The 57,671-nt window shown below is 41.9% G+C and carries 45 protein-coding genes and 1 tRNA gene (2 of these 46 running past the window's edge); 22 read left to right on the top strand and 24 right to left on the bottom strand.

The window, feature by feature from the left end:
* Positions 1–299: the 5' portion of a low molecular weight protein-tyrosine-phosphatase gene (locus tag GQR89_RS07510; protein WP_158769474.1), read on the bottom strand. 193 nt of this gene lie to the left of the window's left edge; 299 of the gene's 492 nt are visible here — the first part of the coding sequence; the start codon lies at positions 297–299; its stop codon lies off the left edge, out of view.
* 207 nt (positions 300–506) lie between these two features.
* On the opposite strand from GQR89_RS07510, the gene GQR89_RS07505 reads away from it, so the two are divergent.
* From GQR89_RS07505 to GQR89_RS07475, 7 genes are all read left to right on the top strand, one after another.
* Positions 507–1,643, top strand: coding sequence for a paraquat-inducible protein A (locus tag GQR89_RS07505; RefSeq protein ID WP_199271384.1), 1,137 nt, complete (start codon positions 507–509; stop codon positions 1,641–1,643).
* Positions 1,644–1,645: 2 nt separating this feature from the next.
* The gene (gene pqiB / locus GQR89_RS07500; RefSeq protein WP_158769472.1) at positions 1,646–3,310 is read left to right on the top strand and encodes an intermembrane transport protein PqiB; all 1,665 of its coding nucleotides are present in this window, start codon (positions 1,646–1,648) and stop codon (positions 3,308–3,310) included.
* 1 nt (position 3,311) lies between these two features.
* On the top strand, positions 3,312–3,896 hold the full coding sequence (locus tag GQR89_RS07495; RefSeq protein WP_158769471.1) for a membrane integrity-associated transporter subunit PqiC: 585 nt from the start codon (positions 3,312–3,314) through the stop codon (positions 3,894–3,896).
* Positions 3,897–3,914: 18 nt separating this feature from the next.
* A complete protein-coding gene (locus GQR89_RS07490; RefSeq protein ID WP_158769470.1) occupies positions 3,915–5,027 on the top strand; it encodes a GGDEF domain-containing protein in 1,113 nt (370 codons plus the stop codon).
* 149 nt (positions 5,028–5,176) lie between these two features.
* Complete coding sequence (locus GQR89_RS07485; protein ID WP_158769469.1) at positions 5,177–6,973, top strand: ABC transporter ATP-binding protein/permease; 1,797 nt, start codon at positions 5,177–5,179, stop codon at positions 6,971–6,973.
* Positions 6,966–7,184: a DUF3820 family protein gene (locus tag GQR89_RS07480; RefSeq protein ID WP_158769468.1), complete on the top strand. Its 219-nt coding sequence runs from the start codon at positions 6,966–6,968 to the stop codon at positions 7,182–7,184. Before GQR89_RS07485 ends, GQR89_RS07480 begins: the two co-directional genes overlap by 8 nt.
* Positions 7,184–7,558: a hypothetical protein gene (locus tag GQR89_RS07475; protein ID WP_158769467.1), complete on the top strand. Its 375-nt coding sequence runs from the start codon at positions 7,184–7,186 to the stop codon at positions 7,556–7,558. Before GQR89_RS07480 ends, GQR89_RS07475 begins: the two co-directional genes overlap by 1 nt.
* A gap of 174 nt (positions 7,559–7,732) precedes the next feature.
* Here the strand turns inward: GQR89_RS07475 and GQR89_RS21300 are convergent, their stop codons facing one another.
* The 11 genes from GQR89_RS21300 to GQR89_RS07420 form a co-directional block, all read right to left on the bottom strand.
* Complete coding sequence (locus GQR89_RS21300; protein ID WP_199271383.1) at positions 7,733–8,035, bottom strand: hypothetical protein; 303 nt, start codon at positions 8,033–8,035, stop codon at positions 7,733–7,735.
* A 344-nt stretch (positions 8,036–8,379) separates the two neighbouring features.
* Complete coding sequence (rpsO, locus tag GQR89_RS07465) at positions 8,380–8,649, bottom strand: 30S ribosomal protein S15 (protein ID WP_006994175.1); 270 nt, start codon at positions 8,647–8,649, stop codon at positions 8,380–8,382.
* Positions 8,650–8,757: 108 nt separating this feature from the next.
* Positions 8,758–9,711 (bottom strand): tRNA pseudouridine(55) synthase TruB, encoded by a 954-nt coding sequence (gene truB / locus GQR89_RS07460; RefSeq protein ID WP_158769466.1) that lies wholly within the window; start codon positions 9,709–9,711, stop codon positions 8,758–8,760.
* Between the two features lie 3 nt (positions 9,712–9,714).
* Entirely contained in the window at positions 9,715–10,128 is a 414-nt protein-coding gene (gene rbfA, locus GQR89_RS07455; RefSeq protein ID WP_158769465.1) for a 30S ribosome-binding factor RbfA, read from the bottom strand.
* Positions 10,129–10,235: 107 nt separating this feature from the next.
* Positions 10,236–12,836 carry a translation initiation factor IF-2 gene (gene infB / locus GQR89_RS07450; protein ID WP_158769464.1) on the bottom strand — a complete coding sequence of 867 codons (2,601 nt, stop codon included), beginning with the start codon at positions 12,834–12,836 and terminating at the stop codon, positions 10,236–10,238.
* Positions 12,837–12,858: 22 nt separating this feature from the next.
* A complete protein-coding gene (gene nusA / locus GQR89_RS07445) occupies positions 12,859–14,352 on the bottom strand; it encodes a transcription termination factor NusA (RefSeq protein WP_158769463.1) in 1,494 nt (497 codons plus the stop codon).
* 48 nt (positions 14,353–14,400) lie between these two features.
* Positions 14,401–14,859, bottom strand: a complete 459-nt coding sequence (gene rimP / locus GQR89_RS07440) for a ribosome maturation factor RimP (protein ID WP_158769462.1) — start codon at positions 14,857–14,859, stop codon at positions 14,401–14,403.
* A gap of 160 nt (positions 14,860–15,019) precedes the next feature.
* A tRNA-Met gene (locus GQR89_RS07435) sits at positions 15,020–15,096 on the bottom strand.
* 183 nt (positions 15,097–15,279) lie between these two features.
* Positions 15,280–15,585, bottom strand: coding sequence for a 4a-hydroxytetrahydrobiopterin dehydratase (locus GQR89_RS07430; RefSeq protein ID WP_158769461.1), 306 nt, complete (start codon positions 15,583–15,585; stop codon positions 15,280–15,282).
* Positions 15,586–15,744: 159 nt separating this feature from the next.
* Positions 15,745–18,429: a TonB-dependent siderophore receptor gene (locus tag GQR89_RS07425; RefSeq protein ID WP_158769460.1), complete on the bottom strand. Its 2,685-nt coding sequence runs from the start codon at positions 18,427–18,429 to the stop codon at positions 15,745–15,747.
* A gap of 280 nt (positions 18,430–18,709) precedes the next feature.
* On the bottom strand, positions 18,710–19,156 hold the full coding sequence (locus tag GQR89_RS07420; protein ID WP_158769459.1) for a MaoC family dehydratase: 447 nt from the start codon (positions 19,154–19,156) through the stop codon (positions 18,710–18,712).
* A gap of 294 nt (positions 19,157–19,450) precedes the next feature.
* Here GQR89_RS07420 and GQR89_RS07415 point away from each other — a divergent pair, with 294 nt between their 5' ends.
* Positions 19,451–20,245 (top strand): M23 family metallopeptidase, encoded by a 795-nt coding sequence (locus GQR89_RS07415; RefSeq protein WP_158769458.1) that lies wholly within the window; start codon positions 19,451–19,453, stop codon positions 20,243–20,245.
* A 327-nt stretch (positions 20,246–20,572) separates the two neighbouring features.
* Positions 20,573–22,828: an acyl-CoA dehydrogenase gene (locus GQR89_RS07410; RefSeq protein WP_158769457.1), complete on the top strand. Its 2,256-nt coding sequence runs from the start codon at positions 20,573–20,575 to the stop codon at positions 22,826–22,828.
* Between the two features lie 91 nt (positions 22,829–22,919).
* Here the strand turns inward: GQR89_RS07410 and GQR89_RS07405 are convergent, their stop codons facing one another.
* Both GQR89_RS07405 and GQR89_RS07400 read right to left on the bottom strand, forming a co-directional pair.
* Positions 22,920–24,095, bottom strand: a complete 1,176-nt coding sequence (locus GQR89_RS07405; RefSeq protein ID WP_158769456.1) for a mandelate racemase/muconate lactonizing enzyme family protein — start codon at positions 24,093–24,095, stop codon at positions 22,920–22,922.
* A gap of 55 nt (positions 24,096–24,150) precedes the next feature.
* The gene (locus tag GQR89_RS07400; RefSeq protein WP_370461043.1) at positions 24,151–24,921 is read right to left on the bottom strand and encodes a class II aldolase/adducin family protein; all 771 of its coding nucleotides are present in this window, start codon (positions 24,919–24,921) and stop codon (positions 24,151–24,153) included.
* A gap of 414 nt (positions 24,922–25,335) precedes the next feature.
* Here GQR89_RS07400 and ppiC point away from each other — a divergent pair, with 414 nt between their 5' ends.
* Complete coding sequence (gene ppiC / locus GQR89_RS07395; protein WP_158769454.1) at positions 25,336–25,611, top strand: peptidylprolyl isomerase PpiC; 276 nt, start codon at positions 25,336–25,338, stop codon at positions 25,609–25,611.
* A gap of 23 nt (positions 25,612–25,634) precedes the next feature.
* On the opposite strand, the gene GQR89_RS07390 is transcribed toward ppiC, so the two are convergent.
* Positions 25,635–26,462 carry a phytanoyl-CoA dioxygenase family protein gene (locus GQR89_RS07390; RefSeq protein ID WP_158769453.1) on the bottom strand — a complete coding sequence of 276 codons (828 nt, stop codon included), beginning with the start codon at positions 26,460–26,462 and terminating at the stop codon, positions 25,635–25,637.
* Between the two features lie 612 nt (positions 26,463–27,074).
* On the opposite strand from GQR89_RS07390, the gene GQR89_RS07385 reads away from it, so the two are divergent.
* Entirely contained in the window at positions 27,075–27,386 is a 312-nt protein-coding gene (locus GQR89_RS07385) for a hypothetical protein (RefSeq protein WP_158769452.1), read from the top strand.
* A gap of 126 nt (positions 27,387–27,512) precedes the next feature.
* Here the strand turns inward: GQR89_RS07385 and GQR89_RS07380 are convergent, their stop codons facing one another.
* Positions 27,513–32,081, bottom strand: coding sequence for an EAL domain-containing protein (locus GQR89_RS07380; RefSeq protein WP_158769451.1), 4,569 nt, complete (start codon positions 32,079–32,081; stop codon positions 27,513–27,515).
* 243 nt (positions 32,082–32,324) lie between these two features.
* Between GQR89_RS07380 and GQR89_RS07375 the strand changes: the two genes are divergently transcribed.
* From GQR89_RS07375 to GQR89_RS07360, 4 genes are all read left to right on the top strand, one after another.
* A complete protein-coding gene (locus GQR89_RS07375) occupies positions 32,325–33,704 on the top strand; it encodes a M28 family metallopeptidase (RefSeq protein WP_158769450.1) in 1,380 nt (459 codons plus the stop codon).
* A 260-nt stretch (positions 33,705–33,964) separates the two neighbouring features.
* The gene (locus GQR89_RS07370; RefSeq protein WP_158769449.1) at positions 33,965–34,414 is read left to right on the top strand and encodes a DoxX family protein; all 450 of its coding nucleotides are present in this window, start codon (positions 33,965–33,967) and stop codon (positions 34,412–34,414) included.
* A 26-nt stretch (positions 34,415–34,440) separates the two neighbouring features.
* Entirely contained in the window at positions 34,441–35,136 is a 696-nt protein-coding gene (locus GQR89_RS07365) for a pirin family protein (RefSeq protein ID WP_158769448.1), read from the top strand.
* 71 nt (positions 35,137–35,207) lie between these two features.
* On the top strand, positions 35,208–36,104 hold the full coding sequence (locus GQR89_RS07360; protein WP_158769447.1) for a LysR family transcriptional regulator: 897 nt from the start codon (positions 35,208–35,210) through the stop codon (positions 36,102–36,104).
* Between the two features lie 97 nt (positions 36,105–36,201).
* On the opposite strand, the gene GQR89_RS07355 is transcribed toward GQR89_RS07360, so the two are convergent.
* Complete coding sequence (locus GQR89_RS07355) at positions 36,202–37,200, bottom strand: NADP-dependent oxidoreductase (protein ID WP_158769446.1); 999 nt, start codon at positions 37,198–37,200, stop codon at positions 36,202–36,204.
* A gap of 152 nt (positions 37,201–37,352) precedes the next feature.
* Here GQR89_RS07355 and GQR89_RS07350 point away from each other — a divergent pair, with 152 nt between their 5' ends.
* Positions 37,353–38,261 carry a LysR family transcriptional regulator gene (locus tag GQR89_RS07350; RefSeq protein WP_158769445.1) on the top strand — a complete coding sequence of 303 codons (909 nt, stop codon included), beginning with the start codon at positions 37,353–37,355 and terminating at the stop codon, positions 38,259–38,261.
* A gap of 5 nt (positions 38,262–38,266) precedes the next feature.
* On the opposite strand, the gene GQR89_RS07345 is transcribed toward GQR89_RS07350, so the two are convergent.
* The 3 genes from GQR89_RS07345 to ffh all read right to left on the bottom strand — a co-directional run bounded on the left by GQR89_RS07345 (position 38,267) and on the right by ffh (position 41,387).
* Positions 38,267–39,466 (bottom strand): GAK system CofD-like protein, encoded by a 1,200-nt coding sequence (locus tag GQR89_RS07345; RefSeq protein WP_158769444.1) that lies wholly within the window; start codon positions 39,464–39,466, stop codon positions 38,267–38,269.
* 157 nt (positions 39,467–39,623) lie between these two features.
* Positions 39,624–39,869, bottom strand: coding sequence for a Rho-binding antiterminator (locus GQR89_RS07340; protein ID WP_158769443.1), 246 nt, complete (start codon positions 39,867–39,869; stop codon positions 39,624–39,626).
* 141 nt (positions 39,870–40,010) lie between these two features.
* Positions 40,011–41,387 carry a signal recognition particle protein gene (gene ffh, locus GQR89_RS07335; protein ID WP_158769442.1) on the bottom strand — a complete coding sequence of 459 codons (1,377 nt, stop codon included), beginning with the start codon at positions 41,385–41,387 and terminating at the stop codon, positions 40,011–40,013.
* A 231-nt stretch (positions 41,388–41,618) separates the two neighbouring features.
* On the opposite strand from ffh, the gene GQR89_RS07330 reads away from it, so the two are divergent.
* Positions 41,619–42,407, top strand: coding sequence for an inner membrane protein YpjD (locus tag GQR89_RS07330; RefSeq protein WP_158769441.1), 789 nt, complete (start codon positions 41,619–41,621; stop codon positions 42,405–42,407).
* Between the two features lie 104 nt (positions 42,408–42,511).
* Complete coding sequence (locus GQR89_RS07325) at positions 42,512–43,801, top strand: HlyC/CorC family transporter (RefSeq protein ID WP_158769440.1); 1,290 nt, start codon at positions 42,512–42,514, stop codon at positions 43,799–43,801.
* Between the two features lie 41 nt (positions 43,802–43,842).
* Here the strand turns inward: GQR89_RS07325 and GQR89_RS07320 are convergent, their stop codons facing one another.
* Complete coding sequence (locus GQR89_RS07320) at positions 43,843–44,028, bottom strand: hypothetical protein (protein ID WP_158769439.1); 186 nt, start codon at positions 44,026–44,028, stop codon at positions 43,843–43,845.
* 73 nt (positions 44,029–44,101) lie between these two features.
* Positions 44,102–44,575, bottom strand: a complete 474-nt coding sequence (gene sixA, locus GQR89_RS07315; RefSeq protein WP_233269113.1) for a phosphohistidine phosphatase SixA — start codon at positions 44,573–44,575, stop codon at positions 44,102–44,104.
* A 108-nt stretch (positions 44,576–44,683) separates the two neighbouring features.
* On the opposite strand from sixA, the gene GQR89_RS07310 reads away from it, so the two are divergent.
* From GQR89_RS07310 to GQR89_RS21295, 3 genes are all read left to right on the top strand, one after another.
* Positions 44,684–47,464 carry an insulinase family protein gene (locus GQR89_RS07310; protein WP_199271382.1) on the top strand — a complete coding sequence of 927 codons (2,781 nt, stop codon included), beginning with the start codon at positions 44,684–44,686 and terminating at the stop codon, positions 47,462–47,464.
* A gap of 189 nt (positions 47,465–47,653) precedes the next feature.
* Positions 47,654–52,165, top strand: a complete 4,512-nt coding sequence (locus tag GQR89_RS07305) for an EAL domain-containing protein (protein ID WP_370461042.1) — start codon at positions 47,654–47,656, stop codon at positions 52,163–52,165.
* A gap of 370 nt (positions 52,166–52,535) precedes the next feature.
* Positions 52,536–52,688, top strand: a complete 153-nt coding sequence (locus GQR89_RS21295) for a hypothetical protein (protein ID WP_199271381.1) — start codon at positions 52,536–52,538, stop codon at positions 52,686–52,688.
* Between the two features lie 205 nt (positions 52,689–52,893).
* Here GQR89_RS21295 and fadJ read toward each other — a convergent pair whose 3' ends face one another.
* Both fadJ and fadI read right to left on the bottom strand, forming a co-directional pair.
* Positions 52,894–55,044: a fatty acid oxidation complex subunit alpha FadJ gene (fadJ, locus tag GQR89_RS07300; protein ID WP_158769438.1), complete on the bottom strand. Its 2,151-nt coding sequence runs from the start codon at positions 55,042–55,044 to the stop codon at positions 52,894–52,896.
* Between the two features lie 10 nt (positions 55,045–55,054).
* Positions 55,055–56,365, bottom strand: coding sequence for an acetyl-CoA C-acyltransferase FadI (gene fadI, locus GQR89_RS07295; RefSeq protein ID WP_158769437.1), 1,311 nt, complete (start codon positions 56,363–56,365; stop codon positions 55,055–55,057).
* Between the two features lie 404 nt (positions 56,366–56,769).
* On the opposite strand from fadI, the gene GQR89_RS07290 reads away from it, so the two are divergent.
* Positions 56,770–57,671 carry the 5' portion of a MoxR family ATPase gene (locus GQR89_RS07290; protein ID WP_158769436.1) on the top strand. 55 nt of this gene lie beyond the right edge of the window, so the window shows 902 of its 957 coding nt (coding positions 1–902); its start codon is at positions 56,770–56,772; its stop codon lies beyond the right edge, outside the window.

Below are 57,671 nucleotides of genomic sequence, written 5' to 3'. Positions count from 1 at the left end.
ACATTATTTTTGTCCATGGCGATAACATAATCAAAACGCGCAAAGTCTTTCACCTCAACTTTGCGACACTTTATTTTTTTAAAGTTATAGCCACGCTCCTCTCCCACCACTCTTGATCGTTTATCAGGGGTGGTACCTATGTGGGCGCCCAACGTTCCGGCAGAATCAATATCTATTGCAAGACCTTCGTGTTCCGCTTTGTGACGAAAAACAGCTTCTGCCGTTGGAGAACGACAAATATTGCCTAAACACACAAAAAGCACGGAGGTTAAGTTCTTCTTTATTTTCTTATCAAACACCTGAATAACATCCGTTGAAATGGTTAACCGCATGGAATAATGACTGACTAGTCGGCTAATATGGTTTGCTTAACAATATTTGACCGGCTCAATATATGTAAAACTTAATTTAGATTTTCAGCAAATATTTAGCTATTTTGTGATTATCTTTCCACAGTTGGTAGCTTTTTGTTAATCTACCTAAATATTAGTCTACCCGTGTCATGTATGGATGAATCGATAAAGATTACAACGGCTTGTCAACAAGTACAGTGCCATGAGTGTGGCTACTTAGTTGAGGTACCACCTCTTGTTCACCGTCAACGTGCACAGTGCCCTCGGTGTCATTATGTTATCACAACCTATTATCAGAATATGGTACAAAAACTGGTAGCGTTTTCCGTAGCGGCATTAATTTTCATGGTTGCTGCGCTTAGCTTTGAATTTTTATCCTTTAGTGCTAACGGGCAGTATCACGCGATTAATATCTTTAGCAGTATTGAAACACTCGCCGACAACGACTACCTAGCACTGGCGATTTTGCAAAGTACGGTTATTCTTGTGCTGCCAGTGACGATTTTAATCTGTTTATTGTACCTACTAATACCCGTGTTATTTGGTAAAAAACCAACATACGCTGCTCCACTTCTTAAATTCATTTTCGCACTGCGTGCATGGACGATGGTGGAAATTTTCTTAGTGGCGGTGCTTGTGAGCTTGGTGAAAATCATGTCCATGGCTGATATTGGCATAGGTTTGTCATTTTATGCATACGCCTTATTTACTATATGCATGACCTACGCCTTGATGTATCTAGATGAACACCAAATGTACTTACTCACCTCATGCGCTCTACCCAAAACACCCAAAAGACATTCAGCATCACATAGTATTCAAACTACCTGGGCATTATTGTTTACCTCTGTACTGCTTTACATACCGGCTAATGTTTTGCCTATTATGCACACTGATATTTTAGGTGATGACGAGCCCAGTACTATATTGGGCGGCGTAGTGACCCTTTGGAAAATGGGCTCGTATCCCATTGCTGCGATTATTTTTATCGCAAGTATTTTAGTCCCCATAGCCAAATTCGGCATATTGTGTTGGCTAAACTATTCGGTTCAAAGCGATTACAGTGGACAAAAGAAAACGCGCATGATCAGCTATCGACTAACAGAGTTTATTGGACGCTGGTCGATGATTGACGTATTTGTAGTCGCTATTTTAGTCAGTCTAATTCAGCTAGGAAACATCATGAGCATATACCCAGGGTATGCAGCGCTTGCCTTTTGTGCAGTTGTCATTTTAACCATGTTAGCGGCAATTTCATTCGATACAAAATTAATTTGGAGCGACCAGTAATCATGCCAAAAAATGGTGAACCAGCTGAGATAAAAAGTGTGACGAGTATTTCAAAAATATGGCTAGTACCTATAGTGGCACTATGTATGGGTGCATGGATGTTCTATCATCAATGGAGCAATCAAGGCCCTCTTATCAACATCGTGTTTGAAAATGCATCCGGTTTAGAGGCTGGCAAAACCAAAATAAAAATGCACAATGTGGATGTGGGCGAAGTGAAAACTATCGCCCTTACGGAAGACTTACAAAAAGTTTTAGTCACCGCTCGAATGTCCGCTAACTCTGACGGCTTATTACGCGAAAGCACTGAGTTTTGGTCGGTTAATCCCCGTATATCACTCAATGGCGTATCAGGCCTAAACACACTGGTCTCCGGTACTTATATTAATATGTCAACGAACCTAGAAGGCCCATCCAGTCGAGATTTCGTTGCCTTATCGGCACCTCCAATAACGCCTAGCGGGACACCTGGCTTGCACGTTACATTAAATAGTAATGCAGAGTTTGCTTTCAAAGAGGGCGACCCTGTCATCTATAAAGGCTTAAAAGTTGGCGAGTTTGAAAGCATTTATTTCAACTTCGACGAAAGAGTGGTCTATTACAATACCTTTATTCAAGCCCCGTATCATAAGCTTATCACCACCAACACTAAGTTTTGGAATAGCAGTGGCGTACAAATGGATCTAAGCGCTAACGGCGTAAAAGTAAGAATGAGCAGTATAGAGACGTTGATTACCAATGGCGTCGCATTTGGCGTGCCTGATGGTATGCCCCACGGTGAAAGAGTAACCGACCGTACGTATTTTAATATTCACGAGTCATATGAATCTGCCGCTGAAGAACGTTACAAAGCATCAGCAAAATATGTAATTCTAGTTGACGATACAGTGCGAGGTCTTCACGTGGGAGCACCAGTGGAGTATAGAGGCATCCAAATAGGTAAGGTCTTGGATATTAATCCCCCCAACAGCAATCAACAAAAATGGTTGGATTCTGGTGTTGCCATTCCTGTCATCATTGGTATTCAGCCAGGACGTATTGAGCAAACAGATGACAAGGTGGGTATCGAGCATATAAAACGTCAAATGCGGACTTGGATTAAAAATGGTTTTCGAGCCTCTCTGCAATCGGGTAATCTACTAACCGGTGCACTATTTGTTAATCTTGAGCAATACCCTAACGAAACATCATCTAGCATTGGAACATTCCAAGAATATGAAGTTATTCCAAGTATCTCTAATGAATTCTCGCAAATTACCGAAAAGGTCAGTGCGATTCTGGATAACATCAACGAAATGGACTTGGCTCAACTATCCGTTGCAGCCAACCAAATGATGGCAGACATTAGTGCCAGTGCAGATAGTATGAACAGTACCGCAGATGATTTTTCCGGTACCCTACGTCAGATGGAAGAACAAAACGTTAGTCAGAAACTGGCCGCGGCACTTTCCGGAATAGCACAATTAACCCAAGGATTTTCTGCGGGCTCTACGACAAATAATGAAATAAACGACACGTTAGATACATTGCAACAACGTTTACGTGAACTGCAACCATTGTTGCTTGAATTAAACCAAGCCCCGAATAGTCTAATATTTGATAAACAACCGAAGCCTTATCGTCAACCAGGTCAGGTGAATGATCATTCTCAGCAAGAGCAGAACTAATATGAAACAGTGTGGCTTTTTTATTCTGATATTAATATTAAGCGGGTGTACTACTTCATTCGAACGAACTCAGCAGGTATATCTGTTAAACAGTGATGTGCCAATTATGGATGGGTCGGATGAAAAGGTTACCTCCATTGTAGTGATAGATAAAATATTACTCGCAGAATATTTAATGCGTCCAAATTTGGTGATGCAAGTGGACGGCAATCAATTGTACTATTCTGATATGGATTTATGGGCAGAAAATCTACAAACGAGCATCCACAGGACCCTACTCGCGTGGCTGAATGAATACGCTGAAGACACTCGTTTTGTAGCTTATAATGCGCCAGAAGCAGCTGCAGGCCAAAAACATTTAGTTGTTAGCATTGAGCATTTCATGCCTACAGATAAGGGAACGGTTATATCTAATGGTCAATATTGGTTGATTGAAAAAGGCCAACCGAGTAATCAAGTGTCACAACAGAGTTTTGCGCTAAACTCGACACTCAGTCAAGAAGGTTATAGCCATAGTGTTACTCAATTAGCTAAACAATTGACTCAATTGAGTGCGCAAATAGTAGCAGACGTTGAATCGCAGTAATGAGGAAGTTTTTTCGGAATGTTGAATGTCAAAAGGCTGATTAAAGCCTACCTAGATACGGGTACAAAGGAAAGAAACTCTCCTTCAGAAAGACAGCAAATTCAAGTTACTAATTTGTTCGCTTTTGTTGGCTACACCATTACATCCATATTGGGTGTAAGTGCTCTGATCCGCAGTAATCTGGAACATAACGACGACGACTTTCTAGGCATAATATTATTAATATCGTGTACGTTTTTCTTTCTTTCTCGCATCGTACTCAAGCACTTTCAAACCAAAAAAGGTTATCAATTTTCCGCTAATATGATCATCTCAGCGTTGATGCTATTGATGTTGTATCTAATCATTACCGGTGGGGTAAAAAATACCGGCCCTCTTTGGATCTATATTGTTCCACCGGTGGTTTTATTCTTTCGGGGCTTGAAGCAAGGTTTGATACAGCTCAGTATTTTTGCCATCGCCGTAATGGTGATATTGATGTATCCGAATAATCTACTGCTGCATGCACAATACAGTTATGAGTTTAAATCTCGTTTAATTTATTCTTTTTTAACGGTCGGTATGCTTTTTGTATTATATGAATACTCACGTCAGCGCTCATTTAAAATACTTCAAGAATTGAGCCAGCGCTTTGAAAAACAAGCTAGGCTTGACCCCCTTTCTGGCTTACAGAACCGTCGTGGTATGTTAGAAAAGCTCGAGTACGAGCACCGACGTACTCTTAGAAGTAACAAATGTTTGACGCTTATGATGTGTGATATTGATCATTTTAAATTGGTAAACGACGAGTATGGTCATGACATCGGAGATAATGTTATCAAAGAAGTTGGCCAACTGTTCTTCCAAGGCGTGCGAAAGCAAGACACTGTAGCTCGTTGGGGAGGAGAAGAGTTTTTATTTTTGCTGCCCGAAACCAACGATGAGCAAGCGTTTGTGTTAGCAGAAAAGTTACGTAACAAAGTGGCCAAACAAGTATATCTAGCTGACGCAAAAAATTTATCGGTCACCGTGAGTATTGGTATTTATCAAATGCATCCGCAAGATAGCGTAGACCACGCTATCAGTAGAGCTGATACTAATTTGTATCGCGCAAAAACACAGGGACGAAACTGCACAGTTAGAACGGATTAACGATTATATTCCCACCAAGAATACGTATTATCACTACAACATATAAGCTTTATTCATCGCATTTTGGCGGGGAAATTTTACAAAGACGAGCTGTCGTTTAAGCAAATCGACCTCAACCTCTAATCAATAAAAGTAAAATAACGAGACTCATGCGTTCTAAACAACATACCCAAATTGAAGACGTCACCTTTAATTGGCGTGTCGTACGTCAACTTTGGCCCTATCTCTTAGAATTTAAAAGCCGAGTATTTTTTGCCATGCTGTGTCTTATTGCGGCTAAAGTCGCCAGTATCGGACTGCCCTTTATCCTTAAGCACGCCGTAGACACACTTAATACCACTCAACCAAGCAATACGATAGTCGTCGTCCCCTTTGCACTTATCGCTGCGTACGGCTTGCTGCGCTTAGCAAATGTGTTATTCGGGGAAATTCGCGATACGCTTTTTGGCCGCGTAACCGAACGCGCTATGCGCAGAATTAGCTTACAAGTTTTTGAACACTTACACCGACTTGATTTAGATTATCATTTAAACCGCCAAACGGGTGGCCTCTCACGTGATATCGAACGCGGTACCAGCGGCATCAGTTTTCTGATGCGCTTTCTGGTATTTAACATCGTTCCTACTTTACTTGAAATACTCGCGGTGGTGGGCGTGCTATTTTATAATTACGGATGGAGCTTTGCGCTCATCATATTGATTTCCGTGATCAGCTACATAAGCTTTTCCATTAAAGCCACACATTGGCGTACTGAGTTCGTACGGGCAGTTAATCAAGCTGATTCACTGAGCAACACCAGAGCGATTGATAGCTTGTTAAATTACGAAACCGTAAAGTATTTTAATAATGAACGTTACGAGGCCGAGCGTTACGACGTGGCACTAGCCGATTGGGAAGTCGCAAGGCGCAAAAATCGGTTGTCTTTGTTCGCTTTAAATACGGGCCAAGCTACTATTATTGCCATTGCGATGACCAGTATGATGGCTGTTGCAGCCTATTATGTGGCTCAAGGGACCATGACCATAGGGGATTTCGTGTTGATTAACGCATTCACTATGCAAATTTTTATGCCACTCAATTTCCTCGGTTTTGTTTACCGAGAAATAAGAGGTGCCCTAGCCAATATTGAAAATCTGTTTACCTTGCTCAGCAAACCACCTTCAATCGTCGATAACGACACCTCAACATTGCTTAAAGTAACAAAAGGGAACATACGTTTCGATAAAGTCAATTTTGGTTACAGCCCAGATAGACAAATACTACATGACGTAAGTTTTGATGTGCCTGCGGGGAAAAAAGTAGCCATCGTTGGCCCTAGCGGTGCAGGTAAATCTACCATCATCAAATTACTGTTTCGATTTTATGAGGCAAGCAGTGGAACAATATTGATTGACCAACAATCCATTACAACCGTTAGTCAGGCGTCATTGCGCCAAGCAATTGGCATCGTACCCCAGGACACCGTGTTGTTTAATGATACTATTTTCGAGAATATCCGTTACGGTCGACCAGATGCTAGTGATGATGAGGTAGATGACGCCATAAAACACGCCCATCTAGCAGCCTTTATCAAAGCTCTGCCAAAAGGGCGAGATACCCAAGTTGGCGAAAGAGGATTGAAATTATCTGGCGGCGAAAAACAGCGTGTTGCTATCGCTCGGACGATATTAAAAGGTGCACCCATTTTGTTGTTTGATGAAGCGACATCGTCCCTTGACAGCCAATCTGAACAGGCGATCCTAAGCGCATTTAGGGAAATAGCTGTAGGCCACACAAGTCTTGTTATTGCTCACCGACTCTCGACCATTGTCGATGCTGACAGTATCATAGTGATCCAAGACGGCCGGGTGGTAGAACAAGGTGAACACAATCTCCTATTAGCCCAGAAGGGTCCATATTATCATCTGTGGAGTACTCAACAGAAAGTGAATACAGCTGATGACTGAAACTACAAATCAATTACTCGTTGAAGCAATAAACCAGACGATGCCTTTTGGCAAGTATGCTGGCAGAAAACTTTTGCAGCTGCCTGAGCCTTATTTAGTCTGGTTTAGTCAACAGGGCTTTCCTGAGGGCAAACTTGGCCAACAATTAGCGCTAATGCACGAAGTTAAAGTTAATGGGCTCGAAACCATGCTCATGCCCCTGCTAAGATAATGAACAGTTCTCACTCCTACCGTTCATCTCGTCGCAGGCAGACGAATAATAGCCTTCAGTACGATAACATCGACCGTCAGATTTTAGTTCTGCATAAAGCAATGGCAAACAAGCTTGTCACCCACCGCGAACTACGCCAACAGGTTATAGATACGCTCGAGTCACGTTATACAAATGGTCAACTGCGCCATGGGGGTTATCTAATATGGACTTGCTTAATGGAATATATCGATGATGAGCCAGACGTTTTTATACAAGGCGTGTTAGCTGATACGCCACAGATGCGTAAACTGCGACGTAGAACGCCTTTCGTTAATTTATTAACCGAAGAAGAGAGAATGGCAGCGTTAAATGAAACAGCTTTATGCCCATAGCGGTTTAATTTACGTTTACCAGTAAGGATTAAAATAAAAGGTAAGCATAAAGCCATTAAGCCACTTGGCGTGGGCACAGGAATAGCATTATTGGCATTTATATTTAACCTTGATTGAACCAAGAACGTGCCATATAAGTTGTTAGACTGATCGAGTTGATCGTTATGTGATTGGTCAAATGTGCGTCCTTATATTGGCTAATGCGCTACCGTTTACATAACTCCCACCCATACGAATTCTTAAAGACTCGCCTTGATATAAACCGAATGCATAAGTTTGATAGTATCGGCTACCCTGCGTTGCACCAAATAATCTCTTCCATTGATTCGCTTGAACATAACACAAGGAGGTAATTACACAACTTCGCTCATAATTTAATGGTTCTTGCGTGTCATGGCGGATTAACTGAATGTCACTGAAAGCCTTATCTAACCATCCCCAAGCATCTAGCGCACTGGCAATATTCTCAACCAGCAAACGCAACGCCCGCTTGGCGGTAACTCATATGACTCGTCATCGTCAAATCTAACGATACGAGACTACTCACATTGTCTTTTACAGCAAGGTTATCAGCCGGATCGTATGCATCTCATTGAATAAGTTCTGCTTGGGAGTTTGCGCTCATCAAAGTGCGAATAATAAGTAAAGAGCGAGTCAGGCATTTCATATCGAGTACCGTGATCATATTGTTTTTATTGAGTAAAAATCAATATTAACAAGTTAGTCATGCTTTAAAATTAATCAATGGTATGACGAAATAACTTCCCAGAAACGAAAAAAGCACCCGAAGGTGCTTTCTTTCAAACGTATGACTGGGTCGATTAACGACGTAGGCCTAAACGCTTGATTAGATCTTGATAACGCTCAACGTTTTTACCTTTAAGGTAATCAAGAAGTTTACGACGTTGGCTAACCATACGTAGCAAACCACGACGTGAGTGGTGATCTTTTTTATGGTCAGCAAAGTGGCCTTGAAGCTTGTTGATGTTAGACGTCAACAATGCAACTTGAACTTCCGGTGAACCAGTATCACCTTCTTTTACGCCATAATCAGCAATAATTGCTGCAGTTTCTTGAGTAGTTAGTGACATAACATTCTCCAAATAAGAGCTAAAATACAGCAGGCCGATCACTAATTCAGCCATGCCAAGAAGCGCGTATTATAGTGACTACCGTTTATTTAGCAAGGACAAATCTTACTAAGCTGGTGAGTTGAATACCACCACACGTTTTGGGGCTGCATTATTATCACTATCGATCTCTGAGACACCCAAAAATACGTCATCTTGAACGCAATAAGTGCGCACAACTGAACCCAGAGAAAGTTCAGAATCGCTTTGATATGCTACCGGTTGACCGTGTAAAAATGAATCTCTTGCTGAGGAAGTCACATGAATGCTCGGTAAAGCCTTAACGGCACTGTCCATTGGGATCAGCAGTGGGTCAAGAATATCCGTTAATGGAATTTGCTCGGCTTGTGCTTTTTCCAACAGCGTCTCTAGCATTTCAAATGTCACCATTTTTTCGCTTGGGTAATCTGCCACATTGGTCCGATGAAGTTTACTCACATAAGCACCACACCCCAGTAGCTGACCTAAATCGTCAACCAATGAACGAATGTAGGTACCTTTGCTGCAGTGCACTTTCATATCCACTTCATCACCTTCAAATCGAGTGATGACAAGGGAAAAAATGGTTATATCTCGCGCTGGACGTTCGATGACTATCCCTTGACGAGCATAGTGATATAACGGCTTGCCCTGATGCTTTAAAGCAGAAAACATAGATGGCACTTGTTTTATAGGCCCTCTAAATGTTTCACAAGCATCGTTCAACTGCTGCGACGTCACATTGACGTCTCGCGTATCAACGACTTCGCCGTCAGCGTCTGAAGTAGTCGTACGTACACCTAATTTGGCAGTAACGATATAGGTTTTATCTGCATCTAACAGAAACTGAGAAAACTTAGTCGCTTCACCTAAACATACAGGCAACATTCCAGTAGCAAGAGGATCAAGCGCCCCAGTATGGCCTGCTTTAGCAGCCAAAAATGCGCGCTTAACTTTCTGGAGCGCTTGGTTAGACGAAATATCTAATGGTTTGTCTAGCAGTAAAATACCATCTATTGCGCGACCTTTACGACGTCTAGCCAACCTTTAGTCCTCTTGTTCTTCATCTAACGAGCGACCCGCATTACGTGCGCGCTCTTTATCTTTATTCAGGGTGTCGTCAACTAAGTTACTAATACGAATACCTTCACTTAATGAACCATCGCGTAAAAATTTAATTGCGGGTACAGCACGCATACGCATACGACTCGCTAATAGAGTACGGATATACCCTTTATTGTCTTCTAAAATTGATAGGTAATTGTCCATCACCTCATCATCATTTTCAAAGAAGGACACGTAAATTTTTGCATATGCCAAATCTCGAGATATTTCTACAGCCGATACCGTGACCATACCTAACCGTGGATCTCGATTCTTAAATTCATTCTGTAAAATACTGGCGATTTCTTTGTGTATCTGCTGACCTACACGGTCGGTGCGAGAGAATTCTCTTGCCATTTTATTCCCCTAAAGCATTACTTAGTGCTTTTGTTAAGACAAAACGGAGGCCTAAGCCTCCGTTTTACTTCAATATTAATAATCAGCTAACAACAGGTGTTGGCGAATTATAACTCACGTTCAACTTGAACGATTTCAAATACTTCTATTTGATCGCCCACTTTGACGTCGTTGTAGTTCTTCACGCCGATACCACATTCAACCCCATTACGTACTTCTTGTACATCATCTTTAAAGCGTCTTAATGACTCAAGCTCACCTTCATAGATAACCACGTTTTCACGGAGTACACGAATAGGATTGCTGCGTTTGATTGTTCCTTCGACAACCATACAACCTGCGATTGCGCCCAGTTTCGGTGATTTAAAGACATCACGTACTTCTGCTAATCCAATAATAACCTGCTTGAATTCTGGGGCTAACATACCTGTCATCGCCATCTTAACTTCATCAATCAAGCTATAGATAACGCTGTAGTAACGTAGGTCAATCTCTTCCGACTCGATAACACGTCTAGCACTAGCATCGGCACGAACGTTAAAACCAACAACTATCGCACTCGATGCTGCTGCTAAGCTTGCATCTGTTTCGGTAATACCACCAACACCACTGCCGACTATGTTTACTTTCACTTCAGAAGTAGACAGGTTGGTAAGTGAATCAGAAATGGCTTCGACTGAACCCTGTACATCGGCTTTAAGCACGATATTAAGCTCACTAACGTCACCTGCTTCCATATTAGCAAACATGTTTTCAAGCTTAGCTTTTTGTTGCTTAGCTAATTTAACTTCACGTTGCTTGGTGTGACGTTTCGCAGCTACATCACGAGCTTTACGCTCATCTTGAACCACTAACGCATCTTCACCGGCAATCGGTACACCTGATAAACCTAGAACTTCAACTGGAGTTGATGGGCCTGCAATAGTAACGTCTTTACCATTTTCATCGCGCATCGCTCGAACACGGCCATACTCAATACCACAAAGTAAGATATCACCCGCTTTCAACTGACCTTCTTGGATCAAGACTGAAGCAACTGGGCCACGACCTTTGTCCAAGCGAGATTCAATTACAATACCTTTGGCTGAACCAGTTGGTGGAGCTTTTAAATCTAGCAGTTCAGCTTGTAGGCTAATCGCTTCAAGTAAAGCATCAATGCCTTCACCAGTTTTCGCTGATACATTAACAAACTGGTGCTCGCCGCCCCACTCTTCTGAAATAACTTCCAGTTGAGACAGTTCAGTTTTAACTCGGTCTAAATCAATGCCATCTTTGTCTATTTTGTTAACAGCAACAATCAAAGGTACACCAGCCGCTTTGGCGTGTTGTACTGCTTCTTTGGTTTGTGGCATAACGCCGTCATCTGCTGCTACGACTAATACAACAATATCAGTTGCCGTGGCACCCCGAGCACGCATAGCGGTAAACGCGGCGTGACCTGGAGTATCTAAAAACGCTATGCGACCATTTTCAGTTTCAACGCTATAAGCACCGATATGCTGAGTAATACCGCCAGCTTCGCCATCAGCTACTTTCGCCCGGCGAATGTAATCAAGCAGTGACGTTTTACCGTGGTCAACGTGACCCATGATCGTAACAACAGGTGCGCGAGGCGCAAGCTCTGACGATATGTTGTCAGCTAACAACTCATCTTCTAAAGCGTTGTCATTAACTAGTTCGTATTTGTGACCCAATTCTTCAACTATAACGACCGCGGTTTCTTGGTCGAGTACTTGATTAATGGTAACCATTTCACCCATTTTCATCATGGACTTAATCACTTCAGTAGCTTTAATCGCCATTTTACTGGCTAAGTCACTTACGGTGATGGTTTCGCCTATGCGCACAATACGTTCTACTGGCTGAGCTGGCTTATTAAAAGCGTGCTTAAGATCTGAACCGGCATTACGTTTCGACTTTTTACGACGACGTCCGCCGCGCTCAATTTTAATATCATCAGCATCTTCTGCTTCTTGAGCATAACGATTACTGTGCACATGAACTTCTTCAGCTTCTTGCTTCTTACGACGTTCTTCTTCTTCTTTCCAACGTCGAGAGTTTTCTTCAGTAAGCTTAAGCGCTTCATCTGCCGCTTTTTTGGCATCTTCTTCCAATTTACGCTGTGTTTCTTGCTCTTGCATCTTACGAATATTTTCCGCTTCAGCGCGAATACGATCTTGCTCTGCTTTTTCTTCAGGGCTCAAAGCAGCTTCTTCTGCTTGACGCGCTTCGGCTTCTTTCTTAGCGCGTGCAACACGTTCAGCTTCAGCTTTAGCTTTTGCTTCGGCAGCTTTTTTCGCTTTTTCTTCAGCAGCTTTCTTAGCTTCTTCGGCTTGTTTTTGCTCAGCTTCAAGCTTGGCTTGTTGCTCAGCTAATACTCGTGCGGTTTCTTCTTCCGCTAAACGCGCTTCTTCAACATCTGTACGCTTAACGTAAGTGCGTTTTTTACGCACTTCAACCGTAACCGCTTTGGCTTTACCCATATTAAGCGTGCTGGTAGTTTTACGTTGTAATGTCATTCGCTTAGGCGCTTCAGAGCCTGTACCGCCATGTTGTTTGCTTAAAAAATCCAACAACTGACGTTTTTCATCTTCAGTCACGTTTTCATTTGCCGCTTTTACAATATCAGCATCTTTAAACTGCTTAACTAAGCGGTCAACCGAAGTGCCGATATCGGCGGCGAGTTTTTCAATGGATACTTCTGCCATATTCGTAATTCCTCTTGGTGACCTATTCTTCGTTAAACCAGACAATGTTTCGTGCAGCCATAATCAGTTGGCCCGCTTTCTCTTCGTCTAGTTCTTCAATATCGCTGATCTCATCTACGCCTTGCTCCGCAAGTGATTCAAGATCGGTAATGCCGCGACTTGCTAATGTGTAAGCAAGATGGCGTTCCATACCGGCTAAACTTAATAGCTCTTCTTTTGGTTCAGAGGCTTCCAATGTCTCTTCATTTGCTAGCGCTTGAGTCGTTAACGCGGCGCGAGCTCTGCTACGTAAGTCTTCAACGATGTCTTCATCAAGACCGTCAATTTCTAGTAGCTCATTAATGGGTACGTAGGCGATTTCTTCCAGAGTGGTAAACCCTTCATCAACCAATACCGCGGCAAATTCTTCGTCAATATCAAGACCATTAACGAAAACCGCTAACACTTTAGAATTCTCTTCATCGTGTTTGTTGTTTAAATCTTCAACTGTCATGACGTTTAATTCCCAGCCGGTAAGCTGAGCAGCTAAACGTACGTTTTGTCCACTTCGACCGATTGCTTGCGCTAAGTTGTCAGATTCAACGGCTACGTCCATCGTGTGGTTGTCTTCATCAACGACAATAGATGCGACTTCAGCTGGTGCCATAGCATTAATAACGAACTGAGCAGGATTGTCATCCCACAGTACGATATCTACTCGTTCACCGCTTAATTCACCGCTAACTGCTTGCACACGTGAACCACGCATACCGACACAAGCACCGATAGGGTCAAGACGCTTATCATTTGTTTTAACAGCAATTTTGGCGCGCGAACCTGGATCACGTGCAGCGGCCTTAATTTCTAAGGTCTCTTCAGCAATTTCAGGCACTTCCAATCTGAATAACTCAACCAACATATCGGGATGAGTACGGCTAATAAATAATTGTGCGCCGCGAGCTTCAGGACGGATTACGTAAAGTAGACCACGTACGCGATCCCCTGGACGGAATGTTTCGCGAGGTAACATATCATCACGGTAGATAACGCCTTCCGCGTTATTGCCTAGATCAATAATAATATTGTCGCGGTTAACTTTTTTAACGGTACCAGTGACAAGCTCACCAACACGTTCTTCGTATTCAGCCATCACTTGGGCACGTTCAGCTTCACGTACTTTTTGTACGATAACTTGTTTGGCTGTTTGCGTAGTTATACGGTCGAATTTAATAGATTCAACTTGATCTTCAACATAGTCACCTAGTTGAATATCTGGCTCGTCGATTTGAGCAGCTGAAATAGTCATTTCAGCAAATGGGTTCTCTTGCTTTTGATCATCAGCAATCACCATCCAACGACGATACGTGTCAAAATCACCTGTTACACGGTCAATGGCAACACGTACTTCGATTTCGCCTTCAGTTTTCTTTTTAGTTGCACTTGCAATGGCAAATTCTAACGCTTCAAAGATTTTTTCTCTTGGAACTTGTTTTTCATTTGAAACAGCTTCCGCCACTAACAATATTTCTTTATTCATGATTGCCTCACTGATTATTCTTTAGCAAAAGCCTAAATGGCCATCTACTCAATCAAACGTTGGAACAACATTACCTTTTTCGATATTGGCAAAAGCTAATACAAACTCTTGATTGTCAACTTCAACAGTTAACATGCCATCGGATTCGCTAAGTAACTTGCCTTTAAAGTTACGTCTGTCTCCCATCGGCATATTCAAACGTATCGCGACGACTTCACCAACTGATTCGATATAATGTTGTAACTTAAATAAGGGACGTTCCATGCCCGGTGAGGACACTTCTAAGTTGTATTCGGTACTGATTGGATCTTCTACATCAAGCACTGAACTGACTTGACGACTTACTTCTGCACAGTGGTCGACCGAAATACCATCTGGATGATCGATGTAAACGCGCATAGTAGAATGTATTCCAGCGCGAACAAATTCAATCCCCACCAATTCAAAGCCAAGGGCTTCAACGGGTGCAGTCAACATTTCAGTTAATTTTTGCTCTAGTTGAGACAATAGTCACGCTCCAAAAACGAAAAAAGGGCCAAAAGCCCAGAATAAGTAAAAACAGATATAAAAGGATAACAAAAAGCCCCGTACAAGCGGGGCTTTTTGTTTCTGGACCCTAGTCCACTATTCTCACCGAAAAATGGCTGGATGCCAAATTTCAAAAAAGTGGTTGCGGGAGCAGGATTTGAACCTACGACCTTCGGGTTATGAGCCCGACGAGCTACCAGACTGCTCCATCCCGCGCTTGAAATCTTTGTCGATAAACGCACTATGCATTACGTGTCGTGTCTCGAGTGGGGCGTATTATACATAGCTGAGTAATTGACGCAAGTCTTGCAATGAATAAATCATACATTAATCAACAAAAAACATTGGATATGTGCATAATTTATACAAATGAATTATTTACTCAGATTTAATAAACAATCAGCTATAAAAAAGTTGCATTTTTTCAGCTAGTTTAAAATCTAACGTGCTGAGTCCGCTTACATCGTGTGTTGTTAACTTTACCTCAACTTTATTGTACACATTGAACCACTCAGGGTGATGATTAAGTTTCTCTGCCCATATAGCTATTTGGCTCATCCATCCAAACGCCCGAATAAAACTCTTGAATTTAAAACACTTACTCAGTTTACCATCGGTTATTTGCCATTGCTGTTCAAGGGGCAAATTTTTATTAAGTTCGACCAACATAGATTGACTTTCGCTATGCGTTAACTTTTCTACCATAAATTCCTCGCTAATTTAATCCTAGGCGTATGTGCTCCTATCATGCAGGTAAACATAAAGAATGAAAGCTAGCACTTTATTTAATATGAATAAAAACGGGAACTTTTGTTTACAAAAAAACCTGCCGAAGCAGGTTTTTTTTAAACGCAATCAGTTAGTTTAAAATTCGACTGCAAAGCGTGCGTAGATTTGACGCCCTCTTGGGTCGTGTACCTTACTATCGAAACCACCATTGGTGAATAACCGGGGAGGCTTTTCATCCGTGATGTTAATACCACCAACAGACAACACATAGTTATTCTGGGTATCGAAGAGCGTACCTAAATTCACATTGTATTGAATATCATAGGTCACCTGATTATCAACCTCTTTAAAGCCACCAAGAGTATCACAACTACCTGTATTGACCGTTCCATCGGAACAGTTCTGATCATCGTCATAACTGCTGATGTAACGAGCGAATAAATTAGCTGAGTGCGCACCAGATGACCAATTTAAGCCAAGGTTCATACGTAACTCAGGCGACGATGTACCTATATTAGTGAAGTTTCTACGTCCTGCCCCATCTACGTTCCCTGCTTGTGGGTCGTCTAGATCATATTTAAGAATGTAGGTCGCATTAATTGACGGGACAAACAACCCTGCATCCGTATCCATCTTGTAACTGGTGACGAAATCTAATCCAGAGGTCTCAAGAGAGCTCGCATTTACATAAGTATTATTAACTTGTGTTAATGGTCCTGTTAGAGGGTCGCCAGCGCGCACAACACGGTCTGTATCACTTGGGTCTAAGTTCAAGACTGCTTGTGGATTTTCTTGAATGATTAGATCTTTAAATTCGAAATTCCAATAATCAATCTCAATAGATACATCACTAATTGGTTCAAATGACACACCCAAATTATACGCGGTTGACTCTTCTGGTTTTAAATCTTCATTCCCCAATGTGCGTACCGCTGCAAAAGCGTTGGCACCGATAAGAGGATCAACCAATTGTTGCAGTGACGTGCCGCCACCATTTCGCAAGAATACCGTAGGCGCTCTAAATGATGTGGATATAGAACCTCGTAACGACAACTCTTCACTCGCTCGGTAAGAGAAAGCAACTTTAGGGTCGATAGTGTCACCAATTGTACCGCCGTAATCCTCATAACGTACAGCCAACTGGATATCCAAATCATTAGAAACAGGCAATGCCATTTCAGCGAAAACGGCCCAAACATCTAATGAGCCATCAAAGTCCGGGTTACCGATAACGAATGTAAAACTATCTTGATTGGCTAATGCATCATAGTCTTGGCTTAATGATTCATCACGATATTGCATACCAAACGCTAGACCAGCCGCTCCGCCATCCATATCGAACACATCGAACGACATAAAACCTTCATACACTTGTAAATCGGCTTTAGAATCAATGGTTTCAAGTCCGGTAAACGAATCAATCACGTATTGAGTGTTCGGCGCTGTGGTATATGAAGTGGCAAACGGATTAAAGTATTCACAATCACCTTCACCCGGAGTCCCTGTTATTGGATTACATTGCCCACCGCCTAGACCATTTAGTGCAAGATTAAATTCTGTATCTAGTACGTCAGGTACACTGAAGAAAAAGTCATTGGTGGCATTGGTGTAGCTAACTTCCCAAAAACCGTGCTCTAACTCACCTTGCAATGACGTGTTAAATCTAAACGTATCTGATTCAGTATTCGCATAATCAGGCGCTTTACCATTACCTTCAGCTCGACCGAAAAAGGTTACAGCTTGACCAAAAGGATTCTCAGGGTGATCAGCCGGTACAACTGGACCAGTTAATATAGGGAAACTTGGTGCGCCGCCCCGTGTCGCTCTGTTACGGGCGAAGCTCACTTCTGTCGTCCAACTCATCGTATCAGACACTTCATATTCCGCTTTAACATACGCATTTAGGCGTGATTCATCCGGAACGTACGAGTAATCTTTACCGAAATCGAACATACACAGTCCCACATCCAAGCCCGGCACGGTACCTGCTGGTGCAAGTATATTCGATGCACCGCCATACTCTTCACAACCGTAGGGGTCGATAAAAGGCGTTGTACCGATGAAATATGAGCCAGGGTTACCCAACGCACTACTATCATCTTCTGGACGGCCAATACGATTATCTTTAACAAATAGTGGTGAACGATTGGTATAACTTACCGCAGCTATAATGCTACTTTTATCATTACTGGTTCCCCATAAACCTTGCAATACATATTCTTTATTATTGCCGTGAGCACCGTCTTGGTAATCAGCACTGAGCTTTACGCCCTCGTAATTACTTTTAGTAATAAAATTAACGACACCTGCTACCGCGTCTGAACCATAAAGAGCAGAAGCACCATCTTTAATAATTTCAACCCTGTCGATGGCTATCATAGGTACTAACGAACTGGTATCAACAAAATTAAGTCCATTGTTGGTAGGCTGTGCGTTAACGACTTGACGTTTATTGTTCAGCAGCACTAAGGTAGATGCCACACCTAAACCACGAAGGTTAATATTAGACGTACCAGCAGTAGCATTTTGCGTAAATGCATCTGGATTGTTCTCTGCTCCGGTATTAATCGTCAACGTCTGGGTGATATCGGCAATATTTTTCGCACCTAAGGCATCAATAGCTACGCTATCAACCACGGATAGAGGTGAAGGAGACTCGAAGTTTTCGCTGCGACGAACGAAACTCCCTGTCACCATAATCATTTCGATATCTTCTTTTTTCTTTACGTCGGCTTCTTGGGCCAATACTGAAGGGGTAGCAAATAAAAATTGAGCGGAAATGGCCGCGGCTAAAGCACTGACTCGTGTGTTTATCTTCATTATGTATTCTCGAGGTAATTATTAGAAACAAATCGAGCAGGTAAACAACGGACTTACCAACCACTCAGACCGCGCATCAATATTGTCTAATAGTTATAATTCTTATCAGTAAGTGACTGATTCTCAGGCGCTAAACTAATGCGTCACAGTGATAGTAGGGGGGGAAAAGGAATATGTAAATGCAATGTTATTTATATGTGAACATTACCTCGAGTCATGGTCAGACCAGTAGAGCGAAAATCAAGCAATCTTTGGGTAAAAAGACTGCTCATACTAAAGTTTAGGCTAGTAACATCATTAAAAATGAACCCACTACAGCAGGCTTGCTTCGACCGTTAATTTCGATCTGCGTATCGAAACAAAAAAGCGTCCCCATTTCTTTGCTTTCTTTTCTAGCCAATGTTGAAACAAACCTTATTTCATCATTCACTCTAACGGGCTCTAGGAAGCGAATTTTATCAACCCCATAATTCAAAACGGTTTGGGTACTTGGATCAAGCGCTACCATGTTGTAGAACGCTTCAGGCATGAGGGTCACGCTTAAATAACCATGGGCAATAGTGGTTTTGAACGGGCTTTCTTTCTTGCATCGTTCAACATCCACGTGTATCCATTGATGATCCCCCGTGGCATCAGCAAATAGATTAATGCGTGCTTGGTCTACCTTAAGCCAGGTGCTTGGTTCTAATTGTTCACCCACTGCAACTTGTAATAGATCTTTAGCCATTTGAGACTCCTTAAGAATATTATTAATGATATTAGACGCTAGCACTGTCGTTATATTAGTGACAACTCACCTAAATTTATTTAGATGTATAAATCTGCTGTAAACGACAAAATAACGCTAAAAAATATCCAATATTCACCTTCAATATATTTGCAGAAGTGTAATTGAGTCTACGAATTCATCATTTCATCGCAATAAAACGCTAACTTAACCCAGTCTTGAAATTATAACGCCCGCGCAAGGTCTTTATTTCAGAATTTACGTATTAAGGTAATAAGTGAAAGGAGGCAAAAAATGCAGAAAAAGTGGCTCAGTGCTTGTGTCTTAAGTTGTATATCTTTTTTTACCGATGCCTACTGTATCGATAATTGGGCATGTTTTGAAAAAATTCAGAACGGTCTAAAACTAGAATATTGGTTAAGTAATAAACAGCCTTATCCCATTACATCAACATTGGAGGTAACCACAAAAAACTTAAAAAGTGATAATGCTACTAATTCTCGGTACAGCGAAACCCGCGTTCTGGGACCATTAGCACGCGTAAGAGTACTTTCGTTACGCCCTATTAGTCAAAACCGTCCAGTGCGCACCTACGAAGATTTTTTTTGGACGCCCGGTATCCAAAATTCGGTTCATAACAATGCTTATCGCTACGCCCTGCCCTATGCACAAAATAGTTCGTTTCGCCTTGTTCAAGGTGTTAATGGTAGTTTTAGTCATCAAGGTGCGTCTCGTTACGCTTTTGATTTCGCCATGCCTGAAGGTACTGCCGTGCACGCGGCTAGAGATGGACAAGTTATAGATTTACAAGAAAGTCATAATAAAGGTGGAGCCAGTCGACGGTATGCCAAATACGCTAATTTCGTTACACTGCTGCATGACGATGGCACCACTGGTGATTATTATCATTTGAGAAAAAACGGCGTTGCAGTCAGTTTAGGAGACCATATCAAACGACGGCAATTGCTTGGCTACTCTGGCAATACGGGATTTTCCTCACTTCCCCATCTGCATTTTGCTGTCTACCAAGCCAAAAGCCACGGTAAATATCAATCCGTGCCAATTAAATTTGAGCAAGATGATAATTAGCAAAAAGTTATCACTCATCATTTGAGTTTTTATACTCACGATTTAATGCTGCAAGTAGCACAGTTGCAGCAACCTATGGCTTACCAATGGCTATAACAGGACGTGTTGCCATCTTTAAGATATTTGGCACGCCTGTCCCCATCTGACCAACCTCTCAATTTTTACGGTTATGCTGCGCAAAGTCATTCAAATAATCGACGACCTGTTGCAATAGGTTTACATACTTTTTAGATAAATATGTGTCCATAATGATTAGAAAATTTGATCTATTTTCAGAAGTGCGTAGTATTAATTACAACTGGTCAGATGAGCGGATGAGTAAAAATTATGAGTATCAGAACAAATCTTAAAAAAGTATTACCCCCTATTTCCCTAACAGAGCAAGAAGCGTTAGACGCTGGTGATGTGTGGATTGAGTCTTCTATTTATCGGGGTAAGCCTGATATGCAGGCATTGCGTGCTATCCCTAAAGCGACATTGAGCGCTGATGAGCAAGCCTTTCTAGACGGGCCTGTTCAACAATTGCTAGCAATGGTTGACGATTACGAATTACAAAACAGCAAACATCTACCGCAAAATGTGTTGGATTTCCTATGCGTTAATAAATTTTTTGCGCTAATCATTCCGAAAAAATTTGGCGGACTAGAATTTTCTGCTTACGCAAACTCTACTATTGTTGCCACTATTGCAGTTAAAAGCAGCGCAGTAGCAGTTACCGTTATGGTGCCAAATTCGTTAGGCCCTGGCGAATTGCTTATGCACTATGGTACGACGGCCCAACAGGAGCATTGGCTACCGAGCTTAGCGGTTGGCAAAGACATTCCTTGTTTTGCACTGACTAGTCCTGAAGCAGGTTCTGATGCAGGTGCGATCCCTGATACGGGCATCGTCACTAAAGGCATGCACAACGGTGAAGAAGTGCTTGGTTTATCACTCACATGGGATAAGCGTTACATTACCCTTGCCCCCATTGCGACTGTGCTCGGCTTAGCCTTTAAAGTATTCGACCCAGACGGATTACTAGGTGGTAGAGTCGAACTCGGTATCACATGTGCGCTAATTCCTAAATCTCATTCAGGTGTTGAACTAGGCAATCGCCACGATCCGATGGGCATCCGTTTTTATAACGGTACGACTCGCGGTAATAAAGTATTTATCCCAATGGATTTCATCATCGGTGGTGAAAAAAATATCGGACGTGGATGGCAAATGCTGGTCAGTTGCTTAGGCGCTGGACGTGGTATATCTCTTCCAGCTATGGGTGTTGCATCTGCGCAATCAGCTCTTAAGTCGACAGCCGAATACTCTTTCGTACGTGAGCAGTTTGGCGTTCCTATCGGCCGCTTCGAAGGTATTCAAGAAAAATTAGCAGACATTGCAGGCAAAACATTCATTTTAGAATCGATGCGCGTTTTAACGACTGAAGGATTGGGCTTAGGCCTCAAACCATCGGTAGTGACTGCTATCGCCAAATACCATATGACAGAATTAGGTCGTGACGTGACTAACACAGCGATGGATATTCAAGCAGGTAAAGCCATTCAACGTGGCCCGCAAAACACCTTAGCTAATAGTTATGCGGCGCAGCCTATTGCTATTACAGTTGAAGGGGCAAACATTCTGACGCGCAGCTTAATGATATTTGGTCAAGGTGCGATGCGCTGTCACCCACATATGAAAGAAATGGTTGATTTAATTCACAGCGATGATGAGTCAGCGGACAAAGCGTTCAACAAAGTGCTGGGCAAAACCATTAGCTTCAGTGTCAAGAATTCATTACGTAGTTTTTCTAAAAGCTATTTGACGTTCACACGTGGTGCACAATCAGCATTGCCTGAAGTAAAACCATATGAAAAACGTATGAACGCGCTTTCAGCTAAACTAGCACCACTAGCGGATTTATCTTTGCTGGTACTAGGCGGAGATTTAAAGAAAGCAGAAATGCTATCTGCACGCCTAGGTGATGTGATGAGCTACCTTTATGCGTCTATGGCAGTGGTACGTTTTTACGAGCAGCGCGTGACTAACCGTGTTGAAGCTAAACCTTTCTTTGAGTACGCCATACAATGGTGCTTACAACAAGGTGAGCAAGCCCTTAATGAATTTATCAGCAATTTCCCGAATACGGCAACACGGGGCTTGATGCGTTTATTAACCAACACTTACACCCGCTCTGTGCCTGCTATATCAGACGAGCTAAAACGTCAGCTATCTAATGCAACTATGGCACAAAGTTCAATCATGGCTGATTTAACTCATCTGGTTCAGATAATTCCCGGCGATGCTAATCACATTAACCAAGAAGCATTTACTGCCAAGCATGCCGTAATGCCAATCCTTAAAGTGGTTCAAAAAGCACTGCGTAAAACGCCAGTTGTTCCTTTTGTTTCCTTTGAAAATGCAGTGACTAAACTTCATGAAAACGGTGAACTAAGCGCAGACGATTTCGCTCGCGTTATCGATTACAACAATAAGCGTCAATTAGCCGTGCGTGTTGATGAATACACGTTTGATATGGAATTGCTCGATGCAAATCAGCAGTTGGTCAAAGGTGAATCACAGCCGCATAACAACGCCGCATAATTGCAGGCAGGGGAAGCAAAAAGGGGGGTGATAATTTATCATCCCCCTTTTTTTATTTTGCAGTTTCTACACCTTAGGTAACACCGATAGACTACTTCACCTCCATATGTGGCGAGCGATAAACGATTTTATCATTCAGGTCTATACCGATACCTGGCGTTTCGCTGACTTCAAAAAAGCCATTGACCGGCTGTGGATCTTGGATACACAACTCACGGTTCCAATCTTTTATGGCATAAGTGTGATGTTCATGAATCAAAAAGTTAGGAATAGCCGTTTCTAAATGTAGGCTAGCAGCCGTTGCTACCGGACCTCCGCATACGTGGGCTTGTATTCGTACATCGTATATATCAGCATAATCACAGACTTTTTTAGCTTCAGTGAAGCCGCCGCACAGTCCTATATCAGGTTGCAACACATCTAGGCTTTGATCTTCTAAATAAGGTCTAACACCCCAGCGATTATACAAACGCTCACCACCCGCAATAGGCACATTTACCCGTTTTGCTACTTTGTCATGCAGTTTAGAATTTAAATAATTAACCGGCTCTTCGTAAAACAAACAGCCTATATCTTCAACCATCTCACCCAATTGAATAGCTGTCGATACGCCGAGTAAACTGTGGCATTCAAATATGATATCGACATCTTCACCCACTGCATCACGAATAGCTTGTAGGCGCGCTCTAAATAAACGCATTTCCGGTTGGCTAAACAATTTAGTACGGTCGAAATGTCCTGCGCCTGTTTTATCGTAAACTATGGGGTCGACTTTTACTGCGTCATAGCCTTGGGCTACCGCTTTTTCGGCTGCTCGGCCGTAGTCAATTGGATCATTCAAACGAGTGACTTCACTGTCCCAATCGAACTGTAATTGACTAGCATAAGTACGCAGTTTTTCGTTGGTTTTTCCGCCCAGTAATTGATACAAAGGAACGTTCAGTGCCTTTGCTTTTATATCCCAAAGTGCGGTGTCGATTGCGCTCATAGCAGCATAGATGATGGGGCCGCCACCCAAGCCCCAGAAGCTTTCGCGCAACATTCTGCTCCACAGGAGTTCAGTATTGACTGGGTTGAAACCAATTAACATTGCCTCGGCAATCTCTTTTATCATGTGCGCTGCGGCGCTGTGCCCTAAATCATAAGCAAGGCCAGCTTCCCCTACCCCACTGATACCTTCGTCCGTATGGATGCGCACAAATACTGGGTTCCAAACTGGACGTTTGGGGCATTCGATATCAAAAATTTCGACACGGGTAATCTTCATTTAATATGTTCCTGAAAAGTAAATTTAAAATTTGCACGGGTCTTTAAAAAGGAGCCTATTCGCAAAATTTAGGATCGAGTTTATAAGCCTTACGCAACATGGCTGGCCAAGCTTTTTGCCCACCTGTTTCCCCCCCGTGCACGACATTTGCCTGAGCATATATGCCATCCACAATGGGCTGAGCTATCTCAATCACAGATTGATTAGCTTGCAATAACGCCATTTGAATTTCGCAGGCACGCTGCAAATCATAGAAACGCATAAAAGCATCGCCTACGGTAGGGCCTAAAGTGAGTCCACCATGGTTATGCAACAACATATGGTTGTTGTCCGCCAAATCGTCTTGCAATCGTTTCTTCTCATCTACATTTACCGCTAACCCTTCATACGCGTGATAGCTCATAGATGACAGCGAAAACATTGCGTACTGACTCCATGGTTTGAGTCCACCTTGTAGGCTCGCTACGCTGATGGTCGCTTTTGTATGTAGATGAATGACACACTGAGCGTCATGACGCACTGCATGAATAGCGCTATGAATTGTGAACCCTGCAGGGTTAATTGAATAAGGAGAGCTATCAAGAATGTTGCCATCTAAGTCAACCTTAACTAAATTCGACGCGGTGACTTCTTCAAACGTTAAACCAAAGGGGTTTATAAGGTATTCATCCGTCCCCGGAATACGAGCCGAAATATGGGTGTAAATTAAATCCCCCCAGCGAAAATCAGCGACTAACCGATAACATGCGGCTAAATCTATTCGAGTCTGCCACTCTGGTGCTGAGACCTTGCCCTTTAAACTTATATTCGTTAACGCAAACACCATTGTTCCTTATCTTTTATGCATTACATTTAATTAAAACATCGTTGGATCAAACTTAACAGAGGAACACTAACTTCATAGAAAGACTTTTTATAAAATACTTTGGGTAACCGCACAATGCTAAATCTAAACGTAACCGAGTAATATATAATATCCGATACTAATGGGCTTTACCTTATGGGTTTTGCATATAAGCCTCACTAGGCAGTTAGTAAAACACACCCTCTGAATTTTGCACTGCCCTTAGCATACGCAGCGTGCACAGAGCGTTGTTGCTAACTAATTACTTTTATTGCTGACCCAGCATGCTATGACAATGATAAACTACATAAAATAAGTTTATTTTCAGTACCCATAGTTCGTTTACCTAACCAACGGCAGGTATTTATTCTCACTATCATTAAGAGGCTAACCGAAATGAAAGCAGGCGCATGCCACATATTGGTAAAAACCGAAAAAGAAGCTTTACAACTCAAAGAACAACTAGACAAGGGGGGCAATTTTTCGCAATTAGCTAAAAAACACTCACTTTGTCCGTCGGGGAAAAAAGGCGGAGACTTAGGCGAATTTAGTCCAGGAACCATGGTGAAGGCTTTTGACAATGTGGTTTTCAAAAAAGAGGTGTTAACGGTCCATGGGCCGGTTAAAACTCAATTCGGTTTTCATCTAATTAAAACCCTCTATCGAAATTAAAAACAGACAAAGCCCAATCGAAATTACACTGGAATCGGTTTTGCTTGTAACCAATTAAGCGGGTCGTATTGAGTTGTCGCACATGTCATATGCAAGGTAAATGCGTGACGAGATTTGTCTGAGCGGTTCGGCGCACTGAAGTGTGGTAACAAACCATCAAATACCACGAGCGATCCTTTTGTTACCTCTAGTGGCTGTGCTTCCTCATCCTTAGGCCAAGGTGTTGAATCAAGTACTTTCAAGTCAGTGCTATCATCTGCGTAACGCACAAACTGTTCACGCAGTGGCGTGTCGCTGCCATCGGCTTTAATCTGTAAACAGCCGTTTTCTATAGTCGCATCTTCGACTGCAAACCAAAACGTAACGACGGAGAGTGGATCACTTAAAAAATAGGTCCCGTCTTGGTGCCATCTAATTACGCCACCGATTTTAGGCTGTTTAAAAATATACATCGACTGATGTATTTGTGGTTCTATCAAGCCGACATCTTTGGCTACTTGGCGAATGCGCAGATCATGACTAAATTTCTTAAACACGGGGTTTAGTACGTGAAGTGCATGACCAATCTTATTAATACTAACGGCTTTCGCTTGCTTTAACTCGCCGCTTTGATCAAACGCTTCTTCCTCGAAAAAACAGCGAACTTTGTCCCCAGATTGTAGGAAGTAATCATCACGACTTTTACTTTGGTCTTGAGTAGAAAAAACCGATCGCGTTGAACGAGAGTCGAATTGTTCAACAATGTTCTGGGCTTCTTTTTTAAGCGCAATCATTTCAGATTCAGCAAAAAACTCATGTAGTACAACATAGCCGGCCGATATAAAATGCTGTTGTTGCTCAGTAGAAAGCATGACGCACCTCTTAGGGTAAACTTAGATAAAGCCTATCAAAAACAGTATATTGACATAAATGAACGTACTTGGGATAACATTTTCATAGTGGGTATATTGGTTACGTTATGCCCTCGCTCATGGGCATCAATCCGTCTACGCTAGCCTACACCTATATTCTACCCAAATCGGTTGTAACGGCAATTAGTGACATGACGCTTATACAACCAAAACTAAGTATGTGTATCAAATTTAGCGAATAGGCTGAATGCATATTCCCTAAAAATACAATGGTATCTTCTTCATAAATTTGCACATGCGCTAATTCATAAATAGGTTGGATATTTGTTTTGACCAACTATTAGTAGATTTCGCTCAATATCAATACTATGTCGTTTTACCATCTATTCTTATTAATTATAATTTAAAAAAATAGTTACACGTTTTTCGCAACATCTGGTTATGACAAGATATCCCCATTTAAAAATAACCGCCATCCGTTAACACCATTACGTTCTGTTAACGGCGATATTGCACTGCGATTAGGTGACGTGGTAAATCAGATAGCATCAATAAGTGGGGTGATTACACGTGCTACCAACCTTCATATGAAGTCAAACATTCGCACTAAAAATGCGTTATATATCCTTAGGCAAAGAAAGTGTAGTGCTAGGATCTATTCGCACTGAGGGCGGCGATGTCACACTTTATAATGTGCTAGTAACTGAAAATATCAAGACATTCAGGCGAAATGTCATACAAACCGGACACACCACTGTTTATGGAAATATCGTAATCGGTGCTGTATGTACCGTGACAAACACACCTTCTAAAGTGCATATCAGTAGCGATTCGCGCATACTCGGTAAGCTATTTATGGGCAGTCCCGATGAAAGGCTAATTGATAGTCGTTCAACGCAGATGGATCCGCAACAAGGTTTCTAACAAACAATGCACGTAAGTGAAAACGAACAATGACAGCGAGCCCTGTGAGTATAAAAACTTCTTAGAATTCAGTATTTCTGCCAAGCGCTAGCGATTTTCCATTCACTGTTCTAAGCGATTAACAACCTACCACCGCTTATCAATAAGTGCATAAGTTTCGACGAGCGACACCGGCGTCGAAAAGTAGTAGCCTTGTAAAAAATGGCATGCATGTCGTTCGAAAAATTCAACTTGTTCGACGGTTTCAATCCCTTCAGCAATACAATACATATCTAAACTTTCTGCCATGCGTAATATTGTTTCGATTAAAGCCTCATTATTTTTATTTTTGCCAATATCATCCACAAAGCTTTTATCTACTTTAATAATGCTAAGAGGAAATTCTTTGAGATATTTTAGCGATGAATACCCGGTACCAAAATCATCAAGCGCGATAATGAAACCAGTTTGCTGCAGCTGTTTCATATACACAATGGCTTTTTGATAATCTTTCATTAATGCACTTTCTGTTATCTCAAAGCGTACCGTATCGACCGACAATTGATTCTTATTTAAGAACGCAATGACATCGTTTATTGACTGCAACGATTCGAAATGACGAGCCGAAAGATTAATCGATAAATACCCGTTGAAGCCCACATCTTGCCAATGCTTGAACATGGGAAGTGCCCGCTCCATTGCTTGCAACGTCATGCTTACTATTAAGCCTAGCTCTTCAGCCACTGGGATAAATCGTCCGGGAGAGACACTACCAATGTTCGTAAACCAACGCATAAGCAGTTCGAAGCCGATCACCTTATTTTGACTGATATCGACAATAGGTTGATAGTAATTTTCAAATTTTTGTTGGTTATGCGCCTGCTTTAGATCGCTTTCTAATGCCAATCTTTGCTGGGCTACAAGATTCATCTTTGCGGTAAAAAACTGAAAGATGCCGCGTCCATTTTCTTTAGCGTGGTACATGGCAATATCGGCATTTTGCAGCAACCCTTCAGCACTTTGCGCATCTTCAGGATAAAGCGCGATACCAATACTCGACGATACACTCACCACGTTGTTATCTAATTGCACAGGGGTATCGATAATGTCGATAATTTGACTGGCTAAGTGGGTAAGCGACTCAACTCCTGGCACGTTCTCTATCAGTACTACGAATTCGTCACCACCTAAGCGCGCGATGGTATCTTCTTTACGCAGTAAGTTAAGCAAACGAGCGGATATCTCTTGCAATAAAGTATCGCCTGCTCGATGGCCTAAACTATCATTCACTTGTTTGAATTTGTCTAGGTCAATAAAAAACAATCCCAATGTTTGCCCAGACCGTTTGGCCTGATCGATAGCATGATTTACCCGGTCTAACAGAAGTGTGCGATTGGGGAGCTCGGTTAATGCATCGAAATTCGCTAACTTCATCAGTGCTTGCTGGGCTTTTTTATGCTCGCTAATATCACTGAGAATAATAAGAAATGAATCAATTTCATTCACATCATTGATACTTGCCACTGCTTTGATATATACCAATACATCTCGAATTTCATGGTTATGCAATATAATTTGGTCTTCACCGCGCCAGTCTTTTCCTGCCTCAAGCTCTGTCAACTTTGACCAAAAACGCAATAATTCCGTTTCTTTACCGCGATATACATGGCGTAATTGGCTCGCTAAATCGTTTTGTTCGTCAATCCCAAACGTATCGCAAAATGCTTGGTTTGCGGCTAAAGGAATTCTGTGGCGATTACACACCAACACCCAGTCCCGAGTGTGTTTATACGCTTCACCAAATAAGCGCAAGTCTTCTTGTTCGATGATAGTTTCTGTCACATTCGTATACGTACCTACCGCTTTTTGTGTATGCTCGTCAGCTGAGCCGCCAGTAATATTTCCGACGTCTCGATACCATAGCCAATCACCATTTACCGAGCGCATGCGATAAGTCACGTCAAGCAACTTATCCTGGCTATGAATAAACGCACGCCATCGCGCGAGATAAACCTCACGATCACGATTATGGATCAGCGCTAAGTGCTCAGTTCTGGGGACTGACTCTCGTTGTTCTTTATAACCCAACTCTCGTTGGATACGAGACGCACGAATTCGATCACTGTCCTCGTCCCACTCCCAAACGTCACTATTACTGGCCTGTAAAGCAAGTGACAATCGAGCTTTACTTTGCAACGCTTCTCTATGTGCACCTCTAAGTCTAACTTCCTGCAAGCGACGCCGGTACCAGAGTAAATAAAGTAATAAACTAATCACCACTGCATAGCAAAAATACGCAAACGGCGAGTTCCAAGGAGCATAATCAACCTCGATAAAGATTATAGCTTCAGGACTAACCTTGCCACCCGACATACCGACAGCCGATACACTAAACTCATACCAACCTGGCTCTAATTTTGGGAAGTAAACATGGGGCTCGGACGTGAGTGGATAGCTGATGTCGCGAGTACCGCTCAGCCGATATTGATAGCGCGTGCTATTCAGGCTGTCGAACTCCATGGTAGAAAATCGAATGTCTAGGCCCAGGTCGTTATGGGATAAATGAACAGTATTACCTGTTAGATCGTTCAAAGCGGAAAAATACGGCGCTGATGAAATGCTAATATCAGTGATTTTAGGCGTTAAGCTTGACTGTTGCTTATTCGGTAACTGTGCAGGATCAAAAAACACCAAGCCTTTTGGTGAGCCGAAGACCAAGCGCCCGTCGACCAACCTTAGGTTGGCACCTTGATTAAATTCTTCGTTCACCAAGCCGTGATTGTACCCGTAACGCTGCAACGTTTTCGATTCAGGATCAAATTTAAGTAAACCATGATGGGAGCTTATCCAAATATCCCCCGCACTGTCTAACTGCAAACTATAGATATTGTTAGAAGGTAGCAAATTCGTTTTATCAAACAGATAACGTTGTTCAAACGTATCGCCATCAAGCCCCACTAATCCGTATCCAGAATAGCTAATCCACAATATATTGTTGTCGTCCAAAACCCATCCATCAGCCGATATGTTGGCACTATATTCTTTGTCCAATTGATGAATAAGCGTTAATTTCGATTGCTTGGGATCCCACTGATATAAGCCCCCTAAGACACTCAGCACAATATTATTTGGCGCGCTAGGCAAAGGTGGAAGTAACCTACGGATCAATTTAGTTGTTGGTTGAGCGTTCAATTTAGTTAAAGGGATGAGCGCTTGAATTTGGGTGTCGTAATGGTAAACCCCCTGCTCATAAATGAAAAACAAATCACCGTTTTCGGCTGATATCCCATCAGAAATATAGCCTTTTTGAATGTTGATGGGCTGTTCATTGGTTACTGTTATGGCCTCCAACGTTCCGCTAGCAATATTGAAACGCCGCACCCCATCCCCAGTCAGCAGCCATAAATATCCGGGATCTGCAGCCAAAACTTGATTAATACTGGCGGCTGAATATTGCGCTAAAGCACTATTAGCAACTAAATACTGGGTAATCTCTCCTGTTTCGTTAGCATAGAAATTTAAGCCATTATCGGTGCCGACCCAGAATCCACTTGAGTCAGCCTGCAATAAACTCCATACATTGTTATCGCTAATAATTTTCTCAAAGCGACCGCCGCGAAGATTAAATATATTATGAAATATCTGGGACGTTTGCACCCAGTGCAAAGCGCCGTCAGATATCGTACCCAGCCATAAATTTTGCTTCCCATCGAATGTCACGTCGTAGACCACATCTGTAGATAGATTCAAGCGACTATCAGTTGGCAACAACAAATGACTTGTCTTACCCTCCTGTGCATCGTAAGTGAACACACCGTAGTCAGTCGGCAGGTAAAAATGGGTATTGTCCGTACTGCGAATACGCCAAATATTCCGACTTTCAACGAGCACAGATAAGGGTTCTAGTTGACGACCATGATCGATGTATTGTTGTATTTGCGTGAGTGATAGGGCATATAGGCCGTTAACGGTGCCAATCATGAGCTGGTTACGCTGTTCATCAGCGTAAAAAGATTTTACATTTCGCTGATCTTCATTCTCAAATTCAGCGAATAGCACACCTAAATCAGTGGTTTTGTCTTGAGACTTTGAATAGGCATATAATCCTTCACTGGTTCCAATGAACAGTAAATCCCCAGACCATGTTAGCGCGCGAATGAAATTGCCTTTTTCGATTTTATCTTCTGCGAGCGAGAAAACGCTTCTTACGGTTTGGCTCTGCTGATCATACTGCAAAACTTGCTCATCAAGCCCAAGCCATATATTGCCATGCTCATCCTCAGCAATCCCATTAACGCTCTGCTGCCAATCGGGTATGACGCGAGATTTTCGCGCGTCTATTAGTGAGGCTTCTCCGCTGGTTAAATCGAGCTTAAATACACCAGCGCTAAAGGTTGCTATCCACAAATCCCCATGGCGGTCCTGAAATAAATCGTTGATCGTTTTACCGTCCAAAGCGATACCTGATGGTTCGATTACATCAACTTGATACCCGTCATAGCGATTGAGACCGGTGTCTGTCCCCAGCCATAAAAAACCCTGAGAATCGACTTGCATGACATTTATTGTGTCTTGACTCAATCCATTTTTAGTCGATAATTGAGAAAAAACAGGCGCCTTAAGCTCTGGTAATATTGAATCTGACGACGCTAACGAAAGCAGTGGATTTAACAACATCCAGATACCGACCCCAATACCGCAACACCTAATCAACATGTAACTCCATTTATACCCACTTTGTTTCCAGTAACATTGTAACGTGATGCTCTATAAATAACGAAAACAAAAACGAAAACGAAAAAGTACCGCAAAGGATTGATCCATCTCACATTAACCTTATGGATTAAATAGCCACTCATCTTTTATTCTGAGGTACTTAGCGTATTCATCGCGTTGTGATCGTAAAAACTAGATAACATAGCCAACCATACACTATCTACATAACGAGAAGAGGTACGAATGAAACGTCTCCCCATCGCCACTTTGAGCTTGGCTCTATGCTTTTTAAGTACTCACAGCCAGGGACAAACTGCCCCGAGTTATCAGGATCAAGCGAAGTTACATGATATCGCCAAAAAGGTATCCGCCAAGCGTATAGAACAGGATATTCGGACGCTTGTAGGGTTTGGCACCCGCCACACATTGTCTGACACCCAATCTGAAACACAAGGTATTGGCGCAGCGCGGCGCTGGATAAAAAGCGAATTTGAAGCCATTTCTAAGGCATGTAATGGCTGTTTAGAAGTGTATTATCAAGCAGAAACCATAAGCGGTGAACCGCGTATACCTAACGCCACCGAAGTCGTCAGTGTCATTGCTGTGCAGCGCGGCAATCACGACCCTGACCGATATGTCATGATGTCTGGCGATATTGATTCTCGGGTATCTGATGTCATGAATACAACGTCGGTTTCGCCAGGCGCGAATGATAATGCATCGGGCATTGCCGGTACGTTAGAGGCAGCGCGCGTGCTTAGTCAGTATCAATTTTCAGGGAGCATAGTTTATGCTGCTCTAGCGGGTGAAGAGCAAGGTCTTTTTGGCGGAAAAATATTGGCTCAACAAGCTCAAAAAGACGGTTGGCGGATAAAAGCGGTGCTCAATAATGACATGATCGGTAATATTGAAGGTATAAATGGCGTGATTAACAATACTACCGCTCGCATATTCGCTGAAGGTACACGTCAAACGGAAACCCCAGAAGAAGCACGTACTAGGCGTTTTACCGGTGGTGAAGTAGATTCTCCGAGCCGTAATTTAGCCCGTTATATTGATTGGATGGCAGACCGCTACATTCCTAATTTAGACACGATGGTGATTTACCGCTTAGACAGATTTGGACGTGGTGGACACCATCGCCCCTTCAACGATCTTGGTTACCCTGGGGTACGCATTATGGAAACCAACGAGAATTATCATCGTCAACATCAGGATTTGCGCACCGAAAATGGTATTGAATACGGCGATACCATTGCAGGGGTGAACTTTGCTTATGCAGCAAAATTAACGGCGTTGAATGCAGTATCACTTGCAGGTATGGCTTGGGCTCCTTCGCCTCCCGCGAACGTACAGATTAAAGGCGCGGTTCAGCCAAGCACATCGCTAAATTGGGATGCATTGTCTGCCGAACAAAATCCACAACTAAAAGGATATAAAATATACTGGCGTTATACTGATGCCCCGCAATGGCAGTTTAGCCGTTACGTCGGCAATGTGAATAAATACACCTTGGAAAATGTCGTAATTGATAATTATTTCTTTGGTGTCGCTAGCGTCAGTAAAGACGGTTCAGAAAGTCCGGTTGTTTTCCCAGGCGCTGCAGGTGCATTCGGCGAATAAACAAATAAACAAAATAAGACACTGATTAATCCAGTGTCTTCTTTTATTCGCTGCTCCGCCCTATTTCACTGTAAGTATGAATATATATCTCGGAAAACAACGCTAGAATACAATCAGTTCAATTTTTTTGAACTAAAACCTCAAAACATTCCAATTTTCTATCAATTGATAAGACTCTATATTTACCTCAACAGCGTAACGCTGAAAAATAAAGAAGCGCAGTATGCTCTAACACAATCAAATAAATTGAGGATCAAACTATGAAAAATACAATATTAGCTAAAATATTCGCAACAAAAAGTGGATTTTCAGCCTTGGCGTTGCGCGTTCCAATTGGTATTACTTTTATCGCTCATGGCGCGCAAAAACTGTTTGGTGCCTTTGGCGGATACGGACTGGAAGGTACAGGACAATGGATGGCTTCAATCGGCTTAGAACCTGGTTACACACTTGCGTTCCTAACGGGTAGCGCAGAATTTTTCGGGGGAATTGCTCTGCTCTTAGGCCTATTAACCCGTCCTGCGGCAGCCATATTGGCGTTCACTATGGCGATGGCTATTTTCACTGTTCACATAACAAACGGTTTATTTATGGCAAACAATGGTTACGAATTCGCTCTAGCGTTGCTGGCGGTCACTGTCTCGCTGTTATTTTCTGGCGCAGGCAAGTTATCGATTGATTCACGTTTAGCTGCTCGTTTCGTTAAATAATCCACCTATCAATTAGGAGAAAGAACATGATTGATATTCGTTTAGCCAGCGACAGGGGAACCGCTAACTTCGGTTGGTTAGAAAGTAAACATACCTTTTCATTTGGCTCCTACCATGATCCAAAACATATGGGGTATTCCGCTTTAAGAGTCATTAATGACGACAAAGTGGAAGCCGGAGCAGGTTTCGGTACGCATGGTCATAAAGATATGGAAATTCTAAGCTATGTTACTCAAGGCGTTATCGCGCATAAAGATAGCATGGGCAACATTAAACATTTACCTGCGGGTGAATTTCAGTTGATGTCCGCCGGAACAGGAGTGACGCATAGCGAATACAACGCTTCTGATAGCGATATTCTGACCTTTTTACAGATATGGATTGTGCCTAAAAACACCGGTGGTGCGCCAGGATATCAACAAAAAGATTTTGGTAGAGCCCAAGGATTGACCCAGATAATCACGTCAACGGGAATTGATGACACCTTACAAATCAATCAGGATGCCACGATGAGTCAATTAATACTCGCCGCTGGAACAAAGCTAGAAATGGATATAAACGAAAGCCACAACACTTATGTGCATCAAGTTGCGGGTCAGTTGAGTATTAATCAACAGCAACTAAAACAAGGTGATGGTGCTAAGATCAATCGCGTGAATACGATCACGTTATCTAACGACAGCACTGAGACCGTTACCGCTTTAATATTTGACCTCCCTTGAGGTTAACCTCTATGTTACTGCCGCACTGAATACTCGTTCAGTGCGGCTTATTTTTTACAGAAGGAGATTTTATGCGCCATGCTGTCACGCTAGATGCACTTCGCGTATTAGAAGCAATACAGACCAAGGGCAGTTTTGCTGCCGCAGCAGACAGTTTATTCAAAGTTCCTTCTGCATTAACTTATACCATCAGTAAATTAGAGGCCGATTTGGGAGTCGCCCTATTTGATAGAAAAGGACAACGAGCAGCCTTAACACCTGCCGGAAAATTAGTACTGGATGAAGGCGTAGAGCTTCTTCAAGCAACGAACGAGTTAGAAGCGCGTGTCCGGCAATTAGAGTCAGGTTGGGAATCAAAATTGATTATCGCCAAAGACACCGTCATACCGGACGAGCCGCTTCTCGCATTAATTGCGCAATTTTGTGCGTTAGACAAACATGTTGAAATCACCATTATCGAGGAGGCATTAGGAGGTGGCTGGGATGCATTACAAACCAAACGGGCTGATATCGCATTGGGTGTAACGGGAGAGTTACCGAAAGGACAATATCAGGTTTCACAGTTGGGTAATTTAGAATTTGTATTCGCCGTTAGTGCTTCTCATCCATTAGCCGATTTTATCGGTTTGATTGAGGGCCATCATATCCGCAAATATCCATACATAGTTGTCGCCGATAGTTCCCGAACATTACCGGGCCGCTCAAGCGGCGTGTTTGACAATAAGCAGCTCATTCGAGTCAGTAATATGCAAAGTAAAGCCAGAGCACAAGCTGCAGGGATCGGCATCGGTTTTCTACCTTTGCACATTGCTCAGCCGTTTTTAGATAATGGTACTTTAGTGGCAAAACCAACGTCGTTGCCACGACCACCTATTCCTATTTATTCTGCGAAAGAAAAATCAAAAACCGGAAAAGCCACTCAATGGTTTTGGGAAAGGATCAGCCAACAACATTGGCTTCGTTTCTAATTCACTTGGCATATGGGTAGGGCTAATATTGATATAATGAAAAAACAAAAGGCAATGAGGGAGCGTTAGCCCCCTTACTTACACGAACTCACATAGCTTAAAGCTTGACCATTAATTTGCCATTATTGGCACCCGTTAACAGCATGTTCAAACCGTCGACTGCCGACGTTAACCCGTCGAGAACATGAGCGCGGTATTTTATCTGCCCTTTCATGACGTACGGAGTCAACTTCGCAAGTAAATCAGGCACTTGAGCGTAGTGATCAGGCATAGTGAAACCCTGAATGGTTAAGCGCTTTTTGATAATGGGGATCCAATTAGGACCAGCACTTGGCTCTGAAGTAGCATAATCTGCAATCATACCGCATACCGCCACACGACCGTGGGCATTCATATGCTCAAAAATGTGTTGCTGAATGACGCCCCCAGTATTCTCGAAGAAAATATCTACACCATTAGGCGCCAACTCACTGAGCTTAGCATTTACGTCATCTGTTTTGTAATTGATGGCACCATCAAAACCAAGCTCATTCACTAACCATTGACACTTTTCATCTGAACCCGCCACGCCGATAACTTTTAAGCCATCCGCTTTTGCAAGCTGCCCAACAATCGAACCAACAGAGCCTGCAGCTCCGCTGACGACTATGGTTTCACCGGACTTAGGTTTTGCCACACCATAAAGCCCCTGTGTGGCTGTCAATCCTGGTAACGCAAAAACCGACAAGGCTTGCTCTTCACTTACCCCAGCAGGTAATTTGTTCAAGCCTTGTCCATTAGTAACGAAATACTCCGTCCAGCCTGTCATTCCCATCACACGCTCACCAACCGCAAAGTCAGGGTGATTACTTTCAATCACTTCACCTGTTCCTGACGAACGCATTACATCACCTAAAGCAACGGGCGGAATATAACTTTTTGTGTCTGAGCTCATCCAACCAATCATCGCAGGATCAAGCGACATATAGGTTTGTTTAACGACTATTTCACCGGGCCCAGCGCTAGGGAGGGCTTTTTGCACGACCTCAAATGTTGACGCGGGTATCGGGCCTGGCTCAGGGCGTTGTTTTAAATTTATTGCAGTATATGTGGTCATTTAATATCTCCTTTTTGCATCAGTGTATTTAATTTTTGACGACTTGATTGCGCACTTATTACAATATTAGGCCTAATTTTGTTAATATAACCCCCTATAAATACCAATCTTTATTGCTTAAAAAGCAACAATAGACCAATCACTAGGATTTTATGGATCAACTAAGAGCGATCCGTTACTTTTGTAAGGTAGCGGAAACAGGCAGTTTTACTCAAGCGGCTCTGTCGTTCCACGTTCCGCCTTCATCTCTGTCTCGTCGAGTCGCAGACTTAGAGCGCAGCCTTGGAGCCAGCTTGTTAAAACGCTCGACCCGTGTAGTAAAATTAACTGAAATTGGTCACACCTATTACACTCAAGTAAAGGACATTTTACGTCAGTTAGAATCCAGTAATGATACCGTGCGTAGCTATCAAACGATCCCAACAGGGCAGTTGCGTATCAGTGTAATGGTTGAATTTGCTGAGCCCATTTTATTTCCATTATTAGATGAATTTAGTCAGCGTTATCCACAAATTATTCTCGACATACGTTTAAGCGACGAATTAACAGCCTTATCACGAGATGATGTGGATATAGCTATACGCGGTGGTTACGCGCCAAATGAGAGAGTGGTAGCCATTAAATTGATGGACAACCAATTTGTGGCCGTGGCCACACAGCAATACCTGACGCAAATCGGTACGCCGGTCACACCATTAGATTTAAAACATCACAGTGGCTTATATTATCGTACCCCGAATGGTCCACTGCGCTGGACAAGCGAAATTAACGGACAATGGCAAGATGTATCAGCCCCTCAGGTGGCCATTTCAAATAATGGTAAATGGTTATTAAGCAAAGTGCTTTTAGGACAAGGTATTATGATGGCCCCAAAATGGTCGCTTAAAGATTACCTCGCATCAGGTGAATTGCAGGAGTTGAGGTTAACTCCGCATATAAATGTGACTTCTGGGAATGATTTAGGTATATATCTGCTGTATCAAAAACCACGTTACTTGGTTCCTAAAGTAAAAGCCGCTGTCGATTTTTTAGTTGCCCGGATTAAAAATGGCCATTATTGAACTCATTAACCTTGAGTTATTTCCAATAGGCTTTTAAGTAATAATTCATCATTATAAAAAGGCGCACTGCGCATAGTGACTAAATCACGTTGAATAACGGCAATTCCTAACGCTCTGAACTGCTCAAACGGTATACCGCCAGAATAATATTTCTCATTTACGTCTAATAAAATAGTACTGATGTATTGCGATGCTGGCAGTGGCTGTTGAGTATTTTTGCGTAAATAACTCAATAAAGTTAGCACGCAGTCTTCTAAGCTCATGCCTAGTTGCTCAGGATCATTTCCTAAATTAGGAATATACACTTTTTTATTTGGATTTTTTCCGACTGCTTCACCAACACCAACAGGTAATAGATTAGCCACAATGCTAGTAAAAAAACTGCCTGGGGGATAACAAATAACATCTGCTTGCTCAATATATGCTCTATTAGTAGGCTGTAATAAACAATCGACTGCGCTCGGATTACTGACATTTTTGCATAAGTATAGTTTTGTTATTGCGCTGCTCAGCGCTGGTGTCTCTTTAGCCGTCAATAGATGTTGCCCAACAATTGTCTCACCATTTTGCAAATATGCCGCAATATGCAGATTGTCTTCCACTATCGGCCTAACAACACCGCGAATATCAAGCATCTGATGAAAGAGTTCAATACCAGATTGTAATGAGTTTTTACCTGAGTGTTTGGTATCAATAAATAATAAATTTCCAATGCAGGCACCTTCTAAATCAAAATCAATAGGCAAACACCGCAAAATTCCGGTGATTTTTTGACAAAAAATTTGGCGATGTTCGTGACTGAGCAAAGCTACGAGAGGATCTCGCCCATCAGCCATGGATTGAAGATGGTCACGAAGCGCATACTGTGATGCATTTGAACAAAGCCGGTAACTGAGTAAACGGGCTATTATTTTTTGTTCGCGAGTTTGATTGTGACTTAGGGCCAATAAACGATTACGTAAATCCCCTACTGCGGGCAACGAAAAATGCTGCCGGATTTTTGCTGAACTTCCGCCTGAATCAAATGGCGTAACAAGATGAACGGAGTTGTGTGTAGCCTTTACCAGCGGCTGGCAAAACGTGCGCAGTGCACTGCCCCCACTAAAGAACAATAGTTTTTTACCTCGTTGAGACACATGCTCTGAAGCGTCTAGCGACTGGAGCTGAGGCTGAACTTTTGATTGCGCATACGGTTTAACGCGCATTGAGCTGCACACTCATATTGTATTACGACCCTGAAAATATATTATTATTATGAGTATTAGATTACACCTTCGTACAAAAAATCCAAGTAACAACGTGTTTTCTGCCGACTAAGCGTTTTATATTCACGCAAGATAAGCCGTCGTAGTACGAAAAAATTCAACTAGAAAATTGGATTAGCGTAAAATGGGGATTAGCGACAAGTGCCTGCATTGTTCTGATCATATTAAGTGGTACAGAAGTAGAGCCTTCATCGGTATCGATAAGAATACACTCTTGTCTTAGCCCATTGTATACCGTGTTTTTGGCAACGCCTGCTACGCAACAATCATCTTTTAACCTTAACTTGACGCGCAAATGATAAAGACAGGCTACTTCAATATAATCTTGCTCCGCACATTTCATTTGTTTATCCTTAATAGAATGGAAAGTTAAGGCCTAGCCCTATATTTACCAACTTAATTCAGCAATAAAGTAAAAAAAATGGCCCAATAAAATGGACCATTAATAAACAAGATATTTTCTACGCTCAACCTAACGTTATATTTAGCGGGGTGGAAACATGCCGCCTGGTCCGCCTGGGGGCATCATGCCTTTCATATTACGCATCATTTTTTTCATGCCGCCGCCCGACATCTTCTTCATCATTTTCTGCATTTGCATAAACTGTTTCAATAAACGGTTAACGTCTTGAATTTGCGTACCAGACCCCATTGCAATACGGCGTTTTCGAGACCCTTTAATGGTATCGGGTTTGCTTCGTTCAAGAGGCGTCATAGAATTAATGATAGCTTCCATTTGATTAAACGATTTATCGTTCGCTTTGTCCTTAACCTGAGCAGTCATATTACCCATTCCGGGTAACTTATCCATCATGGACATCATTCCACCCATATTGCGCATTTGTTCTAATTGCTCTTTAAAATCTTGAAGGTCAAACCCTTTACCTTTTTGTAATTTTTTGGCAAGTCGCTGAGCTTTATCTTTATCGACTTTACGCTCAACTTCCTCGATCAGGCTTAAAACGTCGCCCATTCCTAAAATACGAGAGGCTACACGTTCAGGATGAAACGGTTCTAAGGCATCAACCTTCTCACCCATACCTAAGAACTTAATCGGTTTACCGGTTATATGACGCACCGATAAGGCCGCTCCGCCGCGAGCGTCACCGTCCGTCTTCGTCAGAATAACACCGGTTAATGGCAAAGCTTCATTAAATGCCTTTGCTGTATTAGCCGCATCTTGGCCTGTCATGGCATCAACCACAAACAAGGTTTCAACGGGCTTAATTGCCTTATGAAGCGCTTGAATTTCGCCCATCATTTCAGAATCTATATGCAAGCGACCCGCGGTGTCGACTAACAGCACATCAAAAAATTGCTTGCGAGCGTAATCTACTGCGTTATTTACAATATCAAGCGGTTTTTGTTCAATCGTCGATGGGAAGCATTCCACGCCGACTTCACCAGCCAATGTTTCGAGCTGCTTGATAGCAGCAGGGCGATAAACGTCAGCACTGACCACCAATACTTTCTTTTTCTCACGCTGAGTTAAATATAGCGCTAGTTTGCCAACGCTGGTGGTTTTACCCGCGCCTTGCAAGCCTGCCATCAGCACAACCGCCGGTGGTTGAGCAGCTAGGTTTAGGCCTTCATTGGCCTGCCCCATGACAGATTCCAACTCGCCCTGAACGATTTTGATAAATACTTGGCCGGGATTAAGGCTTTTCGATACTTCTGTGCCTACTGCACGATCCTTAACCTGAGTAATAAAACTTTTCACTACAGGTAACGCAACGTCAGCCTCGAGAAGCGCCATGCGTACTTCACGCAATGTGTCTTTTATATTGTCTTCAGAGAGTCGGCCTCGGCCACTGATATCTTTGAGAGTTTTCCCCAAGCGTTCCGTTAAATTTTCAAACATAGCAAATCGATACGATATTAATTTTAGATAAAACAATTATACCTAAAATCAACGCAGATAAGAACCAAAGCTGCACAACAAATAAAGTTAATGAGAATTATTGTTAAACACTAGGTATGACGCGGCAATATGGTTATACTCTTTCGTCTTAAAGTGAGTGTTATCTGCGTTTTTTGCCCTTCGACTCCGGTCGTGAAATCGCTCCAATCATATGTAAATCGAGGTTAGATCATGTTGTTAGGCTTAGTCTGTTTTTGCCTATATGCTGGCGCCGCCGGCGTAATATTGTTGAAATTTTTCGACCATAAAGGTCCCAATCTAAAGTTATCTTATCTGCTGGCTATTGTTGCGCTGGCGGTGCACGCACTGCTGTTGAACAATGATATTTTTGTCAGTTTGGGTGAAAACTTAAGCATGCTTAATGTGGCGTCTTTAATCGGATGGTTAATCAGTTTAACCATGCTAATAGCGGCATTTACCATGCCTAATACCATTTTGCTGCCAGTGGTTTATTTGTTTACGGGCGTTATCATACTATTGGATTTATTCATTCCTGATGCACACATCATGCAGCTCGGTGTACAACCTGAGTTGATGATTCACATTGGCTTAGCATTATTTGCATACGCCTGTTTGGGAATAGCGTTGTTGTATGCCCTGCAACTGGCTTATATCAACATGCGTTTAAAAGAGAAAAAGGCCTCCCTCCTACACTCTTCATTACCGCCTTTGATGATGGTTGAAGGCATATTGTTTAAATTGCTTACCGTCGGAACAATACTTCTAACCTTGTCTTTAATAAGCGGTTTCGTATTTTTAGAAAACATGTTTGCTCAAGGTCAAGCTCACAAAACTATATTATCAATAATGGCTTGGTTAGTTTTTAGTACTGAACTCATTGGGCACTTTAGATTGGGTTGGCGGGGAAAACCAATTATCTTTGCCACAATATTGGGCTCAGTCCTACTTAGTTTGGCCTACTTCGGCAGCCGTTTTGTAAAAGAAATAATTTTGAGCTAAGCCTGTTTTTAGGCTTTATGTGTAGTAAAATAAGTCAACTTTGCTTGAAACACGGGGAATTTGTCCTTAAAGTTTCGCTTTAACTACCTTTAGGGATCCCTTAGTTGGACGATATATCAACAAGTAGCTTATTCATTCTACTTGGTATTTTAGTATTACTTTCTGCTTATTTTTCTAGCTCTGAAACCAGCATGATGTCGATTAACCGTTATCGCCTAAAACATTTAGGCAATGAGGGGAATAAAGGTGCGCTGCGCGTTCAGAAGTTACTTGAGCGCCCAGACCGCCTTATCGGTCTAATTTTAATTGGCAACAACCTAGTAAACATTGCGGCTTCAGCCGTTGCTACCGTTTTAGGTTTGCGCCTTTACGGTGATATGGGAATTGCCATAGCAACAGTCATATTAACCCTCGTTATACTGATTTTTTCTGAAGTAACACCTAAGACGGTGGCTGCACTCTATCCGGAAAAAATTTCGTTTCCTGCTTCATTCTTACTTTTACCCATGCTCAAAGTGCTTTATCCATTAGTATTTTTGGTTAATGGGATCACTAACTTTCTTCTAAAATTATTACGGATCAGTACTGAAGACAGTGCCAGTAGTAGTCTGAGCAGAGAAGAGTTACGCACCGTTGTGCACGAAGCTGGCGCTATGATCCCGAAAAAGCACCAAGACATGTTGGTCGGCATTTTAGACTTAGAAAAAGTAACCGCAGAAGACATCATGGTGCCACGAAGCGAAATTGTTGCTATCGACATCAATCATGAATGGAAAGATATTCAGAAACAGCTGGTTAATTCTCAGCATACTCGTGTATTACTTTATCGTGACAGCATTGATGATGCAGTTGGCTTTGTCCATGTACGTGACGCCCTACGTTTATTATCAAAAGATGAATTTACCAAAGCGAGCTTACTTCGAGCAGTGAGAGAGATTTACTTTACCCCCGAATCAACACCTTTACATACTTTGATGTATAAATTTCAAGCTGTAAAAGAGCGAATTGGCTTAGTGGTGGACGAATATGGTGATATTCAAGGGTTAGTTACTTTAGAAGATATACTAGAAGAAATTATCGGTGATTTTACTACCAGTATGGTACCTGACCATAGTAAAGAAGCTGATACTCAGCAAGATGGCAGTGTGCTTGTTGATGGTAGTGCGAATGTTCGTGAATTGAACAAAGAAATGGATTGGCAATTTCCTACTGAAGGGCCGAAAACACTTAACGGAATTATTCTGGAATACATTGAAGATATTCCCGAAGCAAACATTAGTTTACGCTTAGCCGGCTATCCTCTTGAAATTATCGAAATGAAAGACAATATGGTTAAAACCGTACGTATTATGCCGCAACTTTATGTTGCACCAGATAACAATAAATCTGATTAGCAAAAACATAATCGGTAGTAGATGGATAAAAATCATAGAAACTAGGAGGAAAGGTCTTTCAGTTGTCTATTTTGACGAATTTTCGCCTTGGCTAATTCGACTTTTGCATTCAGATTAGTCAGGCGATCAAGAATACCCTGAAGCTCAGCGTCGTGAGTCAGTTGCGCATTTGATACATGATGTTCTAAAACCTGCTGTAAATATGCAGGTAAACTTTTGCCTGACATGAATATAACCTCTCATACGAGTTATCGGTTCTAATACTCAAATCTAAAGTAAAAATTTATATATCCCACTTATTTATAACGGGTGATAAACCTCCAATACCTTCCCTGAGTGAGTATCTGGTTGATAATCGACGACAACAATACTCGACGTATCAAAAAACAATGATTGTTGCTCGCCAATTAATTCATCTAAAAAATAACTCACAAATGGCATATGGCTTACCAACAAAAGTGAATTTGACACTTTTTTTTCTTCTAATAAATAATCAATATAATCATGGGTAAGCCAAATATTCCCCTCAGGGGTTATATCAGTCGACACACTTTGTTGCATAATGTCAATTTTTTGACTGACTATATCCATAGTTTGCCGAGCCCTTATATAAGGACTCACCATACCCAGTTCTATTTTGTTAGCCTGGAAATGCTTGCTCAACCAACCTCCGGCAGTCGCTGCTTGCTCTTGTCCAAAAGAAGTCAACTCACGAGAGCGGTCGTCATATTTGAGTGGCTCTGCGTCACCGTGACGCATGATAATAATATGCATAAATTACTGCTGAATGGTTAACAAACTCTGTTACGCTTAATATAGCAAATAAATGTTTAAAAATCCGAGAGTTGGATTTTTTTACGTTATGCTGATTATGCGCGTTATATGACTATAGGATCTACCACTTTGCTTACTCATGGCCTAGACAATCGTCAATATCAATTCTGTCAGCTCAATAATGGCTTGAGAGTATTAGTTGTTGAAGATCCAAACGCTGAAGCGAGTTCAGTTGCAGCAACAGTTGCCAATGGCCATTTTAGTGACCCGATTGACTGCTTAGGGCTTAGTCATTTGTTAGAGCACATGCTGTTTCAAGGAAATCGAAAGTACCCATTGGTAGATGCATTTGCCACATTTCTATCTTTGCACGGGGGTTATGTTAACGCTGCTACAGGATCAGAATATAGCCATTATTACTTTTCGATAACTGATGAACATCTGGCTCCAAGTCTTGATCATTTTGCTCATTTACTCACCCAACCACTCTTTGAAATCAACGCAATTGAAATAGAAATTCAAGCCATCGATGCAGAGTTTTCGTTGAAAATAAACGATGATCTACGTCGTTTATACGAAGTACACAAAGAAACGTCTAATCCAGCACACCCATTTAGCCAATTTTCGGTAGGTAACAAAACCACCTTAAATCAACGTTCAAATAAGGATGTACGGCGACTTTTAGAAGAGCTTCATCAAAAAATGTATGTGACACGCAATATTACATTGTGCGTTATTAGTACCCTTGATAATCAGGCATGCCTCAATCTCATCAAACAAAATTTTGACTTTATCGCTGATGGTACCCCGCCTGTTTCAACTTCTCTTCCCCCTTTATATTTACCAGAACAGCTTGGCATAAGAATAAATATTACCCCGTTAAAAGCAGCTAGACGCTTAATCGTTACATTTGCCTTACCAAGTGTCATTAAACACTACAGGACGAAGCCACTCAGTATTATCAGTGAATTACTGGCCGATGAGGGGCAAAATGGTTTGTTGGGACATTTTAAAGCACGTGGATTGGCAACCAATATAAGTGTCGGTGGCGGGATAGAAGGCAGTACGTTTAGGGATTTTAACGTCAATTTACAACTTACTGAGTTGGGCTTAACACAAATTGACGCCATGCTTGAATCATTATTCCACTATATACACCTTATTAAGTATCACGCTAAAAATCGCTTTTTTAGTGAAAAAAAAGCGCTCTTATTGCAGGAATGGAAATTTGCAGATGCGATAAAAGCAACAGATGAAGCGATAGGTTTAGCCAGCGCGATTTTCTGCTATCCAGAGAAACACATTGTCGCCTCTGAATATATATTAGATAAACCTGACGATTCGGTTATCGATGAGTTGTTGAGCTATTTTTCGCCAACAAATATGCGCGTAAAAGTGGTCTCACCTAATGCAAAAACCAACAGACTCAGTCACTGGTACAAAACGCCTTACGCATTTGAGTCCATCCCCCAAAACCTGATCGAAAAGTTACTGCGTCCTAAAGGCGATTTGAGCTTAATATTACCTGATGAAAACCCTTTTTTAAGTCCAGACCATACTATTGTTAAACAAGAAGCATGCTCAGCAACCTTACAACAGACAGTTAAAAGCAAAAACGTTAATCTTTGGTTTGGGCAAGATGATCAGTTTGGTTTACCCCGGGGTGATTGTTATGTTTCCTTTGACTGTGAAGCAGCTATGCAAGGCGTCGAAATCGCGACCATAAAAAAATTGTGGATTGCCATATTAAATAGCCACTTTCAACAGTTGTATTATCAAGCCAATGTTGCAGGCTTGAATTACCACTTATATTCTCATCAATGTGGTTTCTCATTGCATACCAGTGGTTTTAGCACTAAACAGTTAAGATTTAACCAAGATTTAATAGAACAAATCCATTCATTCGATGGTTTCACAAAGCATTTCGAACAAGTGAAACAACAGCAATGGCAAAGTTTACATAATAATTTGTTGAACAAGCCCATTAACCGTTTATTCAATCGGCTTTCTGCACTCATGCAACAAAATACCCATACGCCTTTAAGTATGGTCAATATTATGGAAAAGGCGACGATTGAGCAGGTTCATGAAGCCAAGCATGCACTGTTAAGCATGCGCCATGTTGAATCACTCGTCTATGGCAACTGGTGTGCTAACGAAGCGGAACACTTTGGTAAAGAACTACAGCAAAAAAATGCCGACTATATAGGACACGAGAAATTATCGCGCAGTATATCTAACCTATGCGGCCAGGGTATTTTACTTCATCCATTACCATGCGAGCATCCCGATGCAGCCGTTGTTATCTATTATCAGGCTCCTCATGCTAATCTGCGTGATTCATTATTAACTATATTATTGGAACAACTCGTATCCCCTGTGTTTTTCAATTTCGCTCGTCAACAGGCACAACTAGGATACTTAGTGGGCAGTGGTTATGTGCCTTTTAATCAGCATCCTGGTATTGCCTTTTACGTGCAGTCACCGCAATATTCTGCTCAATATCTGATCACCACTATTCGAAACTTTTTACAGAAACTTGCTATAAACTTACAGCCCTTTAAAAAGAATTGGCAAGATATGAAGCGCGGTGTAGTCAAACAACTATGTGGAAAGGACGCTAATTTAGGTATGAAAAGCCAACGTTTATGGTCCGCCATAGGGAACCAAGATTACTCCTTCATGCAAAAGCAAAATACCTTACGTGAACTTTCAGATTTGGAGTTTTCAGATCTGATGGCATTCGTCGATGGTTTGGCTTTAGGCAAGAATATTGGTGAATTGATTTTGTATAGCGATCAAAAACATCACATCGCCCCCAGCGATCTAAACGCCATATTATTAGACGATATTTCTGAGTTCAAAAAACGTACGCAGTTAGTGAAATAATATCACCGCCTTGATTGATTAAGTGCACCAAAAGGCTAATTGCGAATAAATCTTACTCATAGTAGTAGAAAGTAACGATAAACACTTGTTAAGGTTGCGTTAATTAGGCATATTTACCTTACTGGGTTCAAAGGATTGGTACCTCAAATCTAATAATAATAAAGCAGAAAAACTGCTGACAGGTGCTAATTGCGTACTTTAACTAACAGATCATTTTTTTGCTCTCTCAGGCTTATAGTTTTCATTATAGGCTTTTCAACATTTGCCCATGCTCAATCCTTTTCATTCGATAACTTAACCAAAGTAGACGGGCTCGCTCAAAATACAGTTACTGATATTATCGAGGATAAACGCGGTTTTATGTGGTTTGCCACTGCTAATGGCCTCAGTCGCTTTGATGGTTACGAATTTGTTAATTATCATAATAATCCGAACGATGTTAATTCATTGCCTAATAATTTTGTTCGGACTTTACTGGTGGATAATGATGGAACACTTTGGATAGGCACACAGAACGGTTTAGCTCGGTACAACGCTTTAACAGATAATTTCACCCGCTATAGCCAGCAAAATAGTAGTTTAAATAATAATATTATTAATGCGCTAAGTCTTTCACATTCGGGGGAAGTGCTTGTTGCAAATGAAGCCCATTTATATACTTATTCACCGACGACTAACGACTTTAAATTATTGGATATTCCAGCGTCACGTCTGCCGCCTGAAATCAAATCAATGCTAGCGGAAGAAAAATTGACCTGGATAGGCACATACGGACACGGAATTTACGTTTTAGATAACGAAACTATGACGCTGTATGATCTTAAAGAAGCCAACCCTCTTAACGTACTCATATCTGCTGAATACCTATTTGATATTAAACGCTACAACAATAAATATTGGCTGGCTACGGAATTAGGCGCCTATGTTTGGAACAAAAGTACCAACGAGTTGCATCATTTTAATACTGACTCGTCACCTAACTTATTAGGCAATGAAGTACGCAGTATTCAATCAGGAAATGATGGTGAGATATGGTTAGGTACATCAGTTGGGTTGACGATCGTAAATGAAAATCTCGACTCTACTAAACAGATTTCGTTAGATAATGAATTGGGTGAAAATGCCCAACAAAATGAGGCAGGTATATTCTTACTTAATATATTCCGTGACAGTAACAATACGCTATGGCTAGGCTCCCATACTGCTGGCATTTATAGATACAACCAAGACTCAGCTCTTTTTCGCCACTATGTCGCCAATCCTGCAAGCACGAATGCCCTTCTAAGCAATGTCGTATGGTCCATAAAGCAAGACAGTAAAGGCATGATATGGCTGGCCACACAATCCGGTGGCGTATCTGAATTTAATCCAGAAACAGAACACTTTACCTCATGGTTGAAAGGTTTCGAACACAGCATATGGGATATATCAATAGATGCAAAAGATAGGCTTTGGTTAGCCACCAGTGGCGGTATATTTATTTATGAAAAAACGCTGGGGAATAAGTTAGTAAAAATAAAATCATTATTCAAAGATACTTTTTATGGTCGAATAATTTACGCAGATCATCGCATGTGGCTCAAATCATCTAATAATTTTTTACATTGGATAGACACGAATGATTTTACTGGTCATTCAATACGATTAAATGATCCGTCATTGAACACTCTTGAACCTATCTTCGTCGACAGCAAGAGAAAATTATGGATAAGAGCAAACAACGGTCTAATACATTTTGACCTTAATACGGAAAAAATGAGTCGTCCCTCTACAGACTCAATTATTAACGGCAACAACTTTAGCTCAATCATCGAAACAGACAAAGAATTTTGGCTTGCATCAGTTGAATACGGTCTTATTACCTTAGATAAACAAACCTATCAAATATTACAACAAATTAACGTCAATACTGGTTTATATGACAATCAGATCATGAAAGCGATTAAGGTTAAGGATAGTATTTGGTTAACGACAATGGCAGGGGGAATTAACGAGATAGCGATATCCACTGGCCAAGTCATTCAACAAATCACACCCGAAAGGTTGGGTTTTAATGATTTTAACGAGGGCGCTGGTCTTGTTACACCAGAAAACTATGTATTATTTGGTGGTACTAAGGGTTTCCATTTATTTCAGCATAACTTAGTTAGTCAAAACGCCCTGTCGGACAATACCAAAAGTAACAAGCCCCCGACTTCTCCTATTATCACTGATCTTCGATTATTTAACCGAAAAGTGACCGTACATAACCTAGAAAGCCCATTAGAAAAACCAGTCTATTTGACCAAAACGTTAATCTTGCCAAATAGCTCCAACCATGTGGGATTAACGTTCGGTCAACTTAATCCACTTGATGCTAGAGGTTATACCTATAGATATAAATTAGGGGGCTATTCCAACAAGTGGCTTGACGCAGATGAACGTACACGAGAGGCAACATTTACTAACCTAGATTTCGGTCAGTATCTATTTGAAGTGCAAAGTCGTCATAGTTTAGATCCTTGGTCTGAATCGACAAAATTAACCCTCAAAATTGAGCCACCGATTTGGCTGCACCCTAACGCGCTGGTCTTATATTGCATTTTAACCCTTTTCATTGCACTGATGGTGGTCAAACAATACCGTTCGAAACGTCTTGCAAGACTGGCTATTACTGAGAGCGAGGAGCGCTTAAAATTGACTCTTTGGAGTAGCGGTGACGAGTTATGGGACTGGGATATTTATCAAGGGCAAGTATTCCGCTCAAATACCTGGGGCATTATGGACTTTCCCCAAGATGATATTCGAGTAAATAGTGCTTACCAAGCAAATATTCATCAAAACGATCTTAAGCGTGTACAAGACGCTCTTAACGAACATTTACAAGATAAGAGCGAACACTTTGAAGTAACCTATCGAGCAAGCACCTTTAAAGGCGAATGGTTATGGGTACTCGATCGCGGAAAGGTCGTTAGCCGGGACAGTAATAACCAACCACTACGAATGACAGGCACCTTTAAAAATATCAGTCATTTAAAGGTTGCCGAAGAACAATTAAAGTTATTCAAACGCTCAATTGAAACCATTTCTGATGGTGTATTTATCGCCGATACCAGCTTCAGATACATATCGGTCAACAATGCTTATTGTAAATATACTGGCGAAACTCGTGAGCAAGCACTAGCCAGTTATCTTACCTTTCATCAATATCCAGGTGCATTTACCGAAGAAGTGAAAAAGTCTCTACGTCAAAAAGGCAACTGGAATGGTGAAGTTGAATCACGTCGCATCAATGGCGAAAAGTATGAGATGGAGCTCAATATAGATGCCATCAATGATGAAGACGGCCGCATAAGTCATTATGTGGGAGTATTCTCGGATATTACTTCTCGTAAAAGTACTGAGAAAGAACTACTCAAACTATCCAATACTGATCCGTTAACTGATTTACCTAATCGCTCATTTTTTCAAGCTAGCCATAACAATATCGTACGCCGCGGAACGCAACATGCACTCGTCTGCTTGGACATGGACAACTTTAAAAAAATTAATGATTCATTGGGTCACCAAACCGGTGATTTACTCATCAAACAAATTGCCAAGCGGTTACAAAAACTAGCAGGAAAACGCGCGACTTGTTACCGCCTCGGTGGCGACGAATTCAGCATATTGCTCGACAAAGACACTGACGTGCATAGTGTCAGCCACTTTACTCAATCTATCTTGGATGATTTAGCCCGACCCTTTTTAATCAATCACCAAGAATTTGTGTTGGGCGCGAGTATAGGTATAGCCTTTTATCCTGAAGATGGCAGTTCTCCACAAGAGTTACTCAAAAATGCTGATACCGCCATGTACTTCGCCAAAAATGCGGGTGGTAACAAGTATCAATTCTTCAGCGGTGAGATGAATCAGAATGCCGTCCGCCAATTGCAAATCGAAAACTTAATCCGCCTTGGTTTAAAAGAAGATCTGTTCAATGTTTATTATCAACCGAAAATCGATATTGCCACAGGTAAACTCGTTAGCATGGAGGCCTTGGTACGTTTCGAACATCCAGAGAAAGGTATTGTTAGCCCTGCGCAATTTATTCCTTTAGCCGAACAAACTGGGCAAGTTATTGATATTGGTGAGGTTGTATTACGCAAAGCCTGTGAAGATACCAAGCGCTGGGTGAGCGCAGGGATATTCACTGGGCGTGTAGCGGTTAATATTTCAGCCCGGCAATTTGAGTTGCCAGATCTTGATGAAACAATCGATCGTATACTACAAAAGGCTGACCTTTCACCATTGCATCTAGAGTGTGAAATTACTGAAGGTACATTAATGCAAGACCCCGAAAGTGCCTTACATATGATGAACCGCCTACGTGAACGCGGTATTCACTTGGCATTAGACGATTTCGGTACCGGTTATTCTTCACTCGCTTATTTAAAACGCTTCCCCCTTAATACTCTCAAAATCGATAAAGCCTTTATCGATGATATTGCCACCAGCAGCGTAGATCGGCATATGACTGCCGCTATTATCAACATTGCGCACAATCTTGGCCTCAAGGTCGTTGCCGAAGGAGTCGAGCACGAAGAACAAATGTCAATTTTACGTCGTTATGATTGCGAGATGCTACAAGGTTATCTCTATAGTAAACCATTAAGTTCAGCTCGCTTTGAAAGACTGCTTAAAGAAAACCATCAACTTAACCGCTTACTACAAGATAGCTAACAGGGGTTACCCTCTATTTTCTTATGGATGGTTTTGTTTCTTTAGAAGATTAAATTATCCGAAAAAATAATATAACAACCCTATACTACGTGGCCTAGGGCTAGGCCACTTGTTAATTTAGTGGCAACTTTATTGTTATATACCCGCAAACTTGTACTAATGATTATTAGTTCAAGACCTTATTTTTTGACCAAATTGTTTAGGCGTCAAAAAAATATTAGCAGAATGAAATGATTGTGATATTGGATTAAAACAGTGATTTTTTTCTTATACTTTAGTATTGGCACACTATAAGCATTAATACTTTTGACTGACAAATAATAGTCAGCGAAACGTCAATAATAAAATAATAAATAAAGAGGAATATCCAATGTTAAAAGCTTACGCAATCGCTCTAGCCCTTACTACCGCTGCTCCTATTGCTACTCAATCAGTTGAAAGTGCCCAAGCACCAGAAGCAAGTAAAGCACCAACGACTACAATACAAACACAAGCAATCCGTGTTGGTTCTGTACGATTCTAACCGTTAATTCTAACTGATTGTAATCAGTTAAATTCGGTCAAAAAGAGAGAGAGGAACTCTCTTTTTTTATGTCTAAAATTCAAGAAAATGGTGGATCAAGTTGGATTCAACCACGGATTTAAAAGCTCGTGAATAAGACATCGACTCAATAATAAAAAGCCGAGCTTTAGAGCTCGGCTTTTACCTTTTCAAGTCTTAGCGATAATTAACGATAAAAGGTTTGGTTCTGCTCTACCATATTCGTTAAACATGCCGCTGGCGTAAACTTATCACCTAGTTGCTGCTGATAATAAGTTAAACGTTCAACAACGTGCTTAATGCCTAACGTGTCCATATAGCGGAAAGGACCACCTAAAAAGGGTGGGAACCCTATGCCGAAAATCGCGCCTATGTCGCCATCTCTAGCGCTGCGAATGACACTTTCATCTAAACACATAGCGGCTTCATTTAGCATCAGCAATACGCAACGTTCAGAGATAGTCTTTTCGCTTAGGCGGCTGTTTGGTGTAATACCAAGTAAGTCGTATACACTTTCATCCACATCTTTACCTGGTTTATTACCTGCGTAATTGTAAAAACCTCGCTTGTTCTTTTTCCCTTTACGATCATCCGCCAATAATTTGTCAAATCCAGGGGCAGAATTAAAACGTTCACCAAACTGCGCGACTAAAATCGGGCTTATCTTAGTCCCTACGTCAATGCCGACTTCATCTAATAATTTAATGGGGCCAACGGGAAAACCAAATTTAACCAGCGCTAGGTCAATTTGTTCAATTGGCTCTCCTGCCAGCAAGATTTCTGCGGCTTCATTCATATAAGGTGCAAGGATCCTATTTACGTAAAAGCCCGCGCCGTCTTTCACAACTATCGGAGTTTTCCCCTGCCTTTTAGCCAATTCAACAGTAGTTGAAATAGTCTTGTCTGATGTTCCTTCATGGGCAATGACCTCAGCCAACGGCATCTTATCTACTGGAGAAAAGTAATGCAGCCCAATTACATTCTCAGGTCTGGCAGCATTAGCCGCTATTTTTCCAATAGGAATAGAGGAAGTATTAGATGCAAAAATCGTCTGTGCAGCGCAATGTTCTTCCACATCGGCAACCATGTTTTGCTTTAACGCTAAGTCTTCGAATACGGCTTCGATCACTACATCAGTATTATCAAAACCAGTATAATCCACGGAGCCTGTCAAACGCGAAAGTTGCTTTTGCATATCAGAGTGCAACATAAACCGACGCTTCACTTTCTTGTTTAAAATGTCGTAGGAATACTTCATCGCATGGGCAATGCCATCACTGCGGATATCTTTAATTCGAGCAGGTAAATTAGCTTTAGTCGCCGTGACAAAAGCAATACCCCCGCCCATTAAACCGCCACCCAACACGCCGATTTTTTTCAGTTTTCCAGGCGCAACGCCTTCAACACCGTTCTCTCTTTTCATTTCGGTTGTAGCAAAAAATATACTGCGCAGCGCGGCTGACTCGGGTGTCATAACCAGATGACCAAAATGCTTGGCTTCAATAGCCATGCCTTGATGAATCCCTTTATCTAATCCTATTTCGATACAATCAATAATACGTTCGGGTGAAGGATAATTGCTCTTTGTTTTCGCTTTGGTTTGTTTGCGAGCTTGATTAAACATCACTTTACGCCCCATTGGCGTGCGTTCAAGAAATTGCCCCATCAGATCGAGTTTTACTGGTTTGCGCTTAATTTTAGGTTTCTTAGCCATTTCAATTGCTACGTCGAGTAAAATTGAACGTGGGACCATATCATCAACAATGCCGTACTTTAGCGCTTGTTTGGGACGCACAGAAGCGCCCGTTAACATCATTTTCATGGCTTGCTGCACACTGATCAAGCGCGGTAATCTTTGTGTACCTCCACTACCTGGCAATAGGCCTAATTGCACTTCAGGCAAGCCTAGTTGCGTTTTGTTGTCATCGCTACATACTCGAGCATGACAGGCTAAAGCAAGCTCTAGCCCACCGCCTAGCGCTGGGCCATGAATAGCCGCCACAAAGGGGATTAGCATATCTTCAATACGTTGGAAAACCGCTTGACCGCCTTTGCCAATCGTTTCCGCATCTTCTGAACTTTGGCAACTGGCCAGCATACTTATATCTGCTCCGGCCACAAAAGAGTTATCTTTACCACTGATAACGACAACCCCTTTGATGCTGCTATCGCTTTGTATTTGATCAAGCATGTCATTAACTTGCTCACCAAATTCTACTTTAAGGGTATTCATGGTCTCGCCGGGAACATCCATACTTAGAATAGCAATACCATCGTCACGCTTAGATAATGTAAATGCGCTCTGGGCAAGTTGCGGTGTGGAATTTTCATTTGTCATAATTTTGCCTTTATTCAGTTTCAACGATCATTGCAGCGGCTAATCCGCCTGCGGCACAAGCGGTCAACAGTCCAACTCCCCCACCTCGGCGATTCAACTCATTAAGCATCTGAGTAATCATACGCGTACCCGTTGCAGCAAAGGGGTGCCCATACGCTAATGAGCTTCCCATAACATTGAATTTGTCCATATCAATTTCGCCCGTAGCTTTACTGCGACCAAGTTTCTCTTGAGCAAACTTGTCACTGGCGAACATTTTGATATTAGCTAATGTTTGTGCTGAAAATGCTTCATGCATTTCTATTAACGTTAGATCATTTAACGTCATACCGGCTCTATCAAGGGCCATTGGCGTAGCATAAGACGGCCCCATCAACATATCTTCCTTCACATCAATTGCGGCAAAAGCGTAACTTTTAATATAACCAAGAGGCTTATATCCAAGCGCCTTCGCCCGGCTCTCGGTCATCATCAATACTGCTGAAGCACCATCGGTTAGCGGTGTGGCATTTGCCGCTGTTACCGTGCCGTGTTTCTTATCAAACACAGGACGTAATTTTGCGTACCCCTCCAATTTAGAATCAAAACGTATATTGTTGTCTTTTTCGAAAGCGCTTTTATAGGGGGCAGGATAAGCAGTCATCACTTCATTGGCTAATTTACCTTCATTCCAGCTTTGCGCGGCTAACGAATGTGAGCGATGGGCGAGTTTGTCTTGATCTGCTCGGCTAATATTGTGGCTTTTTGCCATTTGCTCGGCGGTTTGTCCCATGGACAATCCTGTTGAGTATTCAGCCACGGCAGGCGGAACTGGGAGTAAATCTTTAACCCCAAGCTTTTTCAGTACTGACCATTTCTGACCCAAAGTTTTAGTCTTTTGCAAATCAGTTAACGCACGAGCGAGGTTTTTTGAAACACCAATTGGAGACACTGAAGTAGAATCTGCTCCGCCAGCAATACCCACACTGATATTACCTAACATCATTGACTCAGCGATATTCACAGTCGACTGGAAGCTCGTGGCACAGGCTCGAGACACGCTGTATGCGTCTGTATGAACGCTCATGCCTGTGCCCAATACTATTTCACGCGCAATATTAGGCGCTTCAGGCATTTGGACAACTTGTCCATATACCAATTGTTCAATTAGTAATGGATCGACGTTGTGTTTCACAAGCATTTCGTTGACCACCATTTTACCCAAATCCACCGCGGGGACCCCATGGAAATTAGTCGCCATTTTAGCGAATGGTGTTCTCAACCCCGCAACAATTGCGATACGTTCGCCGTCTCGAGTAGTAACTGTTTGCTTTGCCGTCATGATTTACCCTTTATGTTAAGTCAGAAATAAAGTGGTCTGACCTGTAATTTATGTGAATTGTACAGGGAGAATAATAATTTTGAAAGTGTAGATAACATTGCGCTAATTGAACGTATTTACAATAGCCGTAGGGCTAAAGGATAAAAACATGTAGTTATTGCACGCTAATAAAGAATACCTGTTAGCATACCTGCGATATATGCGTAACGAGTCTAGAGAATCGCAATTTGATCGAAGATACAGTCAGTTACGTTAACAAAAACGTATTTATAATAGTAAAAATGATGTTATTTGTAACATTGTTTTTCATGGACTGAACCCTATATAACTAGCATTGTCTGTTAACTCAGTTTATTACCCCGTACACCTTAGTACGCAATTCAACGTAGGAATAATAAAACCATATGCCTTCAGCTCAATTCTCCCAGTTACAAGCGTATTTGGATTCACAAGTTATTGGTCAAACAACCTTAACCCAAAATCTTTTAGTGGCTTTGCTCGCAGACGGACACTTGTTAGTTGAGGGGCCTCCGGGTCTTGCCAAAACTCGGGCAGTTAATTCATTGGCAAAAGGTGTTGAAGGAGATTTTCATCGCGTACAGTTTACTCCTGATCTGCTTCCTGCAGATTTAACGGGTACGGATATCTATCGGCCCGAAACAGGTCAGTTTGACTTTCAAAAAGGCCCACTTTTTCATAACTTAGTGCTCGCCGACGAAATAAATCGCGCCCCCGCAAAAGTGCAATCAGCCTTATTAGAGGCGATGGCAGAGCGGCAAATTACTGTTGGCAATAAGACCTATCCATTGCCAGAACTATTTTTAGTTATGGCTACACAAAACCCGATCGAGCAAGAAGGGACTTATCCTTTGCCCGAAGCGCAACTTGACCGTTTTTTGATGCATTTAGAAATAGATTATCCTGGCGCTGAGACCGAACTGGAAGTACTCAAGCTAACTAGAAATGAAGCATTGAATAGCACACCTGTTGCCGCGCCAAGCTTATCTCAACGAGATATTTTCAGTGCTAGAAAAGCGGTGCTGGAAATACATTTAGATGACGCGCTAGAACGTTATCTAGTCGAACTGATTATAGCAACGCGTCAGCCACAAAAATACAGTGAACAACTAGCCAGTTGGATTGAGTTTGGCGCAAGCCCTCGAGCCACCATTGCACTGGACAAATGTGCACGAGCACATGCTTGGTTAATGGGCAGAGATTTCGTGGGACCCGACAATATTCAAGCGGTATTTCATAACGTACTACGTCACCGTTTACTGTTAAGTTATGAAGCTGAAGCCGAAGG

The organism is Paraglaciecola sp. L1A13, assembly GCF_009796745.1.
Lineage (GTDB): Bacteria > Pseudomonadota > Gammaproteobacteria > Enterobacterales > Alteromonadaceae > Paraglaciecola.
The sequence above is the reverse complement of the archived record's forward strand: the minus strand, read 5'-3'. Positions and strand labels throughout refer to the sequence as shown.

Coding starts and splice junctions, on each gene's coding strand:
- GQR89_RS07355 (WP_158769446.1), bottom strand. CDS start 37,200: ATGACCACATATACTGCAATAAATTTAAAACAACGCCCTGAGCCAGGC.
- fadJ (WP_158769438.1), bottom strand. CDS start 55,044: ATGACAAATGAAAATTCCACACCGCAACTTGCCCAGAGCGCATTTACA.
- GQR89_RS07480 (WP_158769468.1), top strand. CDS start 6,966: ATGACTGAAACTACAAATCAATTACTCGTTGAAGCAATAAACCAGACG.
- GQR89_RS07320 (WP_158769439.1), bottom strand. CDS start 44,028: ATGTCAGGCAAAAGTTTACCTGCATATTTACAGCAGGTTTTAGAACAT.
- GQR89_RS07425 (WP_158769460.1), bottom strand. CDS start 18,429: ATGAAGATAAACACACGAGTCAGTGCTTTAGCCGCGGCCATTTCCGCT.
- ffh (WP_158769442.1), bottom strand. CDS start 41,387: ATGTTTGAAAATTTAACGGAACGCTTGGGGAAAACTCTCAAAGATATC.
- rbfA (WP_158769465.1), bottom strand. CDS start 10,128: ATGGCAAGAGAATTCTCTCGCACCGACCGTGTAGGTCAGCAGATACAC.
- GQR89_RS07360 (WP_158769447.1), top strand. CDS start 35,208: ATGCGCCATGCTGTCACGCTAGATGCACTTCGCGTATTAGAAGCAATA.
- GQR89_RS07365 (WP_158769448.1), top strand. CDS start 34,441: ATGATTGATATTCGTTTAGCCAGCGACAGGGGAACCGCTAACTTCGGT.
- GQR89_RS07420 (WP_158769459.1), bottom strand. CDS start 19,156: ATGGCTAAAGATCTATTACAAGTTGCAGTGGGTGAACAATTAGAACCA.
- GQR89_RS21295 (WP_199271381.1), top strand. CDS start 52,536: ATGTTAAAAGCTTACGCAATCGCTCTAGCCCTTACTACCGCTGCTCCT.
- GQR89_RS07495 (WP_158769471.1), top strand. CDS start 3,312: ATGAAACAGTGTGGCTTTTTTATTCTGATATTAATATTAAGCGGGTGT.
- GQR89_RS07415 (WP_158769458.1), top strand. CDS start 19,451: ATGCAGAAAAAGTGGCTCAGTGCTTGTGTCTTAAGTTGTATATCTTTT.
- GQR89_RS07405 (WP_158769456.1), bottom strand. CDS start 24,095: ATGAAGATTACCCGTGTCGAAATTTTTGATATCGAATGCCCCAAACGT.
- GQR89_RS07385 (WP_158769452.1), top strand. CDS start 27,075: ATGCGTTATATATCCTTAGGCAAAGAAAGTGTAGTGCTAGGATCTATT.
- GQR89_RS07380 (WP_158769451.1), bottom strand. CDS start 32,081: ATGTTGATTAGGTGTTGCGGTATTGGGGTCGGTATCTGGATGTTGTTA.
- GQR89_RS07370 (WP_158769449.1), top strand. CDS start 33,965: ATGAAAAATACAATATTAGCTAAAATATTCGCAACAAAAAGTGGATTT.
- GQR89_RS07475 (WP_158769467.1), top strand. CDS start 7,184: ATGAACAGTTCTCACTCCTACCGTTCATCTCGTCGCAGGCAGACGAAT.
- pqiB (WP_158769472.1), top strand. CDS start 1,646: ATGCCAAAAAATGGTGAACCAGCTGAGATAAAAAGTGTGACGAGTATT.
- rpsO (WP_006994175.1), bottom strand. CDS start 8,649: ATGTCACTAACTACTCAAGAAACTGCAGCAATTATTGCTGATTATGGC.
- GQR89_RS07430 (WP_158769461.1), bottom strand. CDS start 15,585: ATGGTAGAAAAGTTAACGCATAGCGAAAGTCAATCTATGTTGGTCGAA.
- ppiC (WP_158769454.1), top strand. CDS start 25,336: ATGAAAGCAGGCGCATGCCACATATTGGTAAAAACCGAAAAAGAAGCT.
- GQR89_RS07345 (WP_158769444.1), bottom strand. CDS start 39,466: ATGCGCGTTAAACCGTATGCGCAATCAAAAGTTCAGCCTCAGCTCCAG.
- GQR89_RS07375 (WP_158769450.1), top strand. CDS start 32,325: ATGAAACGTCTCCCCATCGCCACTTTGAGCTTGGCTCTATGCTTTTTA.
- infB (WP_158769464.1), bottom strand. CDS start 12,836: ATGGCAGAAGTATCCATTGAAAAACTCGCCGCCGATATCGGCACTTCG.
- GQR89_RS07350 (WP_158769445.1), top strand. CDS start 37,353: ATGGATCAACTAAGAGCGATCCGTTACTTTTGTAAGGTAGCGGAAACA.
- GQR89_RS07390 (WP_158769453.1), bottom strand. CDS start 26,462: ATGCTTTCTACTGAGCAACAACAGCATTTTATATCGGCCGGCTATGTT.
- fadI (WP_158769437.1), bottom strand. CDS start 56,365: ATGACGGCAAAGCAAACAGTTACTACTCGAGACGGCGAACGTATCGCA.
- GQR89_RS07400 (WP_370461043.1), bottom strand. CDS start 24,921: ATGGTGTTTGCGTTAACGAATATAAGTTTAAAGGGCAAGGTCTCAGCA.
- GQR89_RS07410 (WP_158769457.1), top strand. CDS start 20,573: ATGAGTATCAGAACAAATCTTAAAAAAGTATTACCCCCTATTTCCCTA.
- sixA (WP_233269113.1), bottom strand. CDS start 44,575: ATGCATATTATTATCATGCGTCACGGTGACGCAGAGCCACTCAAATAT.
- GQR89_RS07330 (WP_158769441.1), top strand. CDS start 41,619: ATGTTGTTAGGCTTAGTCTGTTTTTGCCTATATGCTGGCGCCGCCGGC.
- GQR89_RS07340 (WP_158769443.1), bottom strand. CDS start 39,869: ATGAAATGTGCGGAGCAAGATTATATTGAAGTAGCCTGTCTTTATCAT.
- GQR89_RS07490 (WP_158769470.1), top strand. CDS start 3,915: ATGTTGAATGTCAAAAGGCTGATTAAAGCCTACCTAGATACGGGTACA.
- GQR89_RS07485 (WP_158769469.1), top strand. CDS start 5,177: ATGCGTTCTAAACAACATACCCAAATTGAAGACGTCACCTTTAATTGG.
- nusA (WP_158769463.1), bottom strand. CDS start 14,352: ATGAATAAAGAAATATTGTTAGTGGCGGAAGCTGTTTCAAATGAAAAA.
- GQR89_RS07505 (WP_199271384.1), top strand. CDS start 507: ATGGATGAATCGATAAAGATTACAACGGCTTGTCAACAAGTACAGTGC.
- GQR89_RS07310 (WP_199271382.1), top strand. CDS start 44,684: ATGACTATAGGATCTACCACTTTGCTTACTCATGGCCTAGACAATCGT.